The organism is Streptomyces sp. NPDC058000 (genome assembly GCF_042886435.1).
GTDB lineage: Bacteria > Actinomycetota > Actinomycetes > Streptomycetales > Streptomycetaceae > Streptomyces.
Map to the genome: position 1 here is coordinate 114691 of NZ_JBHVQS010000003.1, position 56342 is coordinate 171032.

At 70.1% G+C, this 56342-nt stretch carries 50 protein-coding genes and 4 pseudogenes (2 of these 54 only partly in view); 28 read left to right on the forward strand and 26 right to left on the reverse strand.

All coding sequences use genetic code 11. The features are described from left to right. Positions 1–473, reverse strand: a pseudogene (locus ACFVT2_RS05315) (serine/threonine-protein kinase) (its annotated part extends 7 nt beyond the left edge of the window); the annotation flags it as partial. A 331-nt stretch (positions 474–804) separates the two neighbouring features. Here ACFVT2_RS05315 and ACFVT2_RS05320 point away from each other — a divergent pair. The 3 genes from ACFVT2_RS05320 to ACFVT2_RS05330 are packed head-to-tail and all read left to right on the forward strand — an operon-like array spanning position 805 to position 5521. Next, positions 805–1530, forward strand: coding sequence for a WXG100 family type VII secretion target (locus ACFVT2_RS05320; RefSeq protein WP_390012442.1), 726 nt, complete (start codon positions 805–807; stop codon positions 1528–1530). Continuing rightward, entirely contained in the window at positions 1527–5219 is a 3693-nt protein-coding gene (locus ACFVT2_RS05325; protein ID WP_390012444.1) for an RHS repeat-associated core domain-containing protein, read from the forward strand. The genes ACFVT2_RS05320 and ACFVT2_RS05325 overlap by 4 nt, the downstream gene beginning before the upstream one ends. Next, a complete protein-coding gene (locus ACFVT2_RS05330) occupies positions 5210–5521 on the forward strand; it encodes an Imm53 family immunity protein (RefSeq protein ID WP_390012446.1) in 312 nt (103 codons plus the stop codon). The genes ACFVT2_RS05325 and ACFVT2_RS05330 overlap by 10 nt, the downstream gene beginning before the upstream one ends. A gap of 184 nt (positions 5522–5705) precedes the next feature. Here the strand turns inward: ACFVT2_RS05330 and ACFVT2_RS05335 are convergent. The 4 genes and pseudogenes from ACFVT2_RS05335 to ACFVT2_RS05350 form a co-directional block, all read right to left on the reverse strand. Then, positions 5706–6823 (reverse strand): annotated as a pseudogene (locus ACFVT2_RS05335) (serine hydrolase domain-containing protein). Between the two features lie 68 nt (positions 6824–6891). Next, positions 6892–7065 (reverse strand): annotated as a pseudogene (locus tag ACFVT2_RS05340) (transcriptional regulator); the annotation flags it as partial. Between the two features lie 885 nt (positions 7066–7950). Continuing rightward, positions 7951–9045 carry a GNAT family N-acetyltransferase gene (locus ACFVT2_RS05345; RefSeq protein ID WP_390012448.1) on the reverse strand — a complete coding sequence of 365 codons (1095 nt, stop codon included), beginning with the start codon at positions 9043–9045 and terminating at the stop codon, positions 7951–7953. Positions 9046–9085: 40 nt separating this feature from the next. After that, the gene (locus ACFVT2_RS05350) at positions 9086–9580 is read right to left on the reverse strand and encodes an SRPBCC family protein (RefSeq protein ID WP_390012450.1); all 495 of its coding nucleotides are present in this window, start codon (positions 9578–9580) and stop codon (positions 9086–9088) included. Positions 9581–10226: 646 nt separating this feature from the next. Between ACFVT2_RS05350 and ACFVT2_RS05355 the strand changes: the two genes are divergently transcribed. From ACFVT2_RS05355 to ACFVT2_RS05375, 5 genes are all read left to right on the forward strand, one after another. Further along, positions 10227–11273 (forward strand): SDR family oxidoreductase, encoded by a 1047-nt coding sequence (locus tag ACFVT2_RS05355; RefSeq protein WP_390012452.1) that lies wholly within the window; start codon positions 10227–10229, stop codon positions 11271–11273. Continuing rightward, positions 11270–12520 carry an aspartate aminotransferase family protein gene (locus ACFVT2_RS05360; protein ID WP_390012454.1) on the forward strand — a complete coding sequence of 417 codons (1251 nt, stop codon included), beginning with the start codon at positions 11270–11272 and terminating at the stop codon, positions 12518–12520. Before ACFVT2_RS05355 ends, ACFVT2_RS05360 begins: the two co-directional genes overlap by 4 nt. Positions 12521–12854: 334 nt before the next feature. Further along, on the forward strand, positions 12855–13937 hold the full coding sequence (locus ACFVT2_RS05365) for a GDSL-type esterase/lipase family protein (RefSeq protein ID WP_390012456.1): 1083 nt from the start codon (positions 12855–12857) through the stop codon (positions 13935–13937). Positions 13938–14550: 613 nt separating this feature from the next. Continuing rightward, on the forward strand, positions 14551–15126 hold the full coding sequence (locus ACFVT2_RS05370; RefSeq protein WP_390012458.1) for a DUF6232 family protein: 576 nt from the start codon (positions 14551–14553) through the stop codon (positions 15124–15126). Further along, complete coding sequence (locus tag ACFVT2_RS05375; protein WP_390012460.1) at positions 15126–15488, forward strand: hypothetical protein; 363 nt, start codon at positions 15126–15128, stop codon at positions 15486–15488. Before ACFVT2_RS05370 ends, ACFVT2_RS05375 begins: the two co-directional genes overlap by 1 nt. A 101-nt stretch (positions 15489–15589) precedes the next feature. On the opposite strand, the pseudogene ACFVT2_RS05380 reads toward ACFVT2_RS05375, so the two are convergent. After that, positions 15590–15817 (reverse strand): annotated as a pseudogene (locus ACFVT2_RS05380) (dehydrogenase); the annotation flags it as partial. Continuing rightward, the gene (locus ACFVT2_RS05385) at positions 15816–16001 is read right to left on the reverse strand and encodes a hypothetical protein (protein WP_390012743.1); all 186 of its coding nucleotides are present in this window, start codon (positions 15999–16001) and stop codon (positions 15816–15818) included. The pseudogene ACFVT2_RS05380 and the gene ACFVT2_RS05385, both read right to left, overlap by 2 nt. Positions 16002–17301: 1300 nt before the next feature. Here ACFVT2_RS05385 and ACFVT2_RS05390 point away from each other — a divergent pair. The 5 genes from ACFVT2_RS05390 to ACFVT2_RS05410 all read left to right on the forward strand — a co-directional run bounded on the left by ACFVT2_RS05390 (position 17302) and on the right by ACFVT2_RS05410 (position 22268). After that, positions 17302–18255: an ABC transporter substrate-binding protein gene (locus ACFVT2_RS05390; RefSeq protein WP_390012462.1), complete on the forward strand. Its 954-nt coding sequence runs from the start codon at positions 17302–17304 to the stop codon at positions 18253–18255. A gap of 1 nt (position 18256) precedes the next feature. Next, entirely contained in the window at positions 18257–19240 is a 984-nt protein-coding gene (locus tag ACFVT2_RS05395; RefSeq protein WP_390012464.1) for an amino acid ABC transporter permease, read from the forward strand. 14 nt (positions 19241–19254) lie between these two features. Beyond that, a complete protein-coding gene (locus ACFVT2_RS05400) occupies positions 19255–20007 on the forward strand; it encodes an amino acid ABC transporter ATP-binding protein (protein WP_390012727.1) in 753 nt (250 codons plus the stop codon). Continuing rightward, the gene (locus ACFVT2_RS05405; RefSeq protein WP_390012466.1) at positions 20004–21242 is read left to right on the forward strand and encodes a M20 family metallopeptidase; all 1239 of its coding nucleotides are present in this window, start codon (positions 20004–20006) and stop codon (positions 21240–21242) included. Before ACFVT2_RS05400 ends, ACFVT2_RS05405 begins: the two co-directional genes overlap by 4 nt. A gap of 165 nt (positions 21243–21407) precedes the next feature. Beyond that, complete coding sequence (locus ACFVT2_RS05410; RefSeq protein ID WP_390012468.1) at positions 21408–22268, forward strand: MurR/RpiR family transcriptional regulator; 861 nt, start codon at positions 21408–21410, stop codon at positions 22266–22268. 50 nt (positions 22269–22318) lie between these two features. On the opposite strand, the gene ACFVT2_RS05415 is transcribed toward ACFVT2_RS05410, so the two are convergent. Then, positions 22319–22729 carry a RidA family protein gene (locus tag ACFVT2_RS05415; protein ID WP_390012470.1) on the reverse strand — a complete coding sequence of 137 codons (411 nt, stop codon included), beginning with the start codon at positions 22727–22729 and terminating at the stop codon, positions 22319–22321. Between the two features lie 654 nt (positions 22730–23383). On the opposite strand from ACFVT2_RS05415, the gene ACFVT2_RS05420 reads away from it, so the two are divergent. After that, positions 23384–24124 carry a DUF4190 domain-containing protein gene (locus tag ACFVT2_RS05420; RefSeq protein ID WP_390012472.1) on the forward strand — a complete coding sequence of 247 codons (741 nt, stop codon included), beginning with the start codon at positions 23384–23386 and terminating at the stop codon, positions 24122–24124. Between the two features lie 177 nt (positions 24125–24301). Here the strand turns inward: ACFVT2_RS05420 and ACFVT2_RS05425 are convergent, their stop codons facing one another. The 10 genes from ACFVT2_RS05425 to ACFVT2_RS05470 form a co-directional block, all read right to left on the reverse strand. Continuing rightward, complete coding sequence (locus tag ACFVT2_RS05425; protein ID WP_390012474.1) at positions 24302–25021, reverse strand: VWA domain-containing protein; 720 nt, start codon at positions 25019–25021, stop codon at positions 24302–24304. Positions 25022–25024: 3 nt separating this feature from the next. Continuing rightward, complete coding sequence (locus ACFVT2_RS05430; RefSeq protein WP_390012476.1) at positions 25025–25231, reverse strand: hypothetical protein; 207 nt, start codon at positions 25229–25231, stop codon at positions 25025–25027. Between the two features lie 358 nt (positions 25232–25589). Continuing rightward, on the reverse strand, positions 25590–26234 hold the full coding sequence (locus tag ACFVT2_RS05435; protein WP_390012478.1) for a hypothetical protein: 645 nt from the start codon (positions 26232–26234) through the stop codon (positions 25590–25592). A gap of 136 nt (positions 26235–26370) precedes the next feature. Continuing rightward, a complete protein-coding gene (locus tag ACFVT2_RS05440; protein ID WP_390012480.1) occupies positions 26371–27102 on the reverse strand; it encodes a hypothetical protein in 732 nt (243 codons plus the stop codon). A 271-nt stretch (positions 27103–27373) separates the two neighbouring features. After that, positions 27374–28321 carry a GNAT family N-acetyltransferase gene (locus tag ACFVT2_RS05445; protein ID WP_390012482.1) on the reverse strand — a complete coding sequence of 316 codons (948 nt, stop codon included), beginning with the start codon at positions 28319–28321 and terminating at the stop codon, positions 27374–27376. Between the two features lie 236 nt (positions 28322–28557). Continuing rightward, on the reverse strand, positions 28558–29514 hold the full coding sequence (locus ACFVT2_RS05450) for an alcohol dehydrogenase catalytic domain-containing protein (protein ID WP_390012484.1): 957 nt from the start codon (positions 29512–29514) through the stop codon (positions 28558–28560). A gap of 151 nt (positions 29515–29665) precedes the next feature. Then, positions 29666–30832 (reverse strand): serine hydrolase domain-containing protein, encoded by a 1167-nt coding sequence (locus ACFVT2_RS05455; RefSeq protein ID WP_390012486.1) that lies wholly within the window; start codon positions 30830–30832, stop codon positions 29666–29668. 216 nt (positions 30833–31048) lie between these two features. After that, positions 31049–31480: a PPOX class F420-dependent oxidoreductase gene (locus ACFVT2_RS05460; protein ID WP_390012488.1), complete on the reverse strand. Its 432-nt coding sequence runs from the start codon at positions 31478–31480 to the stop codon at positions 31049–31051. Positions 31481–31609: 129 nt separating this feature from the next. Then, on the reverse strand, positions 31610–32023 hold the full coding sequence (locus ACFVT2_RS05465) for a thiol-disulfide oxidoreductase DCC family protein (protein WP_390012490.1): 414 nt from the start codon (positions 32021–32023) through the stop codon (positions 31610–31612). A gap of 97 nt (positions 32024–32120) precedes the next feature. Beyond that, complete coding sequence (locus ACFVT2_RS05470) at positions 32121–32507, reverse strand: DUF5997 family protein (protein ID WP_390012492.1); 387 nt, start codon at positions 32505–32507, stop codon at positions 32121–32123. Between the two features lie 70 nt (positions 32508–32577). Here ACFVT2_RS05470 and ACFVT2_RS05475 point away from each other — a divergent pair, with 70 nt between their 5' ends. Then, entirely contained in the window at positions 32578–33354 is a 777-nt protein-coding gene (locus ACFVT2_RS05475; protein WP_390012494.1) for a LysR family substrate-binding domain-containing protein, read from the forward strand. A 21-nt stretch (positions 33355–33375) separates the two neighbouring features. Here the strand turns inward: ACFVT2_RS05475 and ACFVT2_RS05480 are convergent, their stop codons facing one another. After that, positions 33376–34374 (reverse strand): chitinase, encoded by a 999-nt coding sequence (locus ACFVT2_RS05480; RefSeq protein ID WP_390012729.1) that lies wholly within the window; start codon positions 34372–34374, stop codon positions 33376–33378. 204 nt (positions 34375–34578) lie between these two features. Then, positions 34579–35208 (reverse strand): TetR/AcrR family transcriptional regulator, encoded by a 630-nt coding sequence (locus tag ACFVT2_RS05485; RefSeq protein WP_390012496.1) that lies wholly within the window; start codon positions 35206–35208, stop codon positions 34579–34581. Between the two features lie 197 nt (positions 35209–35405). Between ACFVT2_RS05485 and ACFVT2_RS05490 the strand changes: the two genes are divergently transcribed. The 3 genes from ACFVT2_RS05490 to ACFVT2_RS05500 all read left to right on the forward strand — a co-directional run bounded on the left by ACFVT2_RS05490 (position 35406) and on the right by ACFVT2_RS05500 (position 39424). After that, the gene (locus ACFVT2_RS05490) at positions 35406–36212 is read left to right on the forward strand and encodes a class II aldolase/adducin family protein (protein WP_390012498.1); all 807 of its coding nucleotides are present in this window, start codon (positions 35406–35408) and stop codon (positions 36210–36212) included. 84 nt (positions 36213–36296) lie between these two features. Beyond that, positions 36297–37583 (forward strand): MFS transporter, encoded by a 1287-nt coding sequence (locus ACFVT2_RS05495; RefSeq protein ID WP_390012500.1) that lies wholly within the window; start codon positions 36297–36299, stop codon positions 37581–37583. Between the two features lie 152 nt (positions 37584–37735). Further along, positions 37736–39424, forward strand: a complete 1689-nt coding sequence (locus ACFVT2_RS05500) for an amidohydrolase (RefSeq protein ID WP_390012502.1) — start codon at positions 37736–37738, stop codon at positions 39422–39424. A gap of 62 nt (positions 39425–39486) precedes the next feature. On the opposite strand, the gene ACFVT2_RS05505 is transcribed toward ACFVT2_RS05500, so the two are convergent. Next, a complete protein-coding gene (locus tag ACFVT2_RS05505) occupies positions 39487–40032 on the reverse strand; it encodes a GNAT family N-acetyltransferase (protein WP_390012731.1) in 546 nt (181 codons plus the stop codon). Between the two features lie 102 nt (positions 40033–40134). On the opposite strand from ACFVT2_RS05505, the gene ACFVT2_RS05510 reads away from it, so the two are divergent. From ACFVT2_RS05510 to ACFVT2_RS05530, 5 genes are all read left to right on the forward strand, one after another. Beyond that, complete coding sequence (locus ACFVT2_RS05510) at positions 40135–40926, forward strand: nitroreductase family deazaflavin-dependent oxidoreductase (protein WP_390012504.1); 792 nt, start codon at positions 40135–40137, stop codon at positions 40924–40926. Positions 40927–40987: 61 nt separating this feature from the next. Beyond that, positions 40988–41419: a MerR family transcriptional regulator gene (locus tag ACFVT2_RS05515; RefSeq protein ID WP_390012505.1), complete on the forward strand. Its 432-nt coding sequence runs from the start codon at positions 40988–40990 to the stop codon at positions 41417–41419. A 136-nt stretch (positions 41420–41555) separates the two neighbouring features. After that, positions 41556–42467: an ABC transporter ATP-binding protein gene (locus ACFVT2_RS05520; RefSeq protein WP_390012507.1), complete on the forward strand. Its 912-nt coding sequence runs from the start codon at positions 41556–41558 to the stop codon at positions 42465–42467. Beyond that, complete coding sequence (locus tag ACFVT2_RS05525; protein ID WP_390012509.1) at positions 42464–43333, forward strand: ABC transporter permease; 870 nt, start codon at positions 42464–42466, stop codon at positions 43331–43333. Before ACFVT2_RS05520 ends, ACFVT2_RS05525 begins: the two co-directional genes overlap by 4 nt. Before the next feature lie 38 nt (positions 43334–43371). Continuing rightward, complete coding sequence (locus ACFVT2_RS05530) at positions 43372–44082, forward strand: hypothetical protein (protein WP_390012511.1); 711 nt, start codon at positions 43372–43374, stop codon at positions 44080–44082. A gap of 55 nt (positions 44083–44137) precedes the next feature. On the opposite strand, the gene ACFVT2_RS05535 is transcribed toward ACFVT2_RS05530, so the two are convergent. Beyond that, positions 44138–45028, reverse strand: coding sequence for a hypothetical protein (locus ACFVT2_RS05535; RefSeq protein ID WP_390012513.1), 891 nt, complete (start codon positions 45026–45028; stop codon positions 44138–44140). A gap of 20 nt (positions 45029–45048) precedes the next feature. Then, positions 45049–45420, reverse strand: a complete 372-nt coding sequence (locus ACFVT2_RS05540) for a hypothetical protein (RefSeq protein ID WP_390012515.1) — start codon at positions 45418–45420, stop codon at positions 45049–45051. A gap of 129 nt (positions 45421–45549) precedes the next feature. On the opposite strand from ACFVT2_RS05540, the gene ACFVT2_RS05545 reads away from it, so the two are divergent. Next, complete coding sequence (locus ACFVT2_RS05545; protein WP_390012517.1) at positions 45550–48822, forward strand: CHAT domain-containing protein; 3273 nt, start codon at positions 45550–45552, stop codon at positions 48820–48822. 163 nt (positions 48823–48985) lie between these two features. Here the strand turns inward: ACFVT2_RS05545 and ACFVT2_RS05550 are convergent, their stop codons facing one another. Then, a complete protein-coding gene (locus ACFVT2_RS05550; RefSeq protein WP_390012519.1) occupies positions 48986–50275 on the reverse strand; it encodes a cytochrome P450 in 1290 nt (429 codons plus the stop codon). Between the two features lie 137 nt (positions 50276–50412). Continuing rightward, on the reverse strand, positions 50413–51171 hold the full coding sequence (locus tag ACFVT2_RS05555; protein ID WP_390012521.1) for a TetR/AcrR family transcriptional regulator: 759 nt from the start codon (positions 51169–51171) through the stop codon (positions 50413–50415). A 228-nt stretch (positions 51172–51399) separates the two neighbouring features. Here ACFVT2_RS05555 and ACFVT2_RS05560 point away from each other — a divergent pair, with 228 nt between their 5' ends. The 3 genes from ACFVT2_RS05560 (at position 51400) to ACFVT2_RS05570 (ending at position 54632) form a co-directional block, all read left to right on the forward strand. Beyond that, a complete protein-coding gene (locus ACFVT2_RS05560; protein WP_390012523.1) occupies positions 51400–52092 on the forward strand; it encodes an RraA family protein in 693 nt (230 codons plus the stop codon). A 700-nt stretch (positions 52093–52792) separates the two neighbouring features. Further along, positions 52793–53962, forward strand: a complete 1170-nt coding sequence (locus ACFVT2_RS05565) for a PP2C family protein-serine/threonine phosphatase (protein ID WP_390012525.1) — start codon at positions 52793–52795, stop codon at positions 53960–53962. 226 nt (positions 53963–54188) lie between these two features. Further along, on the forward strand, positions 54189–54632 hold the full coding sequence (locus tag ACFVT2_RS05570) for an SRPBCC family protein (protein WP_390012527.1): 444 nt from the start codon (positions 54189–54191) through the stop codon (positions 54630–54632). A gap of 204 nt (positions 54633–54836) precedes the next feature. Here ACFVT2_RS05570 and ACFVT2_RS05575 read toward each other — a convergent pair whose 3' ends face one another. After that, entirely contained in the window at positions 54837–55124 is a 288-nt protein-coding gene (locus ACFVT2_RS05575; RefSeq protein WP_390012528.1) for a hypothetical protein, read from the reverse strand. A gap of 329 nt (positions 55125–55453) precedes the next feature. Between ACFVT2_RS05575 and ACFVT2_RS05580 the strand changes: the two genes are divergently transcribed. Then, a protein-coding gene (locus ACFVT2_RS05580; RefSeq protein ID WP_390012530.1) for a site-2 protease family protein crosses the window boundary here: on the forward strand, positions 55454–56342 show its 5' portion. 245 nt of this gene lie beyond the right edge of the window; the window shows 889 of its 1134 coding nt (coding positions 1–889); its start codon is at positions 55454–55456; its stop codon lies beyond the right edge, outside the window.

Below are 56342 nucleotides of genomic sequence, written 5' to 3' on the forward strand. Positions count from 1 at the left end.
GCAGCCAGCAGGACGTTGGACGGCTTCAGGTCCCGGTGGACGATACTTACGCCGTGGATGGACTGCAACGCCTCCGCGATGCCCGCGATGAGCAGCAGGATCGTCTGCGGTGCCAGGGGCCCGTGCTCTGCGACTGCGGCGGCCAGCGTCGGCCCCGGCACATATGCCGTGGCCAGCCATGGCCGCGGCCCCTCCGTGTCGGCGGCGACCACCGGCGCCGTGTACAACCCCTGAACTCGCTGGGCCGCCAGAACCTCCTGGCGGAAACGTCGCCGGAACTCCGGGTCCTCCGCGAACTCTGGCCTGATCACCTTGATCGCGACAGCGCGGCCACCCGGAGTGTAGGAGAGGTAGACCTTGCCCATACCCCCGGAGCCGAGCCGTGCGGACAGTCGGTACCCCGCTACCGTAGACGGGTCGTCCTCCTCCAGAGGCTGGAAAACCTCTCCAGAGCCAGAGGTGACGTTACCCATGCGCTCTCCCGTCTCTTCATGCTGTCAGCAGCCTGGTAACTAATCTTGGTGCATCTGGGGGCAGTTGTTCTTCGTAACGCAAATGTTCGTCTGGGAATTCGGAGGCGGACGGGGGCGTCCTGACCCACGGCTGAGTAGGCGCGGATGTGGCTTCCGAGTGGCGCTGGTCGGAGGCGAATGAGACGAGAACTGAGGCCACGGACCGAACGCTTCGTGCTGGTCGGAGGCTAGAGGCGGCCCGCTCGGGCTGTGTCGCGGTTGGAACCCCATTCCCTCAACCGGCGTCCTTGTCTACGGTCGACTGCGCACGCCGTCACGGGGGAGGAGCAGCATGGCGATCGAGTTGCCTGAAGAGGTGGTGTCGTTCCTCTCGCTCATCGGCATCAACTGGCCGACGGTGAACGAGGACAAGGTCCGCGAGTTCGCCTCCCACGTACGGGAGTTCGCGGAGAACGTGGAGGCCGCGCACCAGGATTCAACGGCGACGGTCAAGCGGCTCCGTGAAGCGTACGACGGGGCGTCATACGAGGCGCTGCTGGCCAAGTGGGGGCAGCTGTCGGACCGGCACATGGAAGAGCTGGTGCGGGCGTGTCATGCGGTGGCCACGGCGTTGGACGTGGCGGCAGACGTGATCGTGGGGATGAAGGTCGAGACGATCGCCGAACTGATCGTGCTGGCGGTGACGTTCGTGGCGGACCAGGCGGCTGCCGTGGCGACCTTCGGGGTGGCCGAGGCAGCACTGATCGCGATCGAAGAGGCGGCGAAGCGTCTCGTCAATGCCCTTGAGCAGCAGTTGGAGCAGTACCTCATCGGCCAGGTGATCGAGGCCGCGATCGATCCGCTGATCGAGGTGGTGGCGGGGGCGGTGAGCGGGCTGGTGTTCCAGGCCGCCGAGTCCGCGCTGGGGGTGTCCGGCGGCGGTCCGGGCAGCTCGGGTTTCCGGATCGACCCGGATGCGTTGGAGTCGCACGCGCGGACGATGCACGGCCACGCCGAAACGGTGGCCGGGCACGCGCAGGCGTTCCAGTCCAAGATCGCGGGGGTGAGCTTCGAATGAGCAACCAGATCGTCAAGGCCCTGGAGCACGGGGCGCAGAAGCTCGGCAAGACGCTGGCCGAGGACGCAGGCAAGGCGCTCAAGAACTTCTACCGCACGGCCGGCGATAACCTGAAAAAGGTTGCCCACAATACGCGTGAGGCCGACGCCAAACACGCCTCCGAGCTGAAGAAGATCCTTGATGGCGGCAAGAAGGACGTGCCCGGCAGCCCACACGTGGGCAAGGGCCAGGCAAACCAGACAAAGTTGAGCGGCTCTGGCAAGCCGGGGCAGTCGTCGCACGGCAACCGGAAGTGCAAGACCGCGGGTGACCCGGTGGACGTGGTCTCAGGCCAGATGGTCATGTCGGACGTCGATCTGGAGCTGCCCGGCCTCCTGCCGCTGGTAGTTCGGCGGGCCTATGCGTCCGGTTACCCGGGAGGCCGCTGGTTCGGGCCCGGCTGGTCCTCGACGCTCGACCAGCGTGTGCAGGTCGGTGCGGACGGTATCCACTACGCAGGGGAGGACGCGGAGACCCTGCACTATCCGCGACCGACCCAGCCCGGCCAGAAGGTACTGCCCTCCGAGGGGGCGCGCTGGCCACTCACCTGGGATCCGGACACCGACACCATCCTGATCGAGGACCCGGAGACCGGATGGACCAGGCATTTCGCCGCAGCTCCGGAGGAGGAATCGACACGGCCGATCAGCGCGCTGACCGACCGCAACGGTGACCGAGTGGACTATCTCGCGGGTGACGACGGCCTAACGGCCGAGCTCCGGCACTCCGGCGGTTACCGCGTCATGGTCGACACCATCCACACGGCATCGGGCCCTCGGATCGACGCTCTGCGGCTGCTGGACGGCACAAACCACGGACTCGGCACCACCGTGGTGACGTACGACTATGACATTCGGGGCTGTCTGACGGAGATCATCGACTCCTCCGGTGTCGCGTTGGTCCACGGCTACGACAGCCAGGACCGCCTCACGTCATGGACCGACCGCAACGGCTTCTGGTACCGATACGACTACGACGCAGGTGGCCGGGTGTGCCGCGCACACGGCTCTGAGGACGTTCTCACCGCGACCTTTGCCTACGATGCCCAGCAGCGGGTCACCACGGTGACCGACAGCCTTGGCCATCGCAGGCAGTACCACTACGACCAGTACCACCACATCACCAGAACAGTGGACGCTCTCGGTAGCACTGTCCACAGCGAGTACGACCGCTACGGCCGCCTACTGTCACGCACCGACGAACTCGGGCACACCACCCGCTACACCCTGGACGCCAACGGCGATCCGCTACGAATCGATCGCCCCGACGGCACGTCGGAGACCGCAACGTACAACGAACTCCGCCTGCCCACCGAGATCACCGGCGCCGATGGCCAAATCTGGCGGTACACCTACGACGCCCACGGCAGCTTGTTGTCGACCGTCGACCCGCTCGGCGCCACCACCACCTACAGCTATGACGAACACGGTCGGCTGGCCACCGTCACCGACTCCCTCGGCACGGTGCGCCGCTACGAGACCGACAGGGCAGGGCTGCCGGTGGCGGTGATCGATCCGCTCGGCGCGGTCACCCGGGTGACCCGGGACGCGTTCGGCCGTGTGGTGACTCTGACCGATCCGCTCGGGGGCGCCACACGGATGGGCTGGACGATCGAGGGCAAACCGGCCTGGCGTGTCGGCGCCGACGGGGCGCGGGAGCAGTGGGAGTGCGACGCTGCCGGCAACCTCGTCCGACACCTCGGCTCCGGTGGGGGCGCCGTGACCTTCGAGTACGGCCCGTTCGGTCAGGTGACAGCGCGGACGGATGCCGACGGCACCCGCTACGACTTCACCTACGACCAGGAATTGCGGCTGATCGGGGTCCGCAACCCACAGGGCCAGGTATGGCACTACACATATGACCCCGTCGGCCGTCTTCTCTCCGAGACGGACTTCAACGGATCCACGCTCATCTACCGCAACGACCCCGCCGGCCGGCCGATCGAGCGGACCAACGGCTGCGGACAGACCGTCAGGCTCACCCGTGACGTCGAGGGCCGGGTCATCCTGCGGGAGGCGGACGGAACCACACCCGCCACCTTCCGCTACGACGCGCTCGGCCGTCTGCTGGAAGCCTCGGCCGACAGCACTGTGGTCTTCTACCGGGATGCCGTCGGCCGGGTTCTCACGGAGACCGTCGACGGGCGGTCCGTAACCAACCAGTACGACGTGGCTGGTCGGCGGGTCCGCCGGACCACTCCGACCGGCGCGATCTCTGAGTGGACGTACGATGCGAACGGCCTTCCGGTGACGCTAGCGACACCGGGTGGCGGACTGTCCTTCAGCCGTGACCTGGCAGGGCGGGAAACGACCCGATACCTGGGTCAAGGCGCTGCTCTCACCCAGAGCTGGGACGCGGCTCATCGGCTGACCGGGCAGGCGGTGTGGTCCCAGGTTCCTGCCGTCGGCGAGTCACCAGCCCGGTACGACCCGCTCCAGCAGCGCACATACACCTACCGTTCGGACGGTAACCCGATCGCCGTCTCCGACATGGTCCGCGGCAATCGTTCGTACAATCTCGACGCCATCGGCCGAGTCACCACGGTTCAGGCCGCCGGTTGGACGGAGGAGTACGCCTACGACGCGCTCGGGAACGTCACGGCGGCGACCGGACATTCCGGGTCCGCGCGAGAGACGTCCGGGGAACGGCTCTACAGCGGAACGCTGGTCCGCTCGGCCGGGCGTACCAGCTACGAGCACGACGGGCAGGGCCGGATGGTCCGGGAGACCCGGCGCACGCTCTCCGGCAAGGTTCTGGAACGGACCTTCGAATGGGACGCGTACGACCGGCTGGTCCGTACAGTGACGACTGATGGCCATACCTGGGAGTACCGCTACGATCCGCTGGGGAGGCGAATCGCCAAGCAGCGGACCGACGTGGACAGCCCCGCCATTCTGTTCTCCTGGGACGAAGACTGCCTCGCCGAGCAGGGTTCCGTCTCTGCCGAAGGCCGGACTGTGGTTACCACATGGGACTGGGAACCCGGCGAGTACCGGCCCACGAGCCAGCTCCACCGCTCATGGTCGGCCGGCGTCACGCAAGCGGAGATCGACCAGCGGTTCTACGCAATCATCACCGATGCGGTCGGCGCACCCAGTGAACTCGTCACCCCTGACGGGCGGATCGCCTGGTACACGACGACGGATCTGTGGGGCTCAACCGTCACCGGCGGCGGAACGGAGACCGACTGTCCATTGCGCTTCCCCGGCCAGTACCGGGACGACGAGACCGGGCTCGACTACAACTACCACCGGTACTACGACCCGGAGGTCGGCCGTTACCTCTCCGCCGACCCGCTGGGCCTTGCTCCTGCGCTCAACCATCATGCGTACGTCGACAACCCGTTGATCCAGCTGGACCCACTCGGCCTCGCCCGCGCGAAGCGGCTCCGGCCGCATGAGGACGCGACCGGACCGCACACCACCTTCCGGCGGGATGGCACGACCGGTCGGGTCACCCACTACGCGGAGTGGGGGCCCCAGGACAACCCACACGATCCCGCACCGTGGAAGATGACCAAGCGGGCCGACATGGTCGGCCCGGCCCATTACGACCGGAAGACGGGCGAGACGATTCCGACGCCTCACGTGAACCTTCCGGATGGAAGCGCTCGTCCGACCGAACCGTGGGAGAACACCCCGTGCCCCTAGACGCTCTGAGCTTTCTCACCGCCTGGTACACCAGTCAGTGCGACGGTGACTGGGAGCACGAGTACGGCATCCGCATCGAGACGCTGGACAACCCCGGCTGGTCGGTTGAGGTCGACCTCGAAGAGACCGGGCTCAGCGGGGCCATCCTCGACCGAACGGAGGTCACCAATGGGGATTCCTGGATTCAGGCGTGGTCGGACGGCTCCGTCTTCCATCTCCGCTGCGGACCCGCTGACCTGGTTAGCGCGTTGGAGCGGTTCAGGGACTTCGCGACCCTGTACGGGCAGGAAGGGCGGGCATAGGGCGGGTTGAGTGAAAGAGCTCGCCGAGCTGTCGAAGCAGCTCTCGTCGCCGATCAGTGTCTGCTCGCGGCTGATTGGCGACGAGTCTCCGTTCGGCCGCGAGGAGGTCCAACGGGGTCTCGCGCTCGTCGAGCTTGGCTCCGGTCCGCGCCATGGAGGGAAAGGCTGCCGCGTCCGTGCGCAGTTACGACAGAGACCTTCGCACCGCGTCAACCAGCAATGCCGCACGGACATCGTCAGGGCCCCCGATGATGTGGTTCATCACATAGCCGAAGGCGATGCCGTGTTCCGGGTCAGCGAAGCCGAGTGAGCCGCCTCGGCCGGTGTGGCCGAAGGAGTCCGGCCCCGTCATGGGGTTGTCCCCGGTGGGCAGCATGTATCCGGAGCTGAACCGGCTCGGCGCCACCAGCACCTGGTCCTTCCCGTTGGCCTGTTCCTTGGTCGCCGATGCGAGGGTCTCCGGCGTGAGTAGGCGTACGCCGTCCACCTCGCCGATCAGAGCGGCGTACATGCGTGCCAGGCCGCTTGCGATGCTGATGCCGTTGGAGGCCGGGAGCTCCGCAGCCTGCACCTCGGGCGAGTCGAAATCGATCGCGGCCGGTTCGGTAACCGCGTACGCCCTGTTGCTGAATGAGTTCGGGTCGCGCCAGGCCGCGACCTGTTCGCGGAGCTGCTCGGGGATTGACTCCGTGGGCACGATGGTGAGGTCGACCTGGGGCTGCTGGTAAACCATCCGACTGACACGGTCTCGTGCACTCGCCGGCAACCCGATGAAGAAGTCCAGACCCAGGGGGGCGGCGATCTCGTCGGCGAAGAAACGTCCCGGTGTGCGGCCGGATACCCGGCGGATGACCTCGCCGATCAACCAGCCCCAGGTCCGGCCGTGATATCCGTGAGCCGCGCCTGGGGTCCACAGGGGACGCTGAGCGGCCAGCGCGTCCGCCATCGGTTGCCAGGCCAGTGCAGCGGCCAGCGGCACCGGTTGGTCCAGTGCGACCAGGCCGGCCTGGTGGGACAACAGCCACCGCACCGGAATTTCCGCTTTACCGTTCGCAGCGAACTCCGGCCAGTACTTGGCCACCGGTGCGTCCAAGTCGAGCGCGCCTCGCTGGGCGAGCAGATGCACTGCGGTGGCGGTCGCGCCCTTCGTCGCCGAGTAGACCAGTTGCAGGGTGTCCCGCTGCCACGGACGACCGGTGTCGGGGTCCGCTACTCCACCCCACACGTCCACTCGAAGTTCGCCGCGAACGCTTCGCGTACTGGCTCGAACCCGGCTGCGACCTCACCGTTGATCGTCGTTATGCGATCCATCCTGGCATTTCAGCGGTCTGCTCCGAGAGAGCTCTTTCGGAACGCGCAACGCGTACCGATTAGGCCGCTTCGGGCAGCGCCTGGAGCCGCTCGCGGAATTCACGGACGGCCGGGATGGACTTGTGGGGTTGGAGCTGCTCGGAGAACTCCTTCAGGCGGTCCTTGGCGCGCACGGAGCTGACCTTGTCTTCGAGGAGCTCGGCGCCGTAGTTGGCGGCGTCGAGGGCTCCGTCTGGCTCTGTCGATGACGAAGAGCAGCGTTTGTCCGGCCCTTCGGGAGGCGCTGCCCGCGCCGAATGTCCACGGCTTCGGACAGCAGCTCGGTGGTGACCGGCGAGACGAGGTCGACCGCCCGTCCGAGGCTCGGGGAAAAAGCGCTGGCTACGGGCGCAGGTGGCAGTCGACACCGCTCCGTTGCCGGGTGTCGGCGGGTGCCTCCCGTTCTCGTCGACAACGACATCCCGGCGCGGCAGGTGCCTCCCGCGGTCGTCAACAACTGCTGTCGTGAGACGTCGATAAAGCCACTCCGTCCAGGTCATTGCCGGCGAGGCGGGCTTCGGCTAGGCGTGCGGACCGTACCGCCTTGTCGTGAGGGGCTGCCTTCTTGACGGAGGTCTCCAGGGGGACCGTCGCGCGCCTGAACTCGGCCGCCAGGCGGGCTTGCCATGTCGTCCGAGGCGCGAGCACCCAGCGCAGGAGCGGGAACCGCACGCGGCCGATGAGTGGATACGGGTCATACTCGTTGTGCCTGTGGCACAGGGAGGTCAGACGGCGTGACGACGAACGAACGAACCGCGTTCGACTCCGCGAAGGCAGAGAGCATCTTGTGTAGAGCTTGCGAGCTGGCCGGGTTGGTCCCCGGCGGGATCGAAATGCTGCGACTCGGTGACCATGCGGTGTTTCGCGTCGACGGCGGGCTACTACTAAGCACCGCTTCGGCGAGGCTGTAGAGGCAGCGTCCGACCGCACAGGTATGCGGGGATACGGGGACGCCCTGGCCAACAACACCGGAAGCTTCCGGCTCGGCATGGTCCATGACGGCCACTACGTCGACTGGCGGGACGTGGTCGAGCTGATTTGCCGTACCGATCCTCAGGGGACGGAGAGGGCCCATCGGCTCATGTCCGGTCTCCGGACCGGTTGAGTGCCATCGGGAGAAAATACCTGAGGATCACTCTGCACACCCGGTTGCGATGCGTCACGGCATGTTCGAGTGGGACGAGGTGGCACCCCATTTTATGTTTCGCCTCATAGGCGGTCTGCGTCAGATTCAGCCTGGTCATACCCAAGCGAATCGCCTCCTCGATACCGCGATAGTACGTGACCTGGTAGAGCCGCAGTTCACGCGAGCAGTCATAATCGAGGCCGATACGGATCGCCACCGCGCTCTTCTCCCCGAACAGACAGACCAGGAACCCCACGAGGCGGTCCTGCTGCCAGCAGGCGACCGCCTTGGCCGGAATCCTCGGGTCGGTGGAGAGCAGGGTCATGAATTCCGGTGTCCATACGTCCAGCCGGCTCTCCGCACGGTCGAGTACCGCTTCGTACAGCGGCATCATGGCTGGTACGAGATCTTCGAATCGCTCGCGTATCTCGATGGTCACGTCTTGCTGACCGGAAAACCTCGCCAGATTACGTCGGGCGGTGCTCCGGCCATTCCTGGACAGAGACGAGACATATTCATCGAAACTCTCGGCGCGCAGCGAGAGCCAAGCATCGGGAAGCCCCAGGGCCCGAAAGTATCCGGCTCTTCCCAGGGCTGGCCCCAGCCACTCCAGGTCCGACTGTGAGAAGTCCTTGAACACGGTCCACCGGGTGCCCGCCGAAGTAGACAGTTGCCGGACCGCGTCCACCAGGAGGTGCGGGGCGGTCTCATGGAGCCCGTCCCCGCGCAGGACTCTCCCTTCTCCCAGAAGGTGTCCACACACCAGAAGCCCAATGCGCAGCGGTCTTCTCATGATGCGGTGCAGAGGCCGCAGCGCTCGACGTCCCTGGGTTCCCAGAACGTCTTCGAGAGCCAGTGCGGGGAAGACATACGTCGGCAATACGGCTCTTACCTGCTGTCCCCGTCTGAGCACGATGTATCGATAGGCATCCGGGCCGAGTCCGGTCCGTTCCATGGCCTGGAAGAGCGCGTACTCGTAGATCGGGTCGTCGGACGGTGCGAGCTTCCGCCACACATCCGGCGGGATCTCGGAGACGCTGTCGACCACCGAGACCTGCCAGGTGGCTGGAGACCCCGGAGCAGCTCGTTCAGGGCTGACCACCCTCACCCTCCAAAGGTGCCGCGGACAGGTCCTTGCACTCTGTGACCTCTGCGCTCGGGCCGAAGACTCCGTACAGCATCTTGGTCACGGTTTCCGTCATGGCCCGGCCGGCGACGGGTTCCAGCAGGTCGGCCATGCCGGGCACTCCGAGATCGAACCGGGCCCTGAACCGGACCGCGCTCCCTTCCGGGAGCGGCGCGATCGACCATTGACCTGCAAGGGCGAGCAGGTCGCCGTCGATCAGTTCGAAGTCGATCCTCAGGCGCAGCTCGTCCAGGCGGTCTCGTTCCCGCCACTTGAGGATCCCGCCCGCGAAGGCGACTTCCCACGAGGAGATCCGGTCATTGTCCGGACCGTGCTCAAGGGAGACAGCGTGCACCACGTCGGAACACCGCGGGAAGCTGGCGAAATCCGAGAGTGAGTCGAATACCTTCCTCGGCTGTGCACCGGGAATATGAAGAGCAATACGGATATCGCGCACTGCACCCCCAAATTTTCCGAGCCACGAGTCAGAGATGGCATGATCTTCGGCAGCCTGGTGCGAGTCAGGAGGATCAACGCGAACCGGGCGCAGCGGTTTCCCGCTGGGATTGCGGTCGGTGTGACGGTTTCTGTCCTGTCGGATGCTGCGACAGAACTCCCCGCAGCAGAGGGGGACGCTGCCGAGCGTTCCCGTACCGCCATGCTAGGACCCGTATGGGGTCACGCGCCCGCCAGGAGCCACGGCCTTCCGCCATCCGGCGGACGACCCGCAGAAACAGGGCGCGGAGGAACACGCCGTTCCCGAATACGGGTGCGTCGGGTGAGCAATCCCGACGGGGCGGCCGATTCCGGGTCGCGCCTCCGGTGGTGACCTGTCCGACAGATCCATAGCATGTTCCCCGGTTCCTGAAGCCACGGTGTGCTGCAGCCGATCAATTCAGTATTCCGGCCGACCCGGCGTCCTGTGGCTGTCGCCGTACGAAGACACATCGTATCTACCGGCCCGTCCTGTCGGCTGTGCGGACGAACCGACTCGGCGGGACGCGCGGAGGTGAACCATGGGTATCTCTACTTCTCAGTGCCTCGGGCCGGCGCCGCACGCTCGTGCTCACGTCGAGAATTCCCGATGGAAGGACACAGCGCCCATGCAGCCGATCGAGGACGGGCGCCGACACCCGTACCCGCCGCCCGGAAAGCCATCACTGAATGTTCTCCTCACCGGTGCGACAGGAGTGGTGGGCAGGGCCCTGCTGCCGAATCTAGGAATGCACAACGTCATATGTCTCCTCCACGTGACCGCGATGAGTGCGCCGGGGCTGAAAGCTCTGCGCGGAGATATCAGGCTTCCCTGCTTGGGCCTGTCTCGTAGAGATTTCAAGGAACTATCAGCGGTGATCGATGTGATCGTGCACGCCGCGGCCGATACCAGCTTCGGCGCCGAGTCCGCTCTGGTCGAGACCAATGTTGCGGGCACTGCGAGGATCGTCGAACTGGCACAGGAAGCCGAGGCGCGACTGGTGTACGTCAGTACCGCATTCTCCGCTGTGGGCACCGATGGTGACTCGGCGGCACTGGCGTACGCCAGGACCAAGGCGAATGCAGAGGAGCTCGTACGTGCGAGTGGCCTGCCGGCGGTCGTTGTCCGGCCCTCGATCATTGTCGGTGACTCCCGTACCGGTCACATCGCCAAGCATCAGGGGTTTCACAAACTGCTCGGAGCGATGATGCGCGGCCTGCTTCCCATCGTCCCGCTGGACCCCTCCCGGCTGCTCGACTTCGTGCCTCAGGATGTCGTGGCGAAGAACATCGCCGACCTCCTCGACAAGAACTCCGACCGGACGGACCTGTGGCTGACGGCCGGCTCGCGCGCACTGCAACTGGGCGCGGTCGCCTCCGAGATCCACGCGGCCGCGGTGGAACTGGGCCGGCCCATTCCGCCCGTACGCTTCGTAGATGAGGATCTGTACGAGCGGCTCATCGTGCCGGTATTTCTGGAGGCCGTACCGGCGCCGACCCGGAAGCTGATCAAAACCCTTGCAGAGCAGCTGACCCCATACGTGGCCGCCCAAGGTCCATTCCCCAGTGATGTGGGTGAACTGCCCGACCCGGTACACACGTTGCGTGCCTCCGTGCGGCGGTGGGCGAAGGCCAGCGGGTTCCGGCCTCGCGACGCGTCGGGAGCGCTGCGATGAGCCCGGCGGATTCCGGCCGGGCACGGGCGGTCGTGCTGGACCACCTCCGTGATCACGTCAACCGCGGCCACTCTCGCATCGCTTCGCTACTCGGCCTCCCGTTGGAGGTGCGTTCGGCGGGTGCCTTGGTGTACGACGAACAGGACACCCCCCACCTCGACTGCGGCGGGTACGGGGTGTTCCTCCTGGGCCACCGCCACCCGGATGTCGTCGACGCCGTCGTGGGGCAGTTGGGCAGGCACCCGCTGTCGACGCGTGCGCTGGTCGAGCCGAACATGGCATACGCGGCACAGGCACTGACCTCGGTGGCACCTGCCGGCCTGCAGTATGCCTTTTTCGTGAACTCGGGGGCCGAGGCCGTCGAGTTGGCGATGAAGCTTGCACGGGCGAACGGCTGTCGAAGAGTGATCGCCGCCGAAGGCGGCTTCCACGGGAAGACGTTGGGTGCGCTCAGTGTGACGGGGAACCACAGGTACCGGACCGGTCTCGAACCGTTGCTGCCGGGGGTGGAGTTCGTCCCGTTCGGTGACGTCGACACCCTGAGGGCCGTACTGGGAAGTGATACGACGCGGGCATGCGTGCTGCTGGAACCGGTGCAGGCCGAGGGCGGGGTGCGCATTCCTCCCGTGGGCTACCTCCGGGAGGTGAGGGAAGTGTGCGAGGAGTTCCACGCTCTTCTCGTCATGGACGAGATCCAGTCCGGCCTCGGCCGCCTCGGATCCTGGTGGGGGTGCGACGAGGAAGGCGTGTGCCCGGACGTGCTGACGACGGGGAAGGTGCTCAGCGGCGGGGTTGTTCCGGTTGCCGCGACACTGGCGACAGCCGAGGTCTACGAAGTGCTCAACCGGGACCCGCTGTTCCACTCCTCGACCTACGGCGGCAATCCACTCGCGACCGTGGCTGCGGCCACGACGATCGAAGTACTGCGGCGGGACCGGCTCGTCGAGCAGGCCAGAGGACTCGGCAGTCAGCTTCTGCCGCAGATAACCGGGGCCCTGGCCGCCGCCGGTCCGCACGCCATCCGGGAGGTCCGTGGACGCGGACTGCTCATCGGCATCGAGTTCACCTCCGAAGCACTGGCCGGATTGTTCCTGACCCACATGCTCCGAGAGCGGGTGCTGACCTCGTACACGCTCAACGCCAGCAGGGTGATCCGGCTGACCCCGCCGGCGATCCTGGAGTCCGACCACATCTGCTGGCTGCTGCGTTCTTTGGAGCGATCCGCCGCGGCGCTGGTCGGCGCGTGAACCGGACCGGGGCGAACGACCCCGGTGTGTCGGCATGACAACACACGGTCTGCCCGCGACCGCGGGGCAGAACTCGCGCCGGCCGGCAGCGGAGAAGGCAGGGCAGGCCGGAGTCTTCGGTTGTCGTAGGATTTCGAGGCTTCTCTCCGGGTGCGCTCACGGGTCTGGGAGCGCACGCGCCAGGCGGCTGCTCTCCGCACTCACCCTGATGCGCCGAGCCAGGCAGAGGTCCCGAAGGGCGGATCCCTACGGGGACTTGGCCGGAAGATACGGAAGGACCCTTGTGAAGTTACGTAAGGACACAGCAGCAACTGTCCTCCTGGCGACTGGCCTCATGCTGATCGGCGGGACAGGAGAGGTAGCGGCCCGGCAGCCGAGGCCGCACGGGCCGCGCGCTGTGGTGTCGTTGGGCGACAGTTTCATTTCCGGCGAGGGCGGCCGGTGGAAAGGGAACTCCAACACGATGACCGGCGACCGGGACGGGACGGATCGTGCCTGGACCGGAGGGGTCTCCTACGACGCGACCAAGGTCTACGGCACCACGCACACCGGCTCGGGGTGGGGCGGCGATCGAGGCTGCCACCGGTCGGATTCCGCCGAGGTGTTCAACGCCTTCGGCCATAAGGAGATCGACGACAACCGCAGTGAATCCCTCGACGAGGGCAGTGGTATCAAGAGCATCAACCTCGCGTGCTCCGGCGCGCAGAGCAACAACATCGTGGACACCCCGTTCAAGGGGGAGCAGCCGCAGGGCGACCAACTTGCCGAGGTAGCCCGCCAGAACACCGTGGAAGCGGTCGTGCTCTCCATCGGCGGCAATGACGTGGAGCTGTCGGGTGTGCTCGCCCAGTGCGGGAAGGACTGGGCAAGCGGCAAGCGGTGTGCTGAGGAAGAGCAGGCAGCGATCCAGCAGCGTCTGCCGGGCATGCGTGAGGCAGTCCGCAGGGCTGTTGCCAAGATCCGGGAGACGATGGCCGAGGCGGGTTACCGCAATGGCGACTACCGGCTGATCGTGCAGTCCTACCCGTCCCCCCTGCCCGATGAGTTCCGCAACCGGGGCGACGGCTACGACACCGCGATCAGTGAGGGCACACCGCTGTATCTGGGGGATATGCGATGGCTGCACGACTGGGTTGCTCCGGCGATCAGCGACAGCATCCGCAAGGTAGCCCGGGAGGAGAAGGCCGAATATCTCGACATGACCAGTGCCCTTGCCGGACGCGAAATGCGTAACCCGCAGACCCAGCACGGCGCCGCCCCGGCGAATGCTGAGTGGTTCCGGTTCCTGTCCGGGGTGGTCCAGGGCAACCTGCAGGAATCCTTCCATCCCAACTATTACGGGCAGTTGAGGCTGGGCCAGTGCCTCAAACGGGCCTTCGACAACCCGTCTGCCGAACACGTCTGCACCAACGGCTGATACCGCCCTCGGCCGCCGGCGGAGGCATGTCGCCGGCGGACCGTGCGGTGATGGTCCCCGGCAGGTCGAAGGAGCCATCGCCGCACAGGCGACGACGCCGGACGGTGGCCCCGAAAAGGAAGCTCGATCCCGAGCCGGGGGACATGGCGTACCGCACCGCAGCGGCGCTGCTGACGTAAGCCCCCGGACGGTATGAACGCCCCCCAGTTCGTCCTCTTCGAGTGGGGAGTCGTCCGGGGCCCGCCGAGCGCCGTGGGGCGCCGGGGCAGGGTGCGGGCCCGTGATCCGAAGGCAACGGACCAGGCCGGCAGCAGGGCCCGGAACGCGAGCCCCCCCCACAGAGAGTGCCAACGTCCGTCTGTGATAACACTTCTGACGGTGAATCGCACGTGCATCAGTGCGGCACAGAGAGGTGAATGGACCTCGTTACAACGAGTGAACGGATCTCATTCAGTGGGGTCTGCCAAGGGGGACTCGCGTGACGTCAACAGATCCGGCGGAGCAGTCGTGGAACACGCCGGCAGGGGCCCAAGCCGCACCCGGGGGCCCGCCGCCCGCTGCTCCGCCGCGGCCACCGGCCGGCCCGCCGCCCGCCTCCGATCCGCACCCCGATGTGCCACCGGCGCCATCGGCGCAGCCGATCATCGGGGTCCACCTGCGGGTCGGCAAGCGGCTGCTCTGGGTCGGTGACGCCTACTACCCGCTCCAGAACGTCGCGCGGGTGTACACGCTCACCATCCACCCCAGGCGCAAGGAAGCCGTCCTGCTCTTCGTGAAGCGGCTGCTGATCCTCGGGATGGCCACGACCATTCTCGGTCTGCTCGCCACCACGATCGACGCCTTCGGGAGCCGCGACAGCGGCGGCGGTTCCTCCGGAGTCACCGCTCTCGTCGTGATCACCGCCGGCGTGGCACTGGTCTACTCCCTCGTGGACATGCTGAAGGTGCTCGGCGCGCCCGCGCACTTCGTCCTGGCTGTCGAGACGACCGGACCCTCCACCGCCGTGGTGACCAGCCCCGCCCCCGACCAACTGCGTCGGCTCGCCCACCAGATCGCCCACGCGATCGAGAACCCCGAGGCCGAGTTCGAGGTGCGGGTGAACACCATCGCGATCAGCCCCAAGCACTACTATTTCGGAGACAACGTCAACATGTACGGCGGCACCGGCAACGTGGGGATGGCGAGCTAGTGAACGGCGGAGACCAGCACTACTACTTCGGCAGCGGCGACCATGTCACCATGCACGGCGGCTCGGGCAACGTCGGTATCGACAAGCGGGTCACCCCGGCCCAAGAGCTGACCCCGGCCGTCCAGGAGGCGCTCTGCGAACTCCTCTTCCTGGTACAGGAGTTGCGCGGCCAGGTGCCGCAGCCCAGCGCCGACGTCCTCGGCGACTCTCTGCCCGCGCTCCGCGCCGAGGCGGACGTCCCGCAGCAGGAGCGGCACCGTGCGCTGTACGCCGTCGCGGGCATTGCCGCGACCGTCGGCTCGCTCGGCGTACCGATCGTCGAGGCCGTCAACAAGGTGCTTGGACTCCTGGGCGCCCAGTGAGCGCGCACCCCCTCTTGCGCGACGAACGACGGTTCGGCGATCCGGGCCGCGCTCGGCACGCCGATCCGCAACGGGCTCGTCCGTCATGCGGTGCGCATCCGTCATTCCCTGCGCACCTCTTCGAGCCCTACGGGGCGGTGCTCGCGCAGGGACAGCGTGCAGGCATCAGCGATCCAGCTCGCCTCGATGACGTCGGCCACCGTGCAGGGTGAGGGGCGGGAACCCGCCACGACCTTGGTGAATGCGGTGAGTTTGGCGCGGTAGGCGGCGGCGAAACGGTCCATGAAGAAGGTGTGCGGGGTGCCGCCGGGGAAGGTGGCCCCGGGATCAGTCCCGGGTGTGCGTCGGTCGCAGCGGCGAACACGGCTTCGGGGAGTCCACCGCGGTGGCTTCGAACCGTTCGGCGGCCGAGGCGGCGGCCGAAGCCACCGGGTCGGTGACGACCAGGGAGTCCACCGCGTCGAGTCCGGACGGGGTTTCCGCGTGGAACGTGCCGATCCGACCGAGCCCCATGATCCCAATACGCGTGAGAATCTTGTTCCTTCAGCCCGAGGGGCAGTTCTGGTCGACTCCGCCGACGACGGTCTGGTCCCAGCCGATGACCGAGCCGGTCACCACGCCAGATGATGGCGTGCAGCCAACTGCCCCGGCCCTGGAGCCTTGGTGTATCGCGTGTGTATGTCGGCCCATTGGGCCCAGTGTTGCGGCCACGCCTACGACAACGCCCGCACCCAGAGGATTCGGGGGCGGGCGTCGTAGTCGCTCTGCGGCTGCTGCTGGAGCTGCCCGCCGCCTGTCGGGCCGCCGCCTTGATGTCGAATGAGGGGGCGCAGCAGAAGGAAGCGGTGCTGTAAGAGATACGCGAGAGCGTTGCGGACGTGGAGGCGTTCTATGCCGCCGACTACCGCTTCCATCAGATGGTTCTGCGCGGCAGCGGCAACGCAGACTTGCCGCGTACATGCGGGCGCCTCGGCGGGCGTGAAGCGCGTTCAGCTACCTTGTGGGTTGCATTAGCGGAGTTTCGCGGATACGAACAGGGATAATCCCGACCGCCGGATTCGCCTCTCGTTTCTCGGGTAGCTCTGGCGCGGCCACGACTGTAGGGCCGATGTCCGGCCGCTCCAAGTGAGAGGGGGCGGGGCCGACGACGCGACCACCGCCATCGCACCTACGACGGCTGGATACCTCCCACCGTCGGCGAGCTTCTCAAGAACTCCCGCGCGGCGTTCGGAATGATCAAGTGCGGCCTGGCATGGTGCGCCTGGCCCCATCGCGACATGCGCGGCAAGCAGTTCCCAAGGTCGGCCTGGACCAGATCCACTCCGCCCAACGCGCCCACGACACACTGCCGCCCACCGCATGACCGCATAGCCGTTGGCGCATGACCACTTCACCGGCTCAGGGGACCCGACCCGACTCTGCTGGGGCTGGCTCACCAGCTCGAACACGTCATGCCGCGGGCTCACCGCACACCGACGGTCGTGGCGTCCTGGGCAAGGGCGGAATCCGAGACCGGACGGAGTGTCGCGAGTGCGTCGGGCTGGGAAGGCCATGCGGAGACAGGCATTACAGGTATTACAGACGTTGCTCAGTGGCAAGGTTGCGTAACGCGGTTCTGAGGGGCTGTCTTCGAGCTCTCTCAAGAAGAAGGTGGTAAATCACCATATGGTGGGCGGAGGGGCGGTCGGTGCAATGCTTCGCCAAGTCGTAACGTGCATTACATCTATCCAATCTCATGGGCTCCATGTAATTTCCTCTTCGTGCTTGTCGTCGGCGTCTCCCGCCGGCAGTACGTCAGAGGAAGGATTCGACCGTGGTGCACACCCGCCCGACCCGCCACGTGACCGCCGCAGCCGTTCTGCCGGCCATGGCCGTGGCAGCACTCACCGCGTGCGGCGGTCAAGCCGCCGGTACGGCGCCGCCGCCCGCCCGGGTCACCGTCGCGGGGGCGCAGATCACCCGAGATGCGGCGCTCCACGATGTGCTGCCGGCCGGCATCAAAGGCAGCGGCACGGTGCGGGTGGCGACCGATGTCCCCTACGCGCCGTTCGCGATGTTCGTCACCGAGGGCAAGCCGGACCTGACCGGTCTGGACTACGACCTGGGGCAGGCGCTGGGCGCCAAGCTCGGCGTGCGGTTCGCCTTCACGCCGCAGAAGTTCGACGGCATCGTGCCGGCCGTCCAGGCGGGGAAGTTCGACGTCGCCATGTCGGCGCTGACCGACACCAAGGAGCGCAGGCAGGTCCTGGACTTCGTGGACTACTCGGTTTCCGGCTCGGGGGTGTTGGTCGCCAAGGGCAATCCGGCCCGGATCGCGAAACTGGACGACCTGTGCGGCCGCAACGTGGGTGTCGAGGCCGCCACTCACCAGCTTCAGCTGCTCCAGACCCACCAGGCCGCGTGCACAGCCGCGGGCAGGCCGCAGGTCGGCATCCAGACGTTCCCCAAGGACTCCGACGCGCAGCTCGCGCTGCGCTCGGGCAAGGTCGTGGCCGATGTGCTGACCAAGCCCGCGGCCGGTTGGACGGCCAAGACCGCCGACGGCGGCGACGCGTTCGAGGTGGTCGACGACCCGTCGGCGAGCGCCGGCTACGGAGCCACGCCCAACGGCATCGGCGTCAGCAAGAACCTTCCGCAGCTCACCGAAGCCATCCGCAAGGCACTTCAGCAACTGATCGACGAGGGCACGCTCACCAGGATCTGTGACAAGTACGGCGGGGTGTCGATCGCGGTGAAGCAGGCCACCAAGAACGGGGCGGTGTCCTGACATGGCAGCCGCTACCGCACCCGTGCCCGCCGGCACCGACCCCGTCCGGCCCGACGAGGCGCCACCGCAGGACCTCCTGGCCGTGCCCGTGCGGCACTGGGGCCGGTGGATCGCCGCCGTGGCGGCGGTGACCGCGCTCACGGGACTCGTCGGGTCGCTGGCCAACAACGCCAATCTGCACTGGGACATCGTCGGCCACTACCTCTTCGCCGGCCTGATCTTCGACGGCCTCGTCACGACACTGTGGCTGACCGCCGCGGCCATGGTCCTCGCCCTGGCGCTCGGCACACTCGTCGCCGTGATGCGGCGCTCGACCAATCCCGTTCTTTACAGCCTGGCCACCGCGTTCGTGTGGGTCTTCCGTGGTACCCCGCTGCTTGTCCAGATCATCTTCTGGGGCTATGCCGGGGCTCTGTACAAGCACGTGATGATCGGTGTCCCGTTCACGCACATCACTTTCCTCCAGGCGGACACCAACAGCCTGCTGACGCCGGCGGTGGCCGCGCTGCTGGCCCTGGGGCTCAATGAGGCCGCGTACGCCAGCGAGATCATCCGCGCCGGCATCCAGTCCGTCGACGAAGGGCAGACGGAGGCCGCGTACTCGCTCGGCATGCGGCCGGCGCTGACCATGCGGCGCATCGTGCTGCCGCAGGCGATGCGGGTCATCATCCCGCCCATGGGCAACGAATCGATCAACATGCTGAAGATGACCGCCTTGGTGTCGGTGATCTCCGCGCACGACCTGATGTCCAACATCCAGGACGTGTACGCCCAGAACTACCAGGTCATTCCCCTGCTCGTGGTGGCCAGCATCTGGTATCTGATCCTCGTCACTCTGCTGACCTTCCCGCAGTCCTGGCTGGAGCGCCGTTACGGACGCGGCACCACCCGTAGCGGGCGTACCAGCCCGCTACGGCGCCTGCTCACCGGGGCCGCAGCTCGTCTGCCCGTCCTCGGATCCGGCCCGAACCACCAGAAGGGATGACCGTGACAACCCCCATGGTGCACGCCGAGGGCGTGCGCAAACACTTCGGAAGGCTCGACGTCCTCAAGGGTATCGATCTGACCGTGGAACGCGGTCAGGTCTGCTGTCTGCTCGGGCCGTCGGGCTCTGGGAAGTCCACCTTCCTGCGCTGCATCAATCACCTGGAGAAGGTCGACGCCGGGCGGCTGACCGTCGACGGTGACCTCGTGGGCTACCGGCAGCAGGGCAGCAAGTTGCACGAGCTGCGGGAGAGGGAAGTCGCCCGGCGCCGCCGCGACATCGGCATGGTCTTCCAGCGCTTCAACCTCTTCCCGCACATGACGGCCCTTCAGAACGTCATGGATGCCCCGGTCAGGGTGGCGGGTGCCGACAGCGCACAGGCACGGCTCGACGCCGAACGTCTGCTGGGCCGGGTCGGCCTGGCCGACCGGGCGGGCCACTATCCGGCCCAGCTGTCCGGCGGCCAGCAGCAGCGGGTCGCCATCGCCCGAGCCCTGGCGATGAAACCCAAGCTCATGCTCTTCGACGAGCCCACCTCCGCCCTCGACCCGGAACTGGTCGGGGACGTCCTTCAGGTCATGCGGCAACTCGCGGCGGACGGCATGACCATGGTCGTGGTCACCCACGAGATCGCCTTCGCCCGCGAGGTCGCCGACACCGCCGTCTTCATGGACGAAGGCGTCGTCGTCGAATCCGGTCCGCCGCGCCAGGTCCTGGCCGATCCGCAGCAGGAGCGCACCCGCACGTTCCTGTCCAAGGTCCTGTGACCGCCCTCTCGCGGCAGCACCGCGACACCCCCGCCGACGACCCGGCCGTCACGGCCGCGCTGCTGGCCCGGGCCGAAGCCCGGCTCGACGGCTACCTCCGGGATCTGGCCGAGCTGGTGTCCATCGACTCCGGCTCCTACAGCCCCGACGGCGTCAACCTCGTCGCCGCGTGGACCGCCGCCCGGCTGGAGGCGATCGGCTTCGCCACGCAACGGATCGCGCTCCCGCCGGCCCACGGCGACCGGTCCGGTGACGTCCTGGTGGCCCGCAACGCCGGCCGCCTGCCGCCGGCCGACGGCGGCCGGCGGATCCTGCTGGCGGCCCACATGGACACCGTCTTCGAGGACGGTACAGCCGCCGCGCGGCCGTTCCGCATCGCCGGCTCGCTGGCCCACGGCCCCGGCGTCAGCGACGACAAGGGAGGGCTGCTGGCCGGCCTGACCGCCCTGGAGATCCTGCACGCCGCCGGCATGGACGACTACGCCGAGGTGGTGTTCCTCGCCACCCCGGACGAGGAGATCGGATCGCCGGCCAGCCGCCCCGTCATCGAACGCACCGCGCACGGCATGCACTATGCGCTGGCACTGGAGTGCGCACGGGAGAACGGGGATCTCGTCGTCGCCCGCAAGGGTGTGGCGGACTACCTGCTCCGCGTCACCGGCCGCGCCGCGCACGCCGGCATCGAACCCGAGCGGGGAGCGAACGCCGCCCTCGCGGCGGCTCACCTGGTCCTCGCCCTTGAGGGACTCAACGACGACAGGGGAGGTGCGACTGTCAACGTCGGCGTCGTGCGTGCGGGCAGCCGGGCCAACATCGTCTGCCCCGAGGCGGAACTGCGCGTCGAGGTGCGGTCGCCGACCGCCGCGGGTTTGGACCGTGCTCGCGCCGCGATCGAAGCCGCCGCGGCCCGCCCCACCGTTCCCGGCACAACGGTTCAGGTCCAGGAGCTGGAGGTATGCCCGCCGATGCCGGACACGCCCGCTTCCCGTCGCATCTTCGCGCACGCTCTGCGGGCCGGGCAGCAGCTGGGCCTGCCGATGGGCGCCGCGGCGACCGGCGGCGTCGGTGACGCCAACCTCATCGCCGGATGCGGTGTGCCGGTGCTGGACGGGCTCGGGCCGGTCGGCGGGGCCGACCACTCACCGGAGGAATGGCTCGACGTCACATCCGTCCCCGCCCGGATCGCCCTGCTCGCCTCCCTCGTCGCCCGCCTCGGGAATGCCCGCACCGGCTGACCCATCGGCCTCCCGCACCGGCGGTGTGCCCACCGGCCGGTGCGGGAGCCCACGCCTGCCGCCGTGATCCCCGCCTCGTGCACGCAGCCGCGCCACCGCCGCGGGGCGAGGCGGGCACTAGGCTCGACGGGACAACGATCTCGCTCACGACAGGAAGGCACGACGATGGACTCCAGCGCCCTCGCCGAGGAGATCCGGCAGAAGCTGGGGGATCTCAGCCCGGCTGAACGCAAGGTCGCCCGCGTGCTGCTGGCCGGCTACCCGTCCGCCGGCTTCGAGACCGTCGCGGTGCTCGCCGAACGCGCAGGGGTCAGCGCTCCCACCGTCATCCGCTTCGTCAACCGCCTCGGCTACCGGGGCTTCCCCGACTTCCAGGCCGCGCTGCGCACCGAGCTCGACGAACGCAACGCCTCCCCGCTGTCGCTGTACGCCACACCCGGATACGGCCGCGAACCGCAGGCGCGCGAGCTCACGGCGGACCAGATACTCGGCACGGCGGTCACCCGCACGCTCGCTGAACTGCCGCCCCACGACCTGGAACGGGCCATCCAGCTCCTGGCCGATCCCAAGCGCCGGATCACGCTGGCCGGCGGCAGGTTCACCCACCTGCTCGCCCAGTACCTCGGACTGCATCTGATGCAACTGCGCGACGACGTGCGCTTCCTGCCCGACCGCCACGTGGAACGCACCGCGGTCCTCACCACGCTCAGCCGCCGCGACGTCCTGGTCGTGTTCGACTACCGGCGTTACGAGGCCGACAAACTGGTCATGGCTCAGATGGCGCAGGAACAGGGCAGCCGCATCGTCCTGTTCACCGACACCTGGCTCTCCCCGGTCACCCAGCACGCCGAGGTCGTCCTGCCCAGTCAGGTCACCGCCCCCTCCCCCTACGACAGCTTCGTGCCGACCCTTGCAGTCACCGAGACGATCGTTGTCGGCGTCCTCAACACCCTCGGTGAGGACGCCCGCCGCCACCTCCAGGCCGCCGAGGAAGCTGCCGACAGGGCCGGGCTGTACCGCCGCTGACCCGGGCCCGGGGCCGCCGCGCCCGCGGAGTGGATCAGCAGGGCCCAGCATCACCGGACGAGCCCGATGGCCTCAATCTCGATCATCCACTCAGGGTCGGCGAGTGAGGAGACCTCCACGAACGACTCCGCGAGGTGAGGCTTGTCCGGGAAGTGTTCCGCGCGCAGCTTGGCGAAGATGTCCTGCTGTGTGATGTCGGTGACGAACACGGTCGCCTTGACTACGTCAGCGAGGCTGGAGCCTGCGTTTGTCAGGACCGTCGACAGATTCGCGAGCGCTTGACGGGCTTGTGTCTCGAAGTCCCCGGCGCCGACCGTGGATCCCTGGGCATCGATCGGCGCCTGCCCCGATGTGAAGACCAAGTTCCCGACCCGGACGCCGAGCGATATACCGGCCGACTCGTACCAGTCGGGTTCCGCGGAGACGCGCACGCGCTCGGCGGCAGGCTGTGTAACGGACATATTGCTGACACTCCCTCAAGACTGCACACACGGGGCCGGGTAGCTGTGATCACCCCGGCTTGATCAACAGCCACGAGATCCTGAGATTCATTCCCGTGGGCTTGCAAGTTCGCCTCGGCACAGCTCGGGTGACAGCCGCCCACGTAAGCGAGCGCGCCACATCCCAGGCATGATCCGCCGGACAGGCCCCAGGGGTGTGGTGATCACGGACCGGGAGGCCGGATCGATTCTTGTTGCGCTCTTGGCGGGTCTCTTATGCGGGCTCGGGTCTGCTGTGCGGGGCCGGGTCTCCCCTGCGGGATTGGGTGGCGCGGTGAACGGGTGACGCGGCTTGGTCGGCGGCCGGTGCTCGGTGGCCGGTGGCCGGTGGCCGGTGGCTGGGGTCCGGTGCTCGGGCGGGGCTGCCGGTCCCACCCCGCCTCCCTCCCCCCCGTGAGGTAATGAAAGAGTAAAACCCCTGGTATGGTCGGAAATTCCCCAAGTATTCCGGCTGAAGGATTCTGCATGACCACGCCCGTCTCCCCGGACGGCTCTGCGCCCGCGGACCCGCGGTCGCCGGACCGTGACCCGTGGGCCCCGCCGACCACCGAGAGTGCTGCGCAGCCCGCGACGTCGTACCCATCGCCGGCGTGGGTCCGGCCGCCCAGCAACGGCATGCCCATCGCTGCCCTGGTGCTCGGTCTGGTGGGTATCGGCCTCGGCCTGTTCGTCTTCCTGTTCTGGGTGTCCTGGCTGCCGGCCGCGCTGGCAGTGGTGTTCGGCGGCATCGGGCTGAGCCAGGTGCGCAGGGGGCGGGCCACCAAGAAGGCGATGGCGCTGAGCGGCGTCATCATGGGCATCTTCGGTCTGCTCCTGGCGGTGGCCACCGGGGTGTTCACCGCCGTGCTGGTCAAGGGAGCGGTCGACGACGCCCGCAGGGAGGTCAAGGAGGTCACCGACGGCGCCAGCGCGAAGGCCAAGGCGGCCGAGGAATCGGCGGCTGCCGCCGAGAAGGCCCGGCACCTGTCCTTCGGCCAGTCGTACACCTTCGACAACGGTCTGAAGGTCACGGTCGCCAAGCCGGAGCCGTTCGTCCCGGACGCCTTCGTCCACGGCCATGCCAAGGGCAACAAGGCCGTCCAGGTCACCGTCACCGTGGTCAACACCGGTAGCAAGCGGGTGTCCGTCGAGACCGGGCTGCCCGACGTCAACGACGCGGACGGGGCATCGGCGGAGCTGGTGATCGACGGCAGCGGGCGACAGAAAGTCCTCACCGGCTACGTCCTCCCCGGCAAGGAGGCCGTCGGCAGATACGCCTTCTCCCTGCCGCCCGACGCCGCCGACCGGATGGAGGTCGAGTTCAGCCCCGACGCGATGCGGTGGGAGGACGCCTACTGGAGCGGTCCCACCTCCTGAGGGCACGGCGGGCAGCACGCGGAATCGACCTTCGCGAACCACGTACGTTCGTTGGGACGCCACGCCCTGATGCATCGTTGCCAGCAGTTCCAGCAGTTCCAGCAGTTCCAGCAACGCCCGGCACTGCCGAGAGTGCCGGGCGTTGTGGGGGCCCGGCACTGATCCACCGGACGAGTCCTAGCCGAGGATGCCCTGGGCGCGGGCGGCAGCGAGCCAGCTGGGGAACTCCCCGAGCAGGCGGTCGTAGAGTTCGGCGTCCGGCAGGGAGCGGGGTTGGGTGCCGGCGGGGAAGAACCCGGCGTTGTCGACGATCCGGCGGCCGGGGACCGGGAGTTCGTCCAGCCGGCGGAGGAAGTCGAACTCCCGGTGTTCGGGGTCGCCGAAGCCGATGAACTGCCAGAACAGCGGCAGTCCGGCCGCCTTGCACAGCCACTTCTCGGCGGCGGTCCGGCTGGTGGGCCCACCGTCGGTCTGGAACACCACCAGCGCCGGGGCGGTCGCACCGGAAGCGAGGTAGTGGTCGAGTACGGCGTCCATCCCGGCCTCGTAGTGGGTGCGTCCCATGTGCCCCGACTGCACGTGGAAGGCGGCCACGCGCCCTCGGTAGTGGTCCAGGCTGATCTCGTGCACTCCGTCGACGTCGGTGGAGAAGAACACCAGCGGGACGACCGCGTCATCGTCGAGGTGTGCGGAGACGGCCAGCACCTGTTCGGCCAGGTGCTGCATCGTGCCGTCCTTGTAGTACGGGCGCATCGAACCCGACCGGTCCAGCACCAGGTACACCGCGGCCCGCTGCCCCTCCAGCCCGTGCTTGCGCAGGCTGACTCCGGCCTGCTTGTAGAGGTTCACCAGCGGCGGCGCAGTCTGCTGCACCTTCTCCAGACTCAGCGGACTCATCGATCAAGCTCCTTTCGCTCCGGGGAGCCTACGCACCCGGCGCAGCCGGAGCCGCCGCGGTACGTCGCGTAGCGCTCCGGCCGCCACCGCCACCGCCACCGCCACCGCCCCCGATGCTCGGCCGACCGCGACCGCGACCGCGACCGCGACCGCGACCGCGACCGCGACCGCGACCGCGACCGCGACCGCGACCGCGACCGCGACCGCCACGCGCCTCCGCCGTCTACCGGCGCGGTATGGCCGAGAAGGTGGAGCCGTGTTCGTTCGCGGGGAAGGCCAAGTCCTCTTGGAGGGACAAACTGCTCCCGGTTTCCGCCCAGTACCAGTAATTGAGCGAGGCTGTGGTGCCCTTCGACGCGTCGCCGCCCTTTCCGCCGCGCGGGGCGGGTGGGCTACCGCACGCGGACAGCGTGAGGAGTGCGGTCATGGTGGCGGCGACGGATACGAGAGGGAATCTTCGAGACAGGCGCACTGGGTTCGAGACGCAAGATCCATATGCCTGGTTCCGATTCCATCCGAAAAGAAGGGACTTCGGGTGATAAGTCGATGCCCGAACCGCCGCCGTGTCTCACGCAGTAGGCCGACTTCCGGTACGTCGGCGCAGGAGCATCTCCTCTACGGCCTGCTCCAGGATGGCGGTCTTCTGTGCCGGGGCGCTCCTCTTGAGCAGGGCACTCACCCGCTGGGCCGTTTCGGTGGTCGGGAGGAGTCCCACCAGGAGGGCCGGCAACAGCAGGCGCCGGGCGAGGACTTCATCGTCCGAGGTGATCTGCGGCCGACGCACCACCGAGACGTTGACCCGGACGCCGTGTTCATTGCCGGGCGGGACGCCGGTCCGGTCCGTCTCGATCGCGGCATAGCGAAACCCGTGCGCCAGGTCGCAGTCGGAGCAACCCACCGGACCGCGGCTCAGCCGATCACCGCATGCGGAGCAGACCAGTCTGTCGAGCGCGGCATCCACCACCCGCCAGTCATGGCGGTCCGGTTCCGTCACCACCATCTCCGCGAGCGCCACCTCCTGGTCACCGCGGTCGCCCCGCTCGCTCTCGTCCTCACCACGGAGGTTCCACTGGCGCAGAAAGGCGGACCACTCACCTTCCACGATGCCGTCCACCAGCTCGCGGCAGGCCGTACAGTCCGGTGCCCCGCCGTACTCATATCCGCCGCACTCCGCACAGCGCCGCAAGGCCGCCCCGACCGCAGGTCTGGCCATGCGCCCTCCTCCGTAGCAGCCGGTGCGGCACCTCGAACGACCGGCGATCCAGCTCCTCATGAGCCCGAACCCGAACCCGGCGATTTTCCCGCGCCGGGACGGAGCGGGAAAAGCGAATTACGGCTCCGGCCGGTGCCTACTGTGCTGCTCGGGGAGTGTCGGAGGCGCGGTCCGTCGGTACGGCCGCGGACGGTACGAGTGCGGCCGGGACGGGCGGGTGCGGCAGGAGGCGGGCGAGCGGCAGGACGACGGCGCCGAGGACGAATCCGTAGCAGGCCACGAGGCCGTGTCCGTTCTCCTGGGCGAGCCACATCGCGAGCCCGGCCGCGGGCACGCTCACCGCCAGCAGGCGCCCCTTGGCCTGGGTGCTGGTCAGCAGCAGGCCCGCCGCGAGGGTGGCGGCCAGGAAGTACGTCGCGCCGGAACTGCCCGCGAAGTTGCGCGGGTCGGTGCTGGGGGCCGTCTCGCCGAACAGCGCGTCGATCTGCTGGGGCAACAGAATGCCGCCGGCGAACAGCACCAGCATGAGCGGGCCGCGCCAGAACCACTGCGCCAGCGCGGCGATCGCCGCCAGGGTGGCGATGTTCCAGACGCCCCCGAACAGCCCGCCGTTCTGCATGAACACCGAGGTGACCACGCGCCACCAGCCGGTCTTGCGCGGATCGCTGTCCAGTGCGTCCATCGCTCCGGACCACGTCAGCTGGAGCACCACCGCGCCGATGGCCACGGCGGTGAGGGCGATCGCCACCCAGGGCACCGGTCTGCGACGCACCGTGCCTTCGCCGACCAGAAGCAGGCCGGACTTGAACGCCAGCACCATCAGTGCGGCGGTCGTCAGGTTGAAGATTATGGCGCTCACGTAGCTCATCCCCCGTTGAAAAACCCTGGTCACAGGTTTGCGCTCACCATAGTCCAGTGAGCGTTCGTACGGTGAAGATACTGAACGAGGGCTCCGGGGCCTTTTCCGGGGCCACCCGAGGCGGACCAGGGCGAGTGCGCCGCGACCCGGGCGAGTGCGCCGCAGCCCGGGGGAGGGGAACCCGGTCACCCGCAGCCGGCGTCCGGATGTTCCCAGGGCGTCTGTGTGAAGTACCCGGCCCGGCGAGCGGCCGCTTCGGCCGCCGAAGGTCTCATCGGCCCTAGCCCCCGGCCTTGACGAGCGGCGCGTCGCGCGTGAACTTCCGGAACCCGACGCTGTAGTACAGCCCGCGCGCCTGGGGATGCCCCGGCGCACCCAGGCAGGCGACCGTCATGTGAAGGGCCCCGGCCTCCCGCGCCAGATGCATCCCGTGCAGCAGCATCGCCCTGCCCAGCCCGAGCCGCCGGTAGTCCGGATGCGTTCCGACCGGCTCGAACTCGGCGGTCTTGTTCGCCTCGTCGAGCCACATGATCGTCGATGCGGCCATCGTTCCGTCCGGCGCCTCCACCAGGACGTGCAGGTCGCCGCGGTACGGCGGGGTCCGCCGGACGCCCTCGTAGGACACGGCTGTGTACGGTGACGGAGCCCAGGCGTCCACATGGGCCTGGACCGCGGCCCGCGGCCCGGCCTCGTCGGCGGTGCGGAACCGGAATCCGTCCGGCAGCACCGGCCGTTCCAGGTCGTTGAGGTCCCGCTCATTGAGTTGAGTCCAGGAGCCGGTGTCGCCGAGCGCGGCCGGATCGGTCTCATAGCCGTGCGCCGCCCATCGCTTCAGGGCGAACTCGTCGGCGGCCTGCGGCATCACGGTGCGCCCGATGCCGACCGCCACACCGTCGTACCAGTCGATCACCTCGTCCACCAGCCCGGCGTGCTCGGGATGGACCTGATACGCCAGATAGGCGCTGGTGACGTCCTTCACCGATCCGTCGCCCCGCCTCACCTGGTGCGGCAGACAGGCCCAGCCCCACGCGACCAACTCGGCACCGGAGAACCACAGTCGACGCAGCCAGCTCTCGCCGTCGCACGCGTGCCCTTTGCCCCAGATCCAGGCCAGCTCTCCGTACGACGCATCGCTGTTCACCAGGTCGGGACGGACGGCCGTAACCCGCTGCGCCAGGCCCTGCATGAGCTGCACGTCCGCAGCAGTCACGAGCTCGGAGTCATCCATGGTGCGCCACTGTGCCAGGGCTCCGCGAAGCCATCGAACTCTTTTCCCGGGGCGGAGGAGCACAGCAGCCAGCGGCGCAACGCGCAGCCGGATCCCGCCCGCGAAACGCCATGACTATTCGTCAGACACGGCTCAGCCGACTGGGTTTCGGCACGGTCGCCCGTGCTGTGTCTGCACTCGGCCGGATTCGGTACCGCCGTGGCCCTGAGCCCGTGAAACCACCGGGCGTAGTGCCATCAGGGCACCATGATGACCTTGCCGAACTTCCCCGGACCGGCCAGCCGGGCGTAGGCGTCGGAGTAACGGTCCAGTTGGAAGGCCGCGTCGACGGGCACCCGCAGCCGGCCCTCGGCCAGCAGCGGGACGACACCTGTGCGCACCGCGGCGGCGAGAAGCGCCTTCTCCGAGTGGGAGCGGCCTCGAATGGTGGTGCCGATCAGCTGGGCGCGCGCAAGCATCAGGTCGAACATGCGCAAGGGGGCCACCGACCCGCCCTGGACCCCCACGACGAGGATCCTCCCCCGAGGGCGCAACAGTTCAACCCGCCGCAAGCAGTCCTCCCCGCCGACCAGTTCGACGACGATGTCGTACGGCGCCGCTCCGCCCTCCTGGCCCGGGACCACCACCTCCACGCTGCTGCCGGCGGGTGCAAGTTCCTTGATTCGGACGTGTAGTTCGGGCCGGCGCACGCTCGCCACGACATGGGCGCCGGAAGCGGCGGACACCTGCACCATGGCCGTACCGACCCCGCCCGCAGCCCCGGTGACCAGAACCCGATCTCCTGCGCGGACCCCCGCTTGGATGACCAGTGCGTCCCAGGCGGTGCTGAACGCCTCCGGGAAACCTGCCGCCTCCCGCCAGGACAACCCCGCAGGTATCGGGAGCAGCAAGTCGGCGGGCACCACGATCCTCTCGGCGTGGCCGCCGCCACCCACGAGGGCCATGACCCGGTCGCCGACGCCCACTCCCGTGACCCCCGCACCGACCTGCTCGACCTCACCGGCGATCTCCAGCCCGGGGATGTCGGCCGGCCAACCTGGTGGCGCCGGGTAGTCACCCCGGGCCTGCTGGAGGTCAGCCGCGTTGAGCCCTGCGGCATGGACCCGCACTGCCACCAGGCCGGGCCCGGCCACCGGATCAGCGCGCCGCTCAAGCCGGAACGCGCCCTCGCCGTCGATCACCACTGCTCGCATGATCGCGAATCTACTCTCCCGCCCCGGCACGACAGTTGGGGCCTCCCCCCGCCGAGCCGTACCAATGTGGCCTTCGCTTCCGAGACCGAGACCGAGACCGAGACTGCGGCAGGCGGGTTCTCCCAACTGAGGGAAGTGACGCCTGGCGCCATCAGTGTCGATTCATGAGCGAACGGGCCGGGCTCGGCGGGGAATCCGGCCCCCGCGTGCACAAGGTGGTGTCCAGGAGGGGCTGCGCATGGTCGGGGGTCTTGGGGGTGGGCGTGGGGTCGGCGGTGACGGCGACCGTGACGGCGCGGCCGTCTGTGGTGACGCCGGTGCGGGTGCGGTAGCCGGGGATGTCACCGCCGTGGCCCCACATCAGGCCGCCGCAGCTCAACGGCGTGCTGACCAGCCCGAGTCCGTACCGGGCGCCGGGCCACAGACCGGACTCTGCCGGGACGGTGCGGCGCATCTCGGCGAGCTGCGCGGGGCGCAGGAGCCGACCGCCGAGCAGGGCGGTGAAGAAGCGGTTCAAGTCGCTTGGGGTGGAGACGAGTTGGCCGGCGGACCAGGCCCAGTCGGGGTCCAGCTCCGTGACGTCGGTCAGTGGCCCGCCGGGCTTCGACGGGTAGTAGCCCTCGGGGTGAGCCTCCCGGATGCGCTCGTCGCCCACACCGGGGAAGGCGGTGTGGCGCAGCCCGATGCGGTCGATCACCCGCTGGGTGATCTGTTCGGCCAGCGGGCGGCCGATGACCTTCTCGATGAGCAGACCGGCCAGGAGGTAGTTGGTGTTGCTGTACGACCAGCGCGTCCCGGGGGCGAACAGCGCCTTGTGCGCCAGTGCCAGGTCGAGCAGGGTGCGTGGCGCGACGTACGTGTGGCGGTAAGTGCTGAAGTCGCCCAGGAATTCTGTGTAGTTGGGCAATCCGCTGGTGTGCTGGAGCAACTGGCGTACCGTGATGCGGCGTCCGTCGATGCCCTCGCCCCGCACCAGCTTCGGAAGGTAGCGCTCGATGGGCGCGTCGAGCGCCACCTTGCCTTCGCCGACCAGTTGCAGGACGACCGTGGCGGTGAACGCCTTGGTGTTGCTCCCCGCCCGCACCTGCCCGTCGACAGGCACCTTCGCCCCGGTCGTCAAGTCCGCCACGCCTGCGGTGTAGTTGTGGGTACGCCCGTCCCGGCCGGTGGTGGCGGCCAGCGCGGCGGGGAACCGGTCCTCCTGCACCAGGCGGTGCAGGCCCTGTCGGACGACCTCACCGGAGGAGCCACGGGCTTGCGCGGCCGGCGTGGGCAGCGTGCTGCTCACGGCCAGCGCGGCGGCCGTCACCGTCACCATCGCGACCCCCCGCCGCCCGGACCATGACGATGCGCGGAACCGCCGAGACTGATGAGCACGATCGGACATGAGACCCCTCCTGGTGCAACCCGCCGGCCACATGGGAAATCCGGACCTGCTCAGCCTGCACCCGCGATGCCCGCCGCTCCATCCGGGCAGCGGGCCCGTCTGATGTGGGGATAGCCCCCGGCCCCGGGGCGACCTCGTTCGGGTCCGTCAGCGGAGCTTGGCGCCGTACACGTGCTCCACCGTCATCGTCATGAGCACCCTGCGGTCGGACACCATCGCCGCTCGGTACTCGTCCCAGTCCGGGTGCTCGCCGGCGGCGCGACGGTAGTAGCGCACCAGCGCCTCGACCTCGGGGCCGTGCGGGTCGGTGCCCGGGCCGATGAGCGTCGCCGTGCCCTCGGCGGTCGCCCAGGCCCAGCCGTCGGCGCTGGTGACCTCCAGCGCGGCCCGCGGGTCCCGCCGCAGATTGGCCGTCTTGGCCCGTCCCTCAGTCATCGAGACGTGGAGGACATCGGCCTCCTGGTCGTAGAAGGGCATGACGGGGGAGAGCTGTGGGCGGCCGTCCGCCTTGAGCGTGGCGAGCACGCCGAGCCGGCTCTGTGCGAGGAGGGCACGCGGGTCGAACGGGGTAGCGGTCATGTCTGGGGAAGGCCCGGCCGCCGCCGACTATTCCCGGGGCGGCGACGCCACCGCCGGCCGGCCGGTGGACGGGACCGGTGTCCTGTGGTGGAGGGGGTCAGGTTGCCGGCAGCGGGAGCCGCGGGGCGGTCAAGAGCCCGAGGTCGGGCGGCTGTTGGCCGGGAGGGCGCAGGCCGGGGTACCACCGGGCATGCGGTGGCGGTTGGTGGCGATCAGGCGGTAGGCGGCGTGGGCGAGCCAGCGCACCGGGGGGAGGGTGAGGACGGCGCCCGCGACGGACCAGGGGCCGCCCGCGCCGAGCAGGAGCTTGGCGACGGCCTGGGCGCCGCCGTGGACCGTTCCCGTCGGGGTGATCCACAGCACCTCGTGTTCGGCGCGCTCCTGGGTGACCCCGAGTTCGTCCAGGTCCGTGAACTGCCAGGCGGTGATCCGGCAGCGGGGCCGGAGGTACCGCTCGGCGAAGTTCACGGAGGTGGTGCAGAAGCCGCAGTCGCCGTCGTAGACGAGTACGGGTCGGGTCCTCGGGGTCCTCGGGGTGGTCATGTGCCCATCATGGCGGAGTGGGGCGTTGCCGAGTGTGAGGGGGGTTGACGGTCGGTTGTGAGGGCGGCGGGGAGGGTCGCCCGCCGTTGCGGGGTGGTTACGCCTCGTCCTCGGTGCGCTTCTGCTCCTTGAGGCGGGCCGATTCCTTGCGGACCTCGGCCTGGGTGGCGCGCTCCTTCTGGAGCCACTCGGGGTTCTCCGTCTTCAGCGCGTCGATCTGCTCCGTGGTGAGGGCGTCGCTGACGCCGGCACGGGCGAGGCCGGAGATGGAGACGCCCAGCTTCGCCGCGACCACCGGTCGGGGGTGGGGGCCGTTGCGCCGCAGCTCGCGCAGCCACTCGGGCGGGTCCGCCTGGAGAGCGTTGAGCTCGCTGCGGGAGACGGCGCCCTCCTGGAATTCTGCGGGGGTGGCCTGGAGGTACACACCCAGCTTCTTTGCCGCAGTGGCGGGCTTCATCGTCTGGGCGGTCTGGTGCGACTTCATGACTCCAGGGTATCGAGCGTGCGCACCACCTCTGACCACGGCCTCCGGCCGCGGCGGGTAACCTGGCGGGGTGACAGGCTCGGAAGCATCCCCTTCGTTCCGGCTCGCGTATGTACCCGGAGTGACACCCGCCAAGTGGGTGCGGATCTGGAACGAGCGCCTGCCGGACGCCCCGCTCACCCTCCTCCAGGTGTCGGCCACCGAGGCCGCCGACGCCCTGCGGGACGGTGGCGCCGATGCGGGTTTCCTGCGGCTGCCGGTCGACCGGACGGATCTCAGCGCGATCCCGCTCTACACCGAGACGTCGGTGGTCGTGGTGCCCAAGGACCACCTCGTGGCCGCCTTCGAGGAGGTGACCGCGGAGGACCTCGCCGACGAGATCGTGCTGCACCCGCTCGACGACACCCTGGACTGGGCACAGCTGCCGGGCCGGCCCGCGATCGAGCGTCCCGCCACGACCCCGGACGCCCTCGAGCTGGTGGCGGCCGGCGTGGGGCTGCTGGTCGTCCCGCAGTCGCTCGCGCGGCTGTACCACCGGCGGGACCTCACCTACCGGCCGATCACCGGCACCCCGCAGTCCCGGGTCGCGCTGTCGTGGCGCGAGGACCGGACCACCGACCAGGTGGAGGACTTCATCGGGATCGTCCGCGGGCGGACGGTGAACAGCTCCCGGGGCCGCCGCCCGGACGAGGAGACCAAGCAGAAGCCGTCCGGCAAGAAGGAGCAGCCGTCCGGCAAGGGGGGCGGGGCGACGCGGGGGAAGGCGCCGGCCGCGCGGGGACAGCGGCGCGGCGCCGGTGCGTCCAAGGACGGGGGCCGGCGCGGTCGGCCGCGCCGGCGGTCGTAGCACCCTGCGGACGCCGGGGGCTCAGCGTCCCTGGGCGGCCTTGACGTTGTCACCGAAGGTCCACCCCTTCGCGCCGTCCCAGTTGAGGGACCAGGTCATCAGGCCCTTCAGGCCGTTGTGGTAGGTGTTCCACGCCTGGGACACCAGGCCCGGTGAGAGGTAGCCGCCGCCCGCGCCCGGCTGGGCGGGCAGGCCGGGTACCTGCTTGTCGTAGGGGACCTTGATGGTGGTGCCCTGGACGGTCAGGCCCTTGTCGAGGCAGTCGGTCTGCCGGGTGAAGCCCTCGACCGTGCCGGCCTCGTAGGAGTCGCCGGAACACCCGTACATGCTGCCGTTGTAGTACTGCATGTTCAGCCACCACAGGCGGCCGTTGTCGGCGTACTTCTTGATGATCGGCAGGTAGGCGCCCCAGATCGACCCGTAGGTCACGCTGCCGCCGGTGACGTAGGCGGTCTCGGGGGCCATCGTCAGGCCGAAGCCCGCGGGCATCTGGGCGAGGATGCCGTCGATGATGCGGATGAGGTTGGACTGCGAGGGCGACAGCTGGTTGATGTTGCCGCTGCCGCTGAGACCGGTCTCGATGTCGATGTCGATGCCGTCGAAGTTGTACTTCTTGAGGAGCGGTACGACCGTCGCGACGAAACGGTCGGCCACCGCGGTGGAGTTGAGGTCGATACCGGCCGTGGCGCCGCCGATGGACATCAGGATCGTGGCCCCGTCGCTCTTGGCCTGGCACATCTCGGCCGGCGTCGGCACCTTCACCGTCGCGTCCATGCCGTCCTCCCAGAGGGCGGTGCCGTCCGAGCGGATGACGGGGAACGCCGCGTTGAGGACGTTGTAGCCGTGGGCGCCGATCCGGGGGTCGGTGATCGGTGTCCAGCCGAACGGCGGGTGGACGCCGTTCGCCGCGCCGTCCCAGTTCTCCCAGTACCCCTGGAGGACCTTGCCGGTGGGCTTCGACTTCACGGCGCAGGTGTCGCTCCGGGGCGCGGCGGTGGCGGGTGCCGCGGCGCCCAGCATCGGTAGGAGGCAGGCGGCCGCCAGGCCGGCTTTCAGCAGACGCGCTATCCGACCGGTCACGCTGTGCTCCCTTCGCGCCATGACGGGGCGTCGGTGGCGGGGAATCGGGGGGTGGTGCGCACACCGTAGATTGGTCCATACCATTCGTCAATGGGTAGGGACCGTGCGGGAGTTGGGGCGGGAGGGGTTCGTTCGCCGGGGGGCTCAGGAGTCCGTGCGGCGGGTGCGGCGGGCCCGGGAGACGGCGTGGACCAGCAGTGGGAGATAGGTGCCGGGGAGCTCGTCCGGGGGGAGGCGGTCCGGTTCGACGAGGCTCTGCGCGAGGGAGCCCTCGTGGAGGGCGGTGACCAGGCGGGCGAGGGAGTCGAGGTCGACGGTGGGGCGTCGTCCCAGTCGGTCGAAGAGGGCGGCCAGCAGTCGGGCGATCTCCTCGCGGAGGCGGCGGTCGTGCTCGGCGAGCGTGCGGGCCGTGTCGGGGTGCCGGATGGCGTGGAGCGTGAACTCCGTCGACAGCAGGTACCAGCGGCGCTCGGTCTCGTCCAGCGCGCTGGTGCGGGTGATCAGCGTGCGCAGCGGGTCCTCGGTGTCCTGCATCTCGTCGACCGCCGCGGCCAGTCGCTCGACCACGCGCCGGGCGTGCAGGTCGAAGAGCGCGAAGAACAGCTCTTCCTTGGTCCGGTAGTTGGAGTAGAACGCCCCGCGGGTGAGGCCGGCGCGGTCGCAGATCTCCTCGATGGAGGCGCCGTGGAAGCCGCGGTCGGCGAAGGTCTCCTGCGCCGCGTCGAGCAGCCGCGCGGTGGTCTGCGGGCGGCGCTTGGTCGGTCCCTTGGGCAACGCATCCCTCCACAGGCATTGACACGTCGACGTGACCCCGCTCACGATACAGCACCGTATGCGATACGGATTCGTATCCGATACGACCTGTATTGCATACGGATTCGGACTCCTTGCCCGCCGCATACCGCCGCATACCGCGCCGTGCCGGGGTGTCCCGAACGTCCTGGCCCTGACGCCCTTTCAGGAGGCGACCGATGGAGACCATCCCCGACGCACCGCACCCAGGACTGGGGCCGACACCGCCCGGATTCCAGGTGTCGCTCCCGCCCACCTTCGACTCCGTGGCGGACGAGCGGCTGCACCGCAAACGCGAACTCGCCGCCGCCTTCCGGTTGTTCGGCGCGTTCGGCTTCTCGGAGGGGGTGGCGGGTCACATCACCGCACGGGACCCGGAGCACCCCGACCGGTTCTGGGTGAACCCCTTCGGGACGAGCTTCCGGCAGATCAAGGTCTCCGACCTGATCCTCGTCGACCACACCGGCACGGTCGTCGAGGGCGACCGACCGGTCAACCGCGCGGCCTTCTGCATCCACTCCGAGGTGCACCGGGCCCGCCCGGACGCGGTGGCCGCCGCGCACGCCCACTCCCTGCACGGCAAGGCGTTCGCCACACTGCGCCGCCGCCTCGACCCGCTCACCCAGGACGCCTGCGCGTTCTTCGAGGACCACGGCCTGTACGAGGACTTCCGCGGCGTCGTCAACGACACCGAGGAGGGCCGGCGGATCGCGACCGCCCTCGGCCCGCACAAGGCCGTTGTCCTCGCCAACCACGGGCTGCTGACGGTCGGTCGGAGCGTGGCCGAGGCGGCCTGGTGGTTCCTCACGATGGAGCGGTCCTGTCAGGCGCAGCTGCTGGCCATGGCCGCAGGCACCCCGCACGCCATCGACCGGGAGACCGCCCTTCAGGTACGGGAGCAGATCGGCAGCCCGCTGTCCGGGTGGTTCCAGTTCCGGCCGCTGTGGGACCAGATCACCGCGGAGCAGCCGGATCTCTTCGACTGAGCCGGGGTCACGGCCCGGCCGCACCCTCCGCAGCCCGCGGGGCCGGGCCGCCGCCCGGCACCGGCCACCGCAGAGAGGAAGCCCGTGTCCGCCTTCCGCCCTCCCCGCGCCGCCGCGGCGCAGCTGAACCCCGCGGCCCGGACCACCGTGGCGCTGCTGTTCGCCGCCTGGTTCGTCGACTACCTCGACCGGCTGGCCATCACCTTCGTCCTGCCGTCGATCGGCAAGGAGTTCGGCCTCGACCTCGGCCAGCAGGGGCTGGTCATCTCCGTGTTCTTCGTCGCCTACGCCGCGAGCCAGCTCCCCGGCGGCATGCTCGCCGATCGGTTCGGCGCCAAACGGGTCACCTGCTGGGCACTGCTGATCTGGTCCCTCTTCACCGCCCTGACCGGACTGTCCTGGTCGTTCGCCGCGCTCCTGGTGGTGCGCTTCACCTTCGGAGTGGCCGAGGGCATCTTCCCGCCCGCCTCGGCCAAGGCGCTGGTCGAGCGGACCACGGTCGCCGAACGCATGGGCGCGCAGGGGATCGTCATGAGCGCCAGCGCCGTCGCGTCCGTCGTGGCGCCGCTCGCGGTCGCACCGCTGGCCGCCGCCGTCGGCTGGCGGTCCTCGTTCTTCACGATCGCGCTGGCGGGGGGCGTCGTCTACGCGGCGGTGCGGATGTGGCTGCCGGGCCCGCGGGACCGCAGCGGGGCCGGCGGACGGCCCGCCGCCGCGGCCCCGGTCCGCGCGGTGCTCCGGACCGGCGTGCTGTGGCGCTTCGCCCTGATGATGTCCGGCTACGGCGCGATCGCCTGGGGCCTGACCACCTGGGTCCCGTCCTACTTGAGCGAACAGCCGGGCGTGTCCGGGGTCTTCGCCGGGTTGCTGATGGCACTCCCGGCGCTCGGCGCGGCCCTCGCCACCGTATGGGGCGGCCGGCTGGCGGACCGGTACGAGGGCCGCCACCGCAAGGTGATCGTGCCCGCGATGTCGGTGGCCGCGCCCGCACTGCTGCTGATGGCGTGGGCGCCCGGCCCGGTGGGCGCCCTCGTCTTCGCGACCGTCGCGATCTTCGCCGCCGCGCTGTGCTACATGCCGATCATGGCCGTGCCGCTGCGCAGCTTCGCCCCGGAGGAGAGCGGCATCGGCAGCGCCGTGGTCGTCTTCGGCGGGCAACTCGCCGGGGTGATCGCACCACCCCTGTTGGGCCTGATCGCCCAGACCTGGTCCTTCCGCGTGGCCTTCGCCTTCCTCGCCCTGGGCCCGGTGCTGACCGGGCTCGTCGCCCTCATCACCCCGCAGGACACCGCCTCGTACCTGGCCGCGGCCGCCCGGCAGCGCGGTCGCCGGACGGGCGCATCCACGGGTCCTAAGACAGAGCTTTCGTGAGGCGGAGGCTTCGTGCGGCGGAACCCCCGTGGCGCGGAGCAGCCGTGAGCGGATCCTTCGTGGCGCAGAGCCCCCGCGAAGCCGAATCCCCGCGGCGCGAACCTTCGTGGCGCGATCCTTCGTGGCGCGCCGGAGAGAGGAGCCCCCACCTCATGGCACGACAGCAGGAGGGCGACAGCACCATGCCGCATCCCCCGACCCTGATCCTCACCGGCGGGCCGGTCCTCACCATGGACCCGGCCGCGCCCGAGGCCGAGGCCCTGGCCGTCGGTGCCGACGGCAGCATCGTCGCCGTCGGCACGGCCCCAGACGTACTGGCGCTGCGCGCCCCCAGCACCGAGGTCGTGGACCTCAACGGGCAGGCCCTGCTGCCCGGTTTCATCGAGGCGCACGGCCACCCCACGCTGATGGGGCTGGCCGTCGGCCCGCCCGCCCTGGACGTCCGCCCCTTCACGGTGCCCGGCGGACGCGAGGTCCACGAACTGATCCGCGCCGCCGTGGCCGCCAACCCCGGCGCACCGGTGGCCGCCTACGGGCTCGACCTGCTGCTGCAACGCGATCTGCCGCTGCCCACCAGGGAGTTGCTCGACCGGCTGTCCCCGGAGGCACCCCTGGTGGTGGTCGCCAACAGTGGGCACGCCGCCTACGGCAACACCGCCGCGCTGCGCGTCGCCGGGATCACGGCCGGCACCCCGGACCCCGCGGGCGCACGCTTCGTCCGCGACGCCTCCGGGGAGCCGACCGGCGAAGCCCGGGAAAGCGGCGCCGTGCTGGCCCTGATGCACGTCGTAGGCGGTGACCGGACGGTGGAACCGGCGGTCGGTGCCGCGCTTGACTGGGCGTTCTCCGAACATGCCCGGGCCGGGATCACCACCGCCACCGAGATGGCGGCCGAACCCCGGATGGTCCCGGCACTGCGCGCCGCCACCGGCCGCCCGGACGCCGCGCTGCGCCTGCGCGCGTACCTCATCAGCACCCCGGAACTGGCCGCGGACCCGGACCACCGGTTCCCCGGACACGCCCCCGCCCGCGAACTGTTCGGGATCTCCGGGATGAAACTGTGGGCCGACGGCACCCCGTGGCAGGGCAGCATCGCCACCAGCTTCCCGTTCCGGGACAACGACGCGACGCTCCGCATCGGCCTCGACCACTGCACCCACGGGCCCATGAACTACCACCCCCGCCAACTCGCCGACCTGGCCACCGCGTTCACCGCCCAAGGCTTCCCCGTGGCCTGCCACGTCCACGGCGACGTCACCGTCGAGGCGGTGCTCGCCGCGTACGCGCAGGCCGCGGCGGGCGACCCGGAACGGCTGCGGGGACTGCGGCCGCGGCTGGAACACTGCGGCGCGGTCACTGCGGACCAGTACCGCCGTGCCGCCGAACTGGGCGCCACCGTCAGCCTCTTCATGGACCACGTCCGCTGGTGGGGGGACGTGCTGGCGGACGACCTGTTCGGTCCGGAGGTGGCCGCCCGGTGGATGGCGGTCCGCTCGGCGTGGGACGCGGGGCACCGCGTCTCGCTGCACAACGACGGCGTCTGCTCACCGACCGACCCGCTCTCCAGTATTGCCACCGCCCTGACCCGCCGGAGCCACCCCAGCGGGCGGGTCCACGGCACCACCGAGCGCCTGACCATTGAGGAGGCGCTGCGCGCGGTCACCGCCAACCCGGCCTGGCAACTCCACCTGGAGGACGAGATAGGCATGCTCCGCACCGGGATGCGCGCCGACCTCGTGGTCCTGACCCGCGATCCGCGCACCGTCCGCGCCGCCGCGTTCCGGGAGGAGGTCCGGGTGGCCGCCACCTACCTCGGCGGGCGTCCCACCTGGACGGGCTGAACCCCGCGGCTCATAGGGGCGGGGGGCCTCGCGTCGTCGGGGGACCGGCCCGAACCGGCCCCCTAACGGTGCGTCAACCACTCCTCGCGGGTCAGCGCGTACTCCACATCGCCGTGTTCGTCGCCCTCCACCCGGTACGGCCACTCCTCGAAGTAGGTGCGGGCGTAGGCGAGTCCGCACTTCTCCATCACGCGGCGGGAGGCCGCGTTGACGTACATGGTGTTCGCCGTGATCCGGTCGTAGCCCAGTTCGCCGAAGCCCTTCCCGATGAGGGCCAGCGCGCCTTCGGTGGCGAGCCCCCGGCCCCAGGCGGCCTTGCGCAGGCGGTATCCCAGCTCGGCCGAGCGCCCCGGGCCGCCGTCGTACGGTTGCAGGCAGTGCCAGCCGAGGAACTCGCCGGTGGCGCGCAGCTGCGTGGCCCAGAAGCCGCCCGGCAGCATCCGCGCGAAGGACTCGGCGCGGATCTCGGCCCGGGTCATCGGGCGGCCTCCGGTGATGTACCGCATCACCTGCGGGTCGCTGTCGAGTTCCACCATCAGATCGAGGTCGGCCTCGGTGTCGGTGAACGGCCGGAGGGCCAGGCGGGGGGTCGTCAGGTACGTCTCCATGGGGTGATGCTCAACGGGGCGGACCGGCTCCGCCAGCCAATTACGGGGGAGCGGACGGGGCAGGGGGCGGGCCTGCCGGGGCGGCTTGACCTTCACCCCGGCGTGAAGGTCGAGGGTGTCGCTCATGGACACCTCGCCCACCTCGCCCACCTCGCCTACCTCGGCTGCCTTGGCCGCCTCGCGTGCCTCGGCTGCCTCGTCTTCCTCACCTCCCTCGTCTCTCTCGCCTCCCACATGCTGAACGTGGCGTCGCAGCACGGTAGGACCTCGGAACAGTGGGGCAACGCCCTCGAACAACAGGGCAATCCGCCCCAGCACTACGACAAGAACGGCGAACGGCGCAACGGCATGGACGGGCACAACAGCATGGACGGGAACAGCGTGGAGGAGAGCGCCGGCGTGGACGGGAGCAGCATCACGGTGGACACCCCGGAGGGGAACCACGGCAATCACAGCAACCAGGACAACCTGGGCGGCAATGAGTTCAACCGACGCGTCATCGAGGAGTTCCGCGCCAACGGGGGCGTGGTCGGTGGTCCGCTCGCCGGGCAGTCGTTGCTCCTGCTGACCACCACGGGAGCCCGGTCCGGGCTGCCGCGCACCACGCCCGCCTGCTACCTGGCCGATGCCGACGGCCGGTTCGCCGTCTTCCCCTCCAACGGGGGCGCGGCCACACCGCCGGCCTGGTACCGCAATCTGACCGTGCGTCCCGAGGTCACCGTGGAGGTCGGCGTGCGCGCCTTCCGGGCCCGCGCCACGGAAGCCACCGGAGCGACCCGGGACCGCCTCTGGGACCGACAGATCGCGGCCGACCCGCAATTCGCCGCCTTCCAGGACCGCGCCGGGCGGCGCATCCCGGTGGTCGTCCTCACCCCGCTCGGCGACCCGGCTTGACCTTCACGTCCACGGCAAGGTTTACGCTCCCTCCTGACGGCAGCCACCAGGAGGGAGCACCATGCGTATCGGGGAACTCGCCCGTACCACCGGCGTCACCACCCGGGCGCTGCGCTACTACGAGGAGCAGGGTCTGCTCCGTCCTGAGCGGTCCGCCAACGGCTACCGCAGCTACGGGGAGGGCGCCGTGCGGGTCGTGGCGAACATCCGGCTGCTGCTGGCCGCCGGCCTGACGACCGACGATCTGCGATTGCTCGACGGCTGTCTGCGCGACGAGCTGATCGGACCGCACACCTGCGCCGACCCCACCCCCAAGATCGAGGTCTTCGAGCAGCGGCTCGCCCTGCTCCAGGCCCGCATCAACGACCTGGTGGCCGTCCGCGACCAGCTCCTGGACCGGCTGTCCGACCTGCGTGGGCAGCCGCCTCGGACCGTGCGGCCGGCCTGCGCGGTCACCCCGCATGTCGCGCCCGAGCCCGCGGCGGCGGCCTGAGGCGGGCTGCCGAGACCGGCGCCCGCGGACGTCATACCTGGGAGCCACCGCCATACCAGGGGGCTACTTCCAGGGCCCGACAAGTGCGAACCACGGGGTGACGCCGGTTACCCGCCGCGCCGGGCACCGTTGAGTCGTGATCGAAGCGACTCGACTGACCAAGCGCTACCGCGGCACCACCGCCGTCGACGCCCTGACCTTCACCGTGGCACCGGGCCGCGTGACGGGGTTCCTCGGCCCGAACGGCGCCGGCAAGTCCACCACCCTACGAATGATCCTCGGGCTGAACGCCCCCACCAGCGGCTCCGTCACCGTCGACGGCATCCCGTTCGCCGCCCGCCCGCGCGGACTCCGTCACGTCGGTGCCCTGCTGGACGCCCAGGACGTGCACGGCGGCCGTACCGCCCGGGCCCACCTCGCGATTCTCGCCCGCACCCACCGCATCCCGTCCGCCCGGGTGGACGAGGTCCTCGACGAGGTCGGGCTGACCCCGGCCGCCGATCGCCGCATAGGGGGTTTCTCCCTGGGGATGAAACAGCGCCTCGGCATCGCCGCCGCGCTCCTCGGCGACCCGCCCGTCCTCCTCTTCGACGAGCCGCTGAACGGTCTGGATCCCGAAGGGGTGCGCTGGGTGCGCGGCTTCTTCCGCAGCCTGGCGGCCGAGGGCCGCACGGTCTTCGTCTCCAGCCACATGATGGCCGAGATGCAGCACACCGCCGACCACCTCATCGTCATCGGGCAGGGCCGGCTGCTCGCCGACCTGAGCACGGCGGAGTTCGCCGCCCTCGACTCCGCGCCGCGGGTGACCGTGCACACCCCCGCCCTGACCGCGCTGACGGCCGTGCTCACCGCGGACGGCGCCGCGGTGCGGCTTTCGAGCGCCGAGGCGGCCGAGGTCACCGGCCTGACCGCGGCCCGGATCGGCGAACTCGCCCACCGCCACAGCATCGTGCTGCACGCCCTCACCCCGCACACCACGTCCCTGGAGTCGGTGTTCCTGTCCCTCACCGCCGGCCACGCCGACCACCTCACCGGAGGGCTCCGATGACCAGCACCCCGCTGACGTCCCCGGCCACCGCCTGCTCCGCGCACCGGGAGGACCCGGCACCGCGGTTCACCGATCTGCTCGCCGCCGAGTGGCTCACCGTGCGCTCGCTGCGTTCGACTCCCTGGTTGCTGGTCCTCAGCGCCCTCGCCGCCCTCACCGTCAACATCAACGCCGTCCACAGCGACCTCCCCTACATCGACCGGCCGCACCCCGCCGTCCCCGGCTTCCCGCCGTACGTCTACGACCCGCTCTTCCACGGGCTCAACGCGATCGCCGCCGACCTGATGGCGCTGGCCGCGGCCAGCTTCGGAGCCCTGGCGGTCTTCGGCGCCTACGTGACGGGGACGATCCGCACCACCTTCGCGGCGGTCCCCGACCGCCGCGCGGTGATCCTGGCCAGGGTGACCGTGGTCACCGCGCTCACCCTGGTCCTGGGCGCGCTGGTCTCCACGGCGTCGTTCTTCACCACCAACGCCATGCTGGCCTCCCGCCACGTCGGCCTCTCGCTCCACGACCCGGGCTGTCTGCGGGCGGTCCTCGCCTACGCACTGGCCGTACCGGTCTGCGCGCTCATAGGCATGGCGTTCGGCGCCGTCCTCCGGCACCCCACCGCCTCCCTCGTCGGCGTCGTCGCGCTGCTGTTCCTCCTGCCCCTGCTGTTCGGCGGCGACCACTACCAGCTCCTGAAGGAGATCGGCAACTGCCTGCCGCTCAGCGCCCTGGCCCGGCTGACGCACAACCCGAACTCCACGGCCCCACTGGGCGGTTACCCAGCCACGGTCACCGGGTCATGGCTGGCGCTGGCCGCCTGGGCGCTGCTCTCCACCCTCGTCACGGTCACCGTCGTACGGCGGCGCGATGTGTGAGGCCCCGGACGGCCTGGCCGCGCGGGTAGCCTCCAGACATGGGCCTCTTCCGACGCAAGCCCCGTCCGGCCGCCGCCCCGTCTCCGGCCCCGGACGCCCCCGTGTCCCGGGACGATGTGTTCGCCGGCGGCCTCGAAGCGGTACGGCCGTTGCTGATCCCGCGGTTGCGGCGCGCGGACCAGCTCCCGGACCGAGGGGACCACGTCGTCCGGGAACTCGGCGGCGGATTCCTCGCCGTCCTGGGGGCACGGACGCCCTCGGGGACGTACTTCCTGCGGACCGGTCAGATGCACGGGTGGGGCGCCGATCCGGTCGAGCTGTGGTCGGTGGGGCTGCACAACCTCCGCCGCGAGCCCTGCGAAGTGACGGTGTTCCAGCCGGGACAGGGGCCCGTCTACCAAGTCAAGGGCGGAGCCTGGACCGCCACCCAACTCCTGCGGGCCGAGGAGCTGGTCGATGTGGCGACTCCGCACGGCTGCGTGGTCGCCATGCCCGGCGAGGACCTCCTGGTGCTCCACCCGCTGATCGACGTCAACAGCTATCTGCGGATCATGGCCCTTCAGGACATGCTGCCGCGGCTCTGCGGGCCACAGGGCGGCTTCAGTGACGGGCTGTTCCACTGGCGCCGGGGCGTCCTGGCGCCGGTGCGGGTCGTCGACCAGCACGAACCGGACGGGACGCCCGTGCACAGCATCCAGGGCGACGCGGAACTGGCCGCGATCCTCAGGACGTTCGGCAACACCCCCTGACCCCCCGGCCGGGACGCGACGACCTGAACGGCACCGCCGGACCTCCCGCCGACCGTCAACTGCCCTTCTTCATCCGACGGGTGAGCGCCGCGCCCCGCTCCGTGGTCCACTCCTCGCCCTCCGCCACCTTGGCCGCGAGTGCGCCCGCATGGACGTCCACCGCAGACTCCAGCAGCAGGGCATAGGTCGCCACCGCGGCCCGGCCGCGCCGCCAACCGGACAGCGCGGGCACCGCGGCGACCAGCAACGCGGGCCACCAGACGACCGCAACGGCGGCGAACGGTACGGCCCAGGTGGCGAGTTGGGCGGCCACCTCGACCCGCCGGCGGGCCGCGGTGACCTCGTCCCGTACCTCCTGGGGGAGTACCAGCCACAGTCGGGGCCAGACCGCGGCGAGGTCCAGCCCGTACTGGTGCAGCACGCGGGTGTCGGCCCCGGCGACCCGGTCGCCCATCCACGTCGGCCGGGCCGGCCGGGCCGGGGCGATCGCCTCGCGGTCCTCCGCCGCCCGGTCGATCGCCCGCGTCTCGGCCGGCTCCCGAGGCGCCGGCAGGGCGGCCTGGAGCTCCGCCACCCGGCGCTGCGCGGCCTCCCAACGAGCCTCCCGGTGAGCCGCCAGTACGCGGGACGGGCCACGCAGGGCTCGCGGCCACTGCCCGAGCCAGAGCCGCAGCGTCACCCCGGCCGCCGACTCCACCGCGACCCCGACCGCCGCCACCGCCAACAACACCACCCCGACGAGCAGGAGTTGCACCGACGGCGGCCGGGCTGCGAACGCCGTGGCGCAGCGGGCGACGCGGTGCAGCAGACGGGCGTGATCGAACGGATGCCGCTGCCCGAGCGCCGCTCCGCCCAGCGCGGTGGCGGCCAGCAGCAGCCCGGGCAGAGCGAGTCGGCCGACCCACCGCTGGGCGAGCTGGCGGCCCAGATCACCTAGGACCGGCATCACCGGACGTGGTCCATCGGTCAGTCCACCAGCAGCCGCATGTCCGAGCCGAGCACCAGGCAGCGCGGCCGCTCGCCGCCCGGTTCCCGGATCACCGTGCGCCCGCACCGGCCCGCCGGGCAGGCGTACTGCTCGCCGTTACTGTGTCCGGAACCCAGCCCCGCGACGGTGGCCGCGCCACCCCAGGCGTCGCGGTCCTGTCCGGCCGGCGCGATGCCCAGCCGTGCCAGCAGCGGCGCGGCGGGCGCTCCCTCGCGCACCGCGGTCAGGCCGTCCGCGAGCTCCGTCGCCAGCGGCGTGCCGTGCACCGCCCGGCCCAGCGCGGCGAGTTGGGAGCAGAGGGCGGCCATATCGGGGTCGTCCCGGCCGTCCGCTTGTGATGTCGATGCCATGGGCTGACCTTCCGGTCGGGCTTATGCTGTCCTGCCTGAAGAGGCCGTCGGGACCGTACGGGGAAGGTTCTCCTACGGGACCACAGGGGTGAGAATCAGACACCTCATTCTCGGGCCAACGGGGGCGCGATGCGAGAGCTTTCACGGGATCCGGCGCGGGATCCCTCACGGGACGGTTCACGGGACGCACTGCTCGTCGCGGTACGGCAGGCCATCGCCGCCGTCCGCGACACCGGCGACCTAGCCCCCCTGCGGGCGCTGGAACGGCAGGGAGTGGTCTCCCGGCTGGTGATCAGCATGGACGATGCGCGATGGCCGGACCTCGCCGCGTTGCACGCCGTCGGCATGGCCCGCTGGCTCCAGCACGTCGCCGGCCCCGAGGGCGCCCACCAGGCCGAATGGGAGGCGTCCCTGCAACCGCTGTCCTGCGTCTACGCCAGGGAGCCGGACGCGGTGCCGCCGGAGGCCGCCGCCGTGCTGGAGGCGGTGCGCTCCGGGCGCCGGCTGGGCGGCCCCCGGGTGCCGCGGGAGGTGCGCCGCTGGGTGCTCTCCGGACTCCGGCGTCGCGAGGAGCTGTCCGAGGACTTCGTCACAGTGGTCCGCGGGCTCGATCCGCGCGGCGGCCAGCCACAGCGGGACGCGCGGTCCCTCCGCCCCTTCCTCGACCTGACGCCCCGACACATTCCCGACCGGGTACGGACCTTGCGCCTGATCGCGGTCACCCTCCAGATGAGCTACCGCGCCACCGGCGACTCCGCCACCCTGGCCGAAGCGGTCCGGCTCGGCCGGGAACTGCTGCTGCTCATCCCGGCCGGCGGGGCACGCTGGGCCGACGCCGTCGCCAACCACGCCCGCGTGGTCGGCGACCACTACCGGCACACCAGCAACCGGCGAGACATCGACGAGGCGGTCGACTACGGCCGCGAAGCGCTGCGGCACACCCCGCCCGACAGTGAGTGGCTGCCGTCGCGACTCGACGAATTCAGCCTCCACCTGTCGCTCCGGTACGACGTCAGCGGCGCCCCGGCCGACCTCAACGCGGCGATCGACGCCAGCCGCGGCGCGGTACGGGCCGCCCCCACCGGGGCGCCGGACGCGGTGTCCCACCGGGCCCGACTGGCCGGTCTGCTGGTCAAACGCCACCGGGTCACCGGGGACGGGGCCGCGTTGGACGAGGCGGTGCAACTGGTCCGCCGCGAACCGCACCCACTCGCCGCACCCGGCCGCGACGGCGTGCTGGTCGAACACGCGGAGGTGCTGCACGCCCAGTACCGGCGCACCGGGTTGGCGAGCGTGCTCTACGACGCCATCACGCTGTACCGGCAGGCCGCCGACGACCGACGGACCCGCGGCGGCAACCCCACCGACCTCGCCATCGCCCTCAGCCACCTGGGCAACGCGCTCTACGACCTCTGCGCCGACTTCCCGGGAGAGGATCGCCCCGCGCCGGGCGGGCCACAACCCCCGGAACCGTCCCCGCTCCGCGAGGCGATCGCCGTCCATCGCGAAGCGGTGGCGGTGAGCGCGCCCGACGACCCGCAACGGCCCGGCTACCTCAACAACCTCGCCCGCACCCTGCGAGAACGGGCCCGTCGGGAAGCCGGCCCGGACGCCCTCGACGAGGCGATCTCCCTGCTGCGCGAGGCCATCGAGACCGCCCGCCCCGGCCACGTCTTCCGCTCGGCGATGCTCTCCCACCTCTCCGCGGCCCTGCTGGAACGCCAACGCCACACCGCGTCCGACGAGCCGGAACCCAAGCTCATCCGGGAGGCGTACGCCTTCGCCGACACCGCCGCCCGGACCGCCGCCGGACCGCCCGGCGAACTGATCCGCCTGCATCGCGCGCTGGCCGAGCTGGCGACCGCCACCGGCCGCCACCGGGAGGCCGCCGCGGCCTACGCCCGCGCCGTCACCCTGCTGCCCCAGGCGGTGCCCCACCAACTGCACGGCAGCGAATCGGAGACCCAACTGGACCGGCACGGCCGGGGGCTGGCCGCCGACGCCGCGGCCGCGGTCCTCCGGACGGGCGGCCCCGACGCCCCCGCGCGGGCCCTGGAACTCCTCGAACAGGGCCGCGGCATCCTGCTCACCCGCACGCTCGGACTCCACGGTGAGGAGGAGGAACTCCGGGACGCCGCCCCGGCCCTCGCGGACCGGCTCGCGGAACTGCGCACCGCCCTCACCACCGCCCCGGCCGGCGCGGACCCGGGCGACCGCCGTCACCAACTGGCCGAACAGTGGGACGCGGTGGTCGCCGAGGCCCGCCGGCTGCCCGGCCTGGACGGCTTCCTCAGGCCACCGCGGCTGGCCGCCCTGCGCCCGGCGGCCACCGGCGGCCCGGTGGTGACCGTCAACACCAGCCCGCTGCGCTGCGACGCGCTGATCCTCACCAGCGGGGGAGTGGCCGCCGTACCGCTGCCCGACCTCTCGCACGCCGAGGCGGAACGCCGTGCCGCGCGGTTCGCCGAGGCGCTGCGCACCGCCGAGACCGCCGGCACCGCACTCGTGGACCGCCTCACGGCCCAGGCGTACCTCCGCGAAACCCTGGAGTGGCTCTGGGACACCACAGCGGCCCCCGTCCTCACCCACCTCTCCCGCACCACTGCCCTCACCAGTACCGCAGTCACCACCGCGACCTCTCCCCGCCCACCCCGCATCTGGCTCTCCGCCACCGGCCCCCTGGCACAACTCCCGCTGCACGCCGCCGGCCACCACACCGACCCGGATGCCGGCCGCTCCCTCCTCGACCGGGCGGTGCCGTCCTACACCCCGACCGTCGCCGCCCTCGCCGAGGCCGTCCGCACGGCCTCCCGCCGCAGCTCACGGCCCCACCGGCCCACGCCCCTGGTCGTGGCGATGCCCCACACGCCCGGCTTCGCCCCCTTGGCCGGCGCCCTCACCGAGGCCCGCGCCGCCGCCGACCACTATGGGCCGGGCACGGTCCTGCTCACCGGTGGGGAGGCCACCCGCGCCCGGCTGTTGGCGGCCCTGCCCGCCAGCACCCACATCCACTTCGCCTGCCACGCGGTCGCCGATCCGACCAGCCCCTACGGCAGCCACCTCATCCTCGACGACCAACCGCTGACCGTCGCCGAGATCTCCCGACTCCGCCTCACCCGCGGCGAGTTCTGCTACCTCTCGGCCTGCGCCACCGCCCGCTCCGGCCGCTTCCCCGACGAGTCCGTCCACATCGGCGGCGCCTTCCACCTCGCCGGCTTCGGCCAGGTCGTGGCGACCCTCTGGCCCGTCGAGGACACCACCGCCGCCGAGACCGCCCGGCTCTTCCACACCAGCCCCCAACCCACCCCCGCCCACGCCCTCCACCAGGCCGTACGCGCCCTCCGGGCGAACGCACCCCTGCTACCGAGCCGGTGGGCGGGGCATGTCCACATCGGGGCGTAGGACAGCGGGGAGGCGGGACGCGGCCCTGGGGCCTGCCGGGTGGGTCAGGGCCTGACAGGTCCTGGAGCGGACGGCCGGCGACCGAGCAGCAGAACCGGGCAGCGCCACGCACCCCGGGCGGTGCCCCATCGGCGCGAGGCGCCGCCCGGGGGCGGGGCCCGGCTCAGCGCAGCCGGATCGGCAGCGCGGCCAGCCGCCAGCTGCCCGGCATCGGGATCCGCTGGAGGGCGTCCGGTTCCACCGCCAGCGACACGTCCGGGTAGTGCGCGAGCAGCTTCCCGAAGGCGACCTCGCCCTCCTGGCGGGCCAGGCTGGCGCCCAGGCAGTAGTGCATGCCGTGGCCGAAACCGACGTGGTTCTCGGCCCGGCCCGCCGGCTGGCGGGTGAGGTCGAGCCGGGCGGGGTCGGTGAAGTGGCGGGGGTCGTGATTCGCCGCGACCAGCATGGCCAGGACCGCTTCGCCCTTCTTGACCTGCACCCCGGCCACCTCGACGTCCTCCGTGGCGTACCGCATCTGCGTCATCTGCACCGGTCCGCACCAGCGCATCAGCTCGTGCACGGCGCGGGGGAGCAGTTCCGGATCGGATTTCAGCAGGTGCAACTGGTCGGGGTGGGTGAGGAGTGCGGCACCGCCATTGCCGATGAGATGGGCGGTGGTCTCATGACCGGCGAGGACGAGGGTCAGGACCATCGTGACCATTTCGACGTCGCTGAGTCGGCTGCCGTCGTCGTCATGGACCCGGATCATTTCGCTGAGCAGATCGTCGGTGAGCGCCGCGCGCCGTTCGCGGATCAGCTCGTGAATGTGGTCGATCATCGCCGGGAACGCTTCGCTGAGCAGATCCGGTTGCAGGGAGACGAGCGCGGTGCCCCAGTCCCGCCACCGCGGCCGGTCCGCCTCGGGAATTCCCACCAGTTCGCAGATGACCGTGATGGGCAGCGGATAGGCGAAATGCTTGATGAGGTCGACGACGCCGTCCTCGGCGTGCTCGGGCAACCGCCTCAACAGGTCGTCCGCGATGTCCTCCACCCGGGGCCGCAGATCGGTGATCTTACGGGCGGTGAAGGCCCTGGATACCAATTGCCGGATCCGGGTGTGGTCGGGGGCATCCATAGCGAGGATGGTGTTGGCGAGGTACACCCGGTAATGGTCGGGCAGGCCCATGATGTCCAGCAGCCGATTGGTGGGCGTGTCACCACTCGCACTTCCCGCCGCGAAGGCGGGGTCGTTGGCGAACCGATGGTCCCGCAGAACCTCGCGGACGTCCTCGAAGCGGGTGATGAACCACACGGGGGTGTCGTCCGCGAACCGGCCGCGGACCACCGGGCCCTGTTCACGCAGCTCGGCGTAGCCGGTGAACGGATCGGTGAGCAGGGCCGGTTCCATCACGTTCGGCTCGCCGGGGTGTTTGCCGACGTGCTCGCTGAAGGGGGAGTCCGCTAATTCGGTCATGTCTCTCTCCTGTGAGGTGCGGTGAAATGAGCCTGAGTCTCAGCAGAAATGGCACCGAAGCGACGCCGAAGTGACTCCGAAACAACGCCGGAACGGACCCGCGACGGATCGGGATCAGGTGCGGGCCGCGGGGGATATCAGTCCCGCAACTGCCGGCGCAGCTCCCGGGCGCCGTGTTCCTCCACCTGCGCGTACAACGGGAGGATTTCGAGCGCGGCGGCCGTCAGCGCCTCGTCCACGGTCGTTCCCCGGGGCAGCCCGGAACGGCCCGGCGGCCCGACGTCAGGTGCGGGGAACGCCTCCGCAGGTGTTTCCAACGCGCTGCGGATCGTCTCGGCGAGGAGTTCGGCGCGTACGTCCGGAGTGTCCGGCGCGCGGTCGTCCAACATGGCCTCGGCCATGAAGAATCCGGTGGCCGTGGACAGCAGCATGTAGCGCTGGTGCAGTACGTCGACGTCGGTACGCACCAGACCGTGCTCCCGCAGCACTTCGAGGTAGCGCAGCACCACCCCGTCGTTGAACGCGATCAGCTCGGCGAATTCCTTTTTGGCGGCATCGTTGAGCCGGCCGAGGATATCGACGTCGTCGGTGTAGAGGGCGCGCAGTACCGGCTCCTCCAGGAAGTCCTGGTAGTAACCGCGCATCGTCCGGCTCGGCAGGATTTCCCGCGGATCGGCTCGCATCCGCTCCAAATGCCGCCGCTGACTTCGTGATTTGGCAACCAGCACGACGGCCAGCAGCAGGGAGTCTTTGGTCTTCCAGTGCAGATAGACCGTCCCCTTGCCGACCTTGGCCCGACGGGCGATCTCGTCGATCGTCACCCGCCGGTATCCCCAGGCGACCAGGAGCTCCCCGGCGGCCTCCAGGATGCGCTCACCGCGTTCGGCTCGCTCCACTCACCCTCTCCTTCCCCATGTGTGACCAGATTTCAAATCTGGTCACGTGGTCAAAGGTAGGGAGGGCGGGGTCGTCCGATAAGGCGGTTTCCGGCCACTCGCGGGCGGTGGAGCGGTAGTGGGCAAGCCGCTTGTCCGGGCCGGAACAGCCGGGGATCATGGCATCGTTCACCGCTCCCCGCGCCGACCGCTCCGAGGCGGCGACGGGACCGAATCGAGGAGAACGCCATGCTCAAGAGCTTCGCCGAGCTGTCCACGCCCCTGGTGGCCGACGCCTGCGTCCGGCTCGGTGTACCGCTGCGCGCCGCCCCGCCCGGTGTCGGCGCGGTGGTTCCCGGCGACCGGGTCGCCGGGCGGGCGCTTCCGGCCCGCCACTACGGGAGCGTCGACATCTTCCTGGAGGCGTTCACCGACGCCGAGCCGGGCGACGTCCTGGTCATCGACAACGGGGGCCGCCAGGACGAGGCGTGCGTCGGCGACCTGCTGACCCTCGAAGCGCAGGCCGCGGCGCTGGCCGGTGTGGTGATCTGGGGGCTCCACCGGGACACCCCGGAGCTGGTCGAGATCGGTCTGCCGGTGTTCAGTTACGGACGCCACGCACCGGGTCCGGTCCGGCTCGACGACCGGGAGCCGGACGCCCTGGTCAGTGCGCGCTTCGGCCCCCATCTCGTCACCGTCGGTGACCTGGTCTTCGGCGACGACGACGGGGTGTTGTTCGTCCCCGCGGACCGCGCCGAGGAGGTGCTGGAGACGGCCCGCACCATCTGGGAGACCGAGCGCGAACAGGCCCGCAGGATCCGCGCGGGCGAGACCTTGCGCCGGCAGACCGCCTTCGACGACTTCCTCGCGCGCCGCGCCACCGATCCGGCGTACACGTTCCGGCAGCACCTCCGGCGCGTCGGCGGAGCAGTGGAGGAGTAGCCGGGCCGCAGAGGCACAGAGCCGCAGCGTCAGAGAACTGCAGAGCCGCAGAGCTGTGCAGGCACGGAGCTGCGGAGTCGGTCGACGAGCAGCAGGTACCGAGGTCGGGGGAGTGAAACGCGGCGCCCGTCACCCTCAGGCATGCGGCCGGCGCCTCCCGTACAACCTGGGGTTGATGTCGTGTTGCCACCCACGGGTCGATGCCGCCGGGCGGCGGATCGCGGACAGTGGAATACGTCGAGACGCGGCAGATGCCCGCGCCGGACGGACTCGTCCACGTGTCAACTGTCTGAAAAGGGGGGCCATCATGAGCAGGAGCGGAGCACGCCGGTCGGTGCGGTCGGCACCACGGCCACGGGCCAGGACGGGCGGGACACCGCCGCGGCGGTGGGCGGGGCCGCCGGCCGCTCCGGCCGACTCGTGGAGCACGCCCCGGGGCATCGACGGATCGGATCAGATACCCGAGAGAGCCGGCGTGCGGGCGCCGGCTGACGGGAGGTGACATGCCGCCGATGGCGTAATCGTCGGGTTGGCTGTCCGGGCGCGTCAGGCTGTGGGCGTTGAGCACGGTCGTGACAGGAGTCCGTGGCGGGAGTCCGTGTGAACAGGTCGCGTGAGTGGGTCGTTGAGCGGTGACGCTGAGGACGAGGGTGACGGCGTTGGTGGGTCCGGTCCCGGCGGCACGGCGGGAGCCGCCGCCGTGAGGTCGTCGGGCCAAGGCCACCCGGGCCAGCGGCTCTCCGGACTCGTGGACAGCAACGGGTTCGAGGCGCCGATGGTCCCCCCGTGGATGCGCTGGCTGCCCGGACTCTACGTCCTGGTCGTGCTGCTGTTGGAGTTCGTCACGCCCACCCAGTGGGCGGTGAGTTCCCTGCTGATCGCCGTTCCGGTGCTCGCCGCCTTCACCCACGGCCCGATCGGCGTCGCCGTCGTGACCGTCTTCGCCGTCGGCCTGGAGGGCGTACTCGCGGGCACGCCGTGCTGCACGGGCCACAACATCCATCAGTTATGGGGGAACCACTATGTCGCGACGTATATCTCCACCATCGTCGTAGGGATCATGGGCGTGGCGCTGGCCGGATACAGGCAGCGTCAGCAGCGGCACCTGGTGCGCGTGAACTCGGTGGCCGAGGCGCTGATGCGGACTTTGCTCCGGCCGGTGCCGCACCGGGTCGGCAGGGTACTGGCGGCCGGTCTCTACCGGTCGGGAGAGATCGGCACCATGGTGGGCGGCGATCTCTACGACATCCGTGCCACGCAGGCCGGTGAGCGGGCCATCATCGGCGACGTCCGGGGGAAGGGGTTGCAGGCGGTCCGTACCGTCGCCGACATCCTCGGCAGCTTCCGCGAGGCGGTCTACGATCCCGGGGACCTGCTGACGGTGGCCTCCCGGATGGAACGGCGGCTGGCCCACGAGGCGGCAGAGATCCCCGACGACGAACTGTTCGTGACCGCGGCCCTGATCGAGTACGACGCCGAGGCCCACCAGGTGACGATCATCAACCACGGGCACATCGAACCGGTGCTGATCTCGGACGGAGAGGTGACCGCCCTCACCGGGCCGCCCGCGCTTCCGCTCGGGCTGGGCGGGCTGGCCGCCGACCCCCCGGTCTCGTACACGCACCGCTTCGCCCACGGTGATGTGCTGCTGCTCTGCACGGACGGACTGATCGAGGCCCGTGATCACACGGGCGCGTTCTATCCGCTGCTGGACCGGCTCGGCCAACGGTTCGGTGGCCGGCCCGCGCCCGGACCGGCCGACGTCATCGACTTCCTCAACGCCGACCTACCCCGCCACACCCGCGTCCTCCAGGACGACGTGGCAATCCTCGCGATCGCACCGTGCGGACCGGCTCCCGAGCCCGTATAAGCCCGGTCGGCACCCTCCCGTCTGCGGGGCGACACTCCCCGGCTGACGCTGGGCGACACCCTCAGGCACGCACGCACCCCCGCGCCGCGCTGTACTGGGCGTCTGGACCGGGTGGGGGTGGGTGGGGCGGGCGCGGGGAGGCCGGGGCACTCGGGTCGCTTCGGGCCGCCGGGCGGAGGACCCTGGAGACGTAGTGGGGGTCGTGCAGGAAGGTGTGAGGTGTCCGATGAGCACTCTCGAAGAACACATCGACATCAGCGTTCCCCTCGAAAACGCCTGGGATTGCCTCCATCGTGCGGAGACCTATCCACGGTTCCTGAACGGCGTCCGGGAAGCCCGGTCGGCGGGCGAGCGACGGGCGCACCTGGATATCGACGCAGGTGGCAGGGAGCAGGAGTTCCAGGTCGAGATCGTCGACCGGGAGATGGAGAAGGTGATGACGTGGCAGACCACGAGCGGCCCCGATCTGGCGGGGACGTTCTCGCTGCTGCCCATCGACCGTGAGCACACCCGGCTCCAGGCCCGGTTCGAGTACGACCCGGGCACGATCAAGGAGACCTTCGGCGGGCCGCAGGGGTTCGCGCAGGCGGTCGCGATCGAGCGTGGTGTCCGCAGCGATCTCCAGCAGTTCAAGGAACTGGTGGAAGCGGAGCGCAAGACCACCAAGTAGGAGCGCACAAGGTGGAGCGCAAGGCCGAGTGAGCACAAGGCCGAGCGAGTGCAGGAACGAGTGAGTGGGCGAGTGGGGAGGAGGGGCAGGGCCGGGTGCGAGGAGGAAGGCGATGAGGCGGCCGCGCATCTGTCACTGAGGGGGTGAAGGAACGGGGTGACGGGCGGCGACGGATCGTGAAGGCGGCGGTGTCGCGGCGGTGGCTCAGACGAGGTGGCGTTCGGGCATGGGGCGTTCCACTCCGTCCAGTTCCAGCGTGCAGCGGGGCGCGGTGGGGACGAGCCGTGGCTCTCGGACGCGGACGCGGAAGAGCCGGACGGGGTCGTCGGGAAGTTCGCCGGTGAGGAGGTTCAGGCCGGTGTCGTGTTCCTTCTGGTACGCGACGACCTTGCCGTTGACCAGGAGTTCTATCTCGCCGTCCCGTCCCGGTCCGATGTTCACGGTGATCGAGTGGCCGCCCTGATCGAGGTGGAAGTGGTGGCTGCGTCCCATGGCTCTCTCCTCCCGTGTCCAGGGCGGTGCGCCGTGCTTGCTGGCGGCCGCACCCGATGGCGTCCGCACTTCCAGGTTAGTGCGGCAGGCAGGCCGGCAGGCAGGCGAACGGACCGGCAGAAAGGCAGGCAGAGAGGGGCGGGGCAGTGCGACAGGCAGGTGCGGGGCAGGTCAGTACGGGGGGTGGGCCAGGGCCGGTGGTGGTGGCAGCCGACGGGGACGGGGTGGCGAGTGACAATGAGGGTGAATGCCCTGCCGGGCGGTCCGCGGAGTGCGGGGCGGGAAGCCCCGCCCGGAGGAACCACCGCCCGGGCCGGCGGGAGACGCTGATGAACGGCTCGGTCCGGATCGGACAAGTGGTCGGGGTGCCGCTGCGCATGCACTGGAGCGTGCCGCTGCTGGTGGCGCTGTTCGCGTACGGCCTCGGGCGGCAGACGCTGCCCGTGATCGCCCCGGGGCGTTCCGCCATCGTCTACGCCCTCGCCGGGGTCGTCGGCGCCGCGCTGCTCACCGGCAGTCTGCTGCTGCACGAGACGGCGCACGCCGCGATCGCGCGGCGGAAGCAGATCTCCGTCGAGGACGTGACCCTGTGGGCGCTGGGCGGGATGACGCGGATGGGACGGCCGCAAACCGCGGCCGCGGCCTTCGCGGTCGCCGTCAGCGGTCCGCTGACCAGTCTGCTCATCGGGGGTGTCGCGCTGGGGGCCGGGTTCGGGTTGAACGCGCTGTCGTTGTGGGCGGTGCCCTCGATCGTCCTGGTGTGGTTGGGCTGGGCCAATGTGTTCCTGGGCGTGTTCAACCTGCTGCCGGCCGTCCCCCTGGACGGCGGCCGGGTGGTGCAGGCGCTCCTGTGGTGGCGCACCGGGGACCGGGACCGCGCGGATCTGGTGGCGTCCCGGGGCGGGCAGGTGATCGGCGGACTGCTGGTGGCCGTCGGCTGGATCTCCGTACTGCGCGGGGTGCCGAGCGGGCTGTGGCTGGGGTTCATCGGGCTGTTCATCTCGGTCGTCGCCGGGGCGGAGCGGCGGCGCGCGACGCTGCAGACGGCGCTGCGCGGGGTGCGGGCGGCCGATGCCATGTCCAGTCCCGTGGTGACCGGCGCGGACTGGCTGACCGTCCAGCGCTTCATCGACGAGGTGGCGGTGCACACCGGGCACTCCGCCGTCCCGCTGTTGGACTTCGAGGGCCGGCCGAGCGGCATCGTGCACCTTCGCAGGC

What these genes read in the sequence shown, in the direction of transcription:
- ACFVT2_RS05400 (WP_390012727.1), top strand. Translation starts at nt 19,255, where the DNA reads ATGGTGCACGCCGAGGGCGTGCGCAAACACTTCGGAAGGCTCGACGTC.
- ACFVT2_RS05500 (WP_390012502.1), top strand. Translation starts at nt 37,736, where the DNA reads ATGGCACGACAGCAGGAGGGCGACAGCACCATGCCGCATCCCCCGACC.
- ACFVT2_RS05365 (WP_390012456.1), top strand. Translation starts at nt 12,855, where the DNA reads ATGCTGATCGGCGGGACAGGAGAGGTAGCGGCCCGGCAGCCGAGGCCG.
- ACFVT2_RS05420 (WP_390012472.1), top strand. Translation starts at nt 23,384, where the DNA reads ATGCCCATCGCTGCCCTGGTGCTCGGTCTGGTGGGTATCGGCCTCGGC.
- ACFVT2_RS05435 (WP_390012478.1), bottom strand. Translation starts at nt 26,234, where the DNA reads ATGGCCAGACCTGCGGTCGGGGCGGCCTTGCGGCGCTGTGCGGAGTGC.
- ACFVT2_RS05550 (WP_390012519.1), bottom strand. Translation starts at nt 50,275, where the DNA reads ATGACCGAATTAGCGGACTCCCCCTTCAGCGAGCACGTCGGCAAACAC.
- ACFVT2_RS05470 (WP_390012492.1), bottom strand. Translation starts at nt 32,507, where the DNA reads ATGAAGTCGCACCAGACCGCCCAGACGATGAAGCCCGCCACTGCGGCA.
- ACFVT2_RS05355 (WP_390012452.1), top strand. Translation starts at nt 10,227, where the DNA reads ATGCAGCCGATCGAGGACGGGCGCCGACACCCGTACCCGCCGCCCGGA.
- ACFVT2_RS05410 (WP_390012468.1), top strand. Translation starts at nt 21,408, where the DNA reads ATGGACTCCAGCGCCCTCGCCGAGGAGATCCGGCAGAAGCTGGGGGAT.
- ACFVT2_RS05505 (WP_390012731.1), bottom strand. Translation starts at nt 40,032, where the DNA reads ATGGAGACGTACCTGACGACCCCCCGCCTGGCCCTCCGGCCGTTCACC.
- ACFVT2_RS05360 (WP_390012454.1), top strand. Translation starts at nt 11,270, where the DNA reads ATGAGCCCGGCGGATTCCGGCCGGGCACGGGCGGTCGTGCTGGACCAC.
- ACFVT2_RS05560 (WP_390012523.1), top strand. Translation starts at nt 51,400, where the DNA reads ATGCTCAAGAGCTTCGCCGAGCTGTCCACGCCCCTGGTGGCCGACGCC.
- ACFVT2_RS05425 (WP_390012474.1), bottom strand. Translation starts at nt 25,021, where the DNA reads ATGAGTCCGCTGAGTCTGGAGAAGGTGCAGCAGACTGCGCCGCCGCTG.
- ACFVT2_RS05465 (WP_390012490.1), bottom strand. Translation starts at nt 32,023, where the DNA reads ATGACCACCCCGAGGACCCCGAGGACCCGACCCGTACTCGTCTACGAC.
- ACFVT2_RS05440 (WP_390012480.1), bottom strand. Translation starts at nt 27,102, where the DNA reads ATGAGCTACGTGAGCGCCATAATCTTCAACCTGACGACCGCCGCACTG.
- ACFVT2_RS05460 (WP_390012488.1), bottom strand. Translation starts at nt 31,480, where the DNA reads ATGACCGCTACCCCGTTCGACCCGCGTGCCCTCCTCGCACAGAGCCGG.
- ACFVT2_RS05570 (WP_390012527.1), top strand. Translation starts at nt 54,189, where the DNA reads ATGAGCACTCTCGAAGAACACATCGACATCAGCGTTCCCCTCGAAAAC.
- ACFVT2_RS05525 (WP_390012509.1), top strand. Translation starts at nt 42,464, where the DNA reads ATGACCAGCACCCCGCTGACGTCCCCGGCCACCGCCTGCTCCGCGCAC.
- ACFVT2_RS05320 (WP_390012442.1), top strand. Translation starts at nt 805, where the DNA reads ATGGCGATCGAGTTGCCTGAAGAGGTGGTGTCGTTCCTCTCGCTCATC.
- ACFVT2_RS05530 (WP_390012511.1), top strand. Translation starts at nt 43,372, where the DNA reads ATGGGCCTCTTCCGACGCAAGCCCCGTCCGGCCGCCGCCCCGTCTCCG.
- ACFVT2_RS05445 (WP_390012482.1), bottom strand. Translation starts at nt 28,321, where the DNA reads ATGGATGACTCCGAGCTCGTGACTGCTGCGGACGTGCAGCTCATGCAG.
- ACFVT2_RS05385 (WP_390012743.1), bottom strand. Translation starts at nt 16,001, where the DNA reads ATGGGGCTCGGTCGGATCGGCACGTTCCACGCGGAAACCCCGTCCGGA.
- ACFVT2_RS05395 (WP_390012464.1), top strand. Translation starts at nt 18,257, where the DNA reads ATGGCAGCCGCTACCGCACCCGTGCCCGCCGGCACCGACCCCGTCCGG.
- ACFVT2_RS05450 (WP_390012484.1), bottom strand. Translation starts at nt 29,514, where the DNA reads ATGCGAGCAGTGGTGATCGACGGCGAGGGCGCGTTCCGGCTTGAGCGG.
- ACFVT2_RS05535 (WP_390012513.1), bottom strand. Translation starts at nt 45,028, where the DNA reads ATGCCGGTCCTAGGTGATCTGGGCCGCCAGCTCGCCCAGCGGTGGGTC.
- ACFVT2_RS05455 (WP_390012486.1), bottom strand. Translation starts at nt 30,832, where the DNA reads ATGGTGACGGTGACGGCCGCCGCGCTGGCCGTGAGCAGCACGCTGCCC.
- ACFVT2_RS05480 (WP_390012729.1), bottom strand. Translation starts at nt 34,374, where the DNA reads ATGCTGGGCGCCGCGGCACCCGCCACCGCCGCGCCCCGGAGCGACACC.
- ACFVT2_RS05490 (WP_390012498.1), top strand. Translation starts at nt 35,406, where the DNA reads ATGGAGACCATCCCCGACGCACCGCACCCAGGACTGGGGCCGACACCG.
- ACFVT2_RS05540 (WP_390012515.1), bottom strand. Translation starts at nt 45,420, where the DNA reads ATGGCATCGACATCACAAGCGGACGGCCGGGACGACCCCGATATGGCC.
- ACFVT2_RS05545 (WP_390012517.1), top strand. Translation starts at nt 45,550, where the DNA reads ATGCGAGAGCTTTCACGGGATCCGGCGCGGGATCCCTCACGGGACGGT.
- ACFVT2_RS05515 (WP_390012505.1), top strand. Translation starts at nt 40,988, where the DNA reads ATGCGTATCGGGGAACTCGCCCGTACCACCGGCGTCACCACCCGGGCG.
- ACFVT2_RS05575 (WP_390012528.1), bottom strand. Translation starts at nt 55,124, where the DNA reads ATGGGACGCAGCCACCACTTCCACCTCGATCAGGGCGGCCACTCGATC.
- ACFVT2_RS05325 (WP_390012444.1), top strand. Translation starts at nt 1,527, where the DNA reads ATGAGCAACCAGATCGTCAAGGCCCTGGAGCACGGGGCGCAGAAGCTC.
- ACFVT2_RS05415 (WP_390012470.1), bottom strand. Translation starts at nt 22,729, where the DNA reads ATGTCCGTTACACAGCCTGCCGCCGAGCGCGTGCGCGTCTCCGCGGAA.